The organism is Okeania sp. KiyG1, assembly GCF_014132355.1.
Taxonomy (GTDB): Bacteria; Cyanobacteriota; Cyanobacteriia; order Cyanobacteriales; family Microcoleaceae; genus Okeania.
On the sequence record NZ_BLZO01000042.1, the window covers coordinates 57,672 to 103,054 of the forward strand.

General features: G+C 36.3%; 35 protein-coding genes, 1 tRNA gene, 2 pseudogenes and 1 riboswitch (1 of these 39 only partly in view). Of the genes and pseudogenes, 20 read left to right on the plus strand and 18 right to left on the minus strand.

From position 1 onward, the window contains the following. From SAGCYANO_RS07210 to SAGCYANO_RS07225, 4 genes are all read right to left on the minus strand, one after another. Window positions 1-133 carry the 5' portion of a hypothetical protein gene (locus SAGCYANO_RS07210; RefSeq protein WP_202219456.1) on the minus strand. Its footprint begins 1,916 nt before the window's first position, so only the first 133 of its 2,049 coding nucleotides appear in the window; its start codon is at window positions 131-133; the stop codon falls past the left edge of the window. Window positions 134-518: 385 nt separating this feature from the next. Beyond that, window positions 519-1,295: an ABC transporter ATP-binding protein gene (locus SAGCYANO_RS07215; RefSeq protein WP_305081037.1), complete on the minus strand. Its 777-nt coding sequence runs from the start codon at window positions 1,293-1,295 to the stop codon at window positions 519-521. 265 nt (window positions 1,296-1,560) lie between these two features. Next, a complete protein-coding gene (locus tag SAGCYANO_RS07220) occupies window positions 1,561-2,778 on the minus strand; it encodes an ABC transporter permease (protein ID WP_202219457.1) in 1,218 nt (405 codons plus the stop codon). Window positions 2,779-3,618: 840 nt separating this feature from the next. Beyond that, window positions 3,619-3,691: transfer RNA gene (locus tag SAGCYANO_RS07225), tRNA-His, on the minus strand. A gap of 106 nt (window positions 3,692-3,797) precedes the next feature. Between SAGCYANO_RS07225 and SAGCYANO_RS07230 the strand changes: the two genes are divergently transcribed. Continuing rightward, entirely contained in the window at window positions 3,798-5,339 is a 1,542-nt protein-coding gene (locus SAGCYANO_RS07230; RefSeq protein ID WP_202219458.1) for a serine/threonine-protein kinase, read from the plus strand. Between the two features lie 488 nt (window positions 5,340-5,827). Here SAGCYANO_RS07230 and serS read toward each other — a convergent pair. After that, window positions 5,828-7,106 (minus strand): annotated as a pseudogene (gene serS / locus SAGCYANO_RS07235) (serine--tRNA ligase). Between the two features lie 110 nt (window positions 7,107-7,216). On the opposite strand from serS, the gene SAGCYANO_RS07240 reads away from it, so the two are divergent. Both SAGCYANO_RS07240 and SAGCYANO_RS07245 read left to right on the plus strand, forming a co-directional pair. Next, window positions 7,217-7,381, plus strand: coding sequence for a hypothetical protein (locus SAGCYANO_RS07240; RefSeq protein ID WP_202219459.1), 165 nt, complete (start codon window positions 7,217-7,219; stop codon window positions 7,379-7,381). Window positions 7,382-7,870: 489 nt separating this feature from the next. Further along, window positions 7,871-8,392 carry a pentapeptide repeat-containing protein gene (locus SAGCYANO_RS07245; protein WP_202219460.1) on the plus strand — a complete coding sequence of 174 codons (522 nt, stop codon included), beginning with the start codon at window positions 7,871-7,873 and terminating at the stop codon, window positions 8,390-8,392. Window positions 8,393-8,493: 101 nt separating this feature from the next. On the opposite strand, the gene SAGCYANO_RS07250 is transcribed toward SAGCYANO_RS07245, so the two are convergent. After that, window positions 8,494-8,718: a hypothetical protein gene (locus SAGCYANO_RS07250; protein ID WP_202219461.1), complete on the minus strand. Its 225-nt coding sequence runs from the start codon at window positions 8,716-8,718 to the stop codon at window positions 8,494-8,496. A gap of 378 nt (window positions 8,719-9,096) precedes the next feature. Continuing rightward, window positions 9,097-9,279, plus strand: a riboswitch (cyclic di-AMP (ydaO/yuaA leader). 108 nt (window positions 9,280-9,387) lie between these two features. Between SAGCYANO_RS07250 and SAGCYANO_RS07255 the strand changes: the two genes are divergently transcribed. The 15 genes from SAGCYANO_RS07255 to SAGCYANO_RS07315 all read left to right on the plus strand — a co-directional run bounded on the left by SAGCYANO_RS07255 (window position 9,388) and on the right by SAGCYANO_RS07315 (window position 25,728). Next, a complete protein-coding gene (locus SAGCYANO_RS07255) occupies window positions 9,388-9,750 on the plus strand; it encodes a hypothetical protein (protein ID WP_202219462.1) in 363 nt (120 codons plus the stop codon). Window positions 9,751-10,408: 658 nt separating this feature from the next. After that, the gene (locus tag SAGCYANO_RS07260; protein WP_237395912.1) at window positions 10,409-14,632 is read left to right on the plus strand and encodes a HEAT repeat domain-containing protein; all 4,224 of its coding nucleotides are present in this window, start codon (window positions 10,409-10,411) and stop codon (window positions 14,630-14,632) included. A 178-nt stretch (window positions 14,633-14,810) separates the two neighbouring features. Then, window positions 14,811-14,972 (plus strand): hypothetical protein, encoded by a 162-nt coding sequence (locus tag SAGCYANO_RS07265; protein ID WP_202219463.1) that lies wholly within the window; start codon window positions 14,811-14,813, stop codon window positions 14,970-14,972. Window positions 14,973-15,030: 58 nt separating this feature from the next. Then, complete coding sequence (locus SAGCYANO_RS07270; RefSeq protein ID WP_237395913.1) at window positions 15,031-15,192, plus strand: hypothetical protein; 162 nt, start codon at window positions 15,031-15,033, stop codon at window positions 15,190-15,192. A 1,121-nt stretch (window positions 15,193-16,313) separates the two neighbouring features. Next, a complete protein-coding gene (locus tag SAGCYANO_RS07275) occupies window positions 16,314-16,475 on the plus strand; it encodes a hypothetical protein (protein ID WP_202219465.1) in 162 nt (53 codons plus the stop codon). Between the two features lie 58 nt (window positions 16,476-16,533). Then, window positions 16,534-16,695: a hypothetical protein gene (locus SAGCYANO_RS07280; RefSeq protein ID WP_202219465.1), complete on the plus strand. Its 162-nt coding sequence runs from the start codon at window positions 16,534-16,536 to the stop codon at window positions 16,693-16,695. A 58-nt stretch (window positions 16,696-16,753) separates the two neighbouring features. Then, window positions 16,754-16,915 carry a hypothetical protein gene (locus tag SAGCYANO_RS07285; protein WP_202219463.1) on the plus strand — a complete coding sequence of 54 codons (162 nt, stop codon included), beginning with the start codon at window positions 16,754-16,756 and terminating at the stop codon, window positions 16,913-16,915. 247 nt (window positions 16,916-17,162) lie between these two features. Beyond that, the gene (locus SAGCYANO_RS47375) at window positions 17,163-17,288 is read left to right on the plus strand and encodes a hypothetical protein (protein WP_255502481.1); all 126 of its coding nucleotides are present in this window, start codon (window positions 17,163-17,165) and stop codon (window positions 17,286-17,288) included. Between the two features lie 147 nt (window positions 17,289-17,435). Next, on the plus strand, window positions 17,436-18,257 hold the full coding sequence (locus tag SAGCYANO_RS07290; protein WP_202219468.1) for a 7TM-DISM domain-containing protein: 822 nt from the start codon (window positions 17,436-17,438) through the stop codon (window positions 18,255-18,257). Window positions 18,258-18,303: 46 nt separating this feature from the next. Continuing rightward, on the plus strand, window positions 18,304-20,409 hold the full coding sequence (locus SAGCYANO_RS07295) for an ATP-binding protein (RefSeq protein ID WP_375339890.1): 2,106 nt from the start codon (window positions 18,304-18,306) through the stop codon (window positions 20,407-20,409). Window positions 20,410-20,470: 61 nt separating this feature from the next. Beyond that, window positions 20,471-20,605, plus strand: a complete 135-nt coding sequence (locus SAGCYANO_RS47380) for a hypothetical protein (protein WP_255502482.1) — start codon at window positions 20,471-20,473, stop codon at window positions 20,603-20,605. A 730-nt stretch (window positions 20,606-21,335) separates the two neighbouring features. Beyond that, window positions 21,336-22,631, plus strand: a complete 1,296-nt coding sequence (locus tag SAGCYANO_RS44305; protein ID WP_237395914.1) for a 7TM diverse intracellular signaling domain-containing protein — start codon at window positions 21,336-21,338, stop codon at window positions 22,629-22,631. Further along, complete coding sequence (locus SAGCYANO_RS07305; RefSeq protein WP_375339891.1) at window positions 22,607-24,091, plus strand: ATP-binding protein; 1,485 nt, start codon at window positions 22,607-22,609, stop codon at window positions 24,089-24,091. Before SAGCYANO_RS44305 ends, SAGCYANO_RS07305 begins: the two co-directional genes overlap by 25 nt. 180 nt (window positions 24,092-24,271) lie before the next feature. Continuing rightward, complete coding sequence (locus tag SAGCYANO_RS44310) at window positions 24,272-25,432, plus strand: response regulator (protein ID WP_237395920.1); 1,161 nt, start codon at window positions 24,272-24,274, stop codon at window positions 25,430-25,432. 68 nt (window positions 25,433-25,500) lie between these two features. Further along, on the plus strand, window positions 25,501-25,728 hold the full coding sequence (locus tag SAGCYANO_RS07315; protein WP_255502484.1) for an ATP-binding protein: 228 nt from the start codon (window positions 25,501-25,503) through the stop codon (window positions 25,726-25,728). Window positions 25,729-26,183: 455 nt separating this feature from the next. On the opposite strand, the gene SAGCYANO_RS50060 is transcribed toward SAGCYANO_RS07315, so the two are convergent. From SAGCYANO_RS50060 to SAGCYANO_RS07365, 9 genes and pseudogenes are all read right to left on the minus strand, one after another. Next, window positions 26,184-26,261, minus strand: coding sequence for a DUF4351 domain-containing protein (locus tag SAGCYANO_RS50060; RefSeq protein WP_202219488.1), 78 nt, complete (start codon window positions 26,259-26,261; stop codon window positions 26,184-26,186). A gap of 95 nt (window positions 26,262-26,356) precedes the next feature. Next, a pseudogene (locus SAGCYANO_RS07325) lies at window positions 26,357-27,201 on the minus strand (ABC transporter permease). A 157-nt stretch (window positions 27,202-27,358) separates the two neighbouring features. Then, window positions 27,359-28,270 (minus strand): ABC transporter permease, encoded by a 912-nt coding sequence (locus tag SAGCYANO_RS07330; RefSeq protein ID WP_202219470.1) that lies wholly within the window; start codon window positions 28,268-28,270, stop codon window positions 27,359-27,361. Window positions 28,271-28,463: 193 nt separating this feature from the next. Beyond that, entirely contained in the window at window positions 28,464-29,582 is a 1,119-nt protein-coding gene (locus SAGCYANO_RS07335; protein ID WP_202219489.1) for a spermidine/putrescine ABC transporter substrate-binding protein, read from the minus strand. 241 nt (window positions 29,583-29,823) lie between these two features. Continuing rightward, window positions 29,824-30,972 carry an ABC transporter ATP-binding protein gene (locus SAGCYANO_RS07340; protein WP_202219471.1) on the minus strand — a complete coding sequence of 383 codons (1,149 nt, stop codon included), beginning with the start codon at window positions 30,970-30,972 and terminating at the stop codon, window positions 29,824-29,826. Between the two features lie 553 nt (window positions 30,973-31,525). Further along, window positions 31,526-32,143 carry a Uma2 family endonuclease gene (locus SAGCYANO_RS07345; protein ID WP_202219472.1) on the minus strand — a complete coding sequence of 206 codons (618 nt, stop codon included), beginning with the start codon at window positions 32,141-32,143 and terminating at the stop codon, window positions 31,526-31,528. A gap of 687 nt (window positions 32,144-32,830) precedes the next feature. Beyond that, window positions 32,831-33,721 carry a DUF4340 domain-containing protein gene (locus SAGCYANO_RS07355; protein ID WP_202219474.1) on the minus strand — a complete coding sequence of 297 codons (891 nt, stop codon included), beginning with the start codon at window positions 33,719-33,721 and terminating at the stop codon, window positions 32,831-32,833. A gap of 1,644 nt (window positions 33,722-35,365) precedes the next feature. Next, window positions 35,366-37,108, minus strand: coding sequence for a Gldg family protein (locus SAGCYANO_RS07360; protein WP_202219475.1), 1,743 nt, complete (start codon window positions 37,106-37,108; stop codon window positions 35,366-35,368). A gap of 261 nt (window positions 37,109-37,369) precedes the next feature. Continuing rightward, window positions 37,370-37,987, minus strand: coding sequence for a hypothetical protein (locus tag SAGCYANO_RS07365; RefSeq protein ID WP_202219476.1), 618 nt, complete (start codon window positions 37,985-37,987; stop codon window positions 37,370-37,372). A gap of 1,723 nt (window positions 37,988-39,710) precedes the next feature. Between SAGCYANO_RS07365 and SAGCYANO_RS07375 the strand changes: the two genes are divergently transcribed. Continuing rightward, window positions 39,711-41,186, plus strand: coding sequence for an ATP-dependent DNA helicase RecQ (locus tag SAGCYANO_RS07375; RefSeq protein ID WP_202219478.1), 1,476 nt, complete (start codon window positions 39,711-39,713; stop codon window positions 41,184-41,186). 654 nt (window positions 41,187-41,840) lie between these two features. Here SAGCYANO_RS07375 and SAGCYANO_RS07380 read toward each other — a convergent pair. The 3 genes from SAGCYANO_RS07380 to SAGCYANO_RS07390 form a co-directional block, all read right to left on the minus strand. Further along, window positions 41,841-42,449, minus strand: coding sequence for a YdcF family protein (locus SAGCYANO_RS07380; RefSeq protein WP_237395918.1), 609 nt, complete (start codon window positions 42,447-42,449; stop codon window positions 41,841-41,843). 460 nt (window positions 42,450-42,909) lie between these two features. After that, window positions 42,910-43,092 carry a hypothetical protein gene (locus SAGCYANO_RS07385; RefSeq protein WP_202219490.1) on the minus strand — a complete coding sequence of 61 codons (183 nt, stop codon included), beginning with the start codon at window positions 43,090-43,092 and terminating at the stop codon, window positions 42,910-42,912. Then, entirely contained in the window at window positions 43,067-43,873 is an 807-nt protein-coding gene (locus SAGCYANO_RS07390; RefSeq protein ID WP_202219480.1) for a hypothetical protein, read from the minus strand. The genes SAGCYANO_RS07385 and SAGCYANO_RS07390 overlap by 26 nt, the downstream gene beginning before the upstream one ends. 770 nt (window positions 43,874-44,643) lie before the next feature. On the opposite strand from SAGCYANO_RS07390, the gene SAGCYANO_RS07395 reads away from it, so the two are divergent. Continuing rightward, window positions 44,644-45,383 (plus strand): S41 family peptidase (locus SAGCYANO_RS07395; protein ID WP_202219481.1); only part of this gene is annotated, 740 nt, incomplete at its 3' end.

Consider the following 45,383-nt stretch of genomic DNA (forward strand, 5'->3'; position numbering starts at 1 on the left):
TCCAGGTAGATACTATACATGAACGAAATGCTCCAGCTCGATAACAAGCTACAGCTTCTTGTATGAATTTTTGAGATGATTTATCTCTACAAAGTAGAATTAATTCGTCTAGGTCAATAAATGTTTGGTGCATAGAAAAAATAGATAATTTTGATTATTTTATAGAAATATTAGGTGCCAAAAAGCTGAGGATTTTTAACGAAGTCAGAAGTCAGAAGTCAGAAGTTAACCCACCCCTAACCCCTCCCAACCCACCCCTAACCCCTCCCAACCCACCCCTAACCCCTCCCAGGAGGGGAGGTAGGGGATTTGAGCTTCGCTCCAAAAATATTTCGCCTTAAAAGGCGGGGTTTTAGACCCATATTATTTTGATAAAATAGTATTCTTCTGTGGCTGAATTTTAAGATATAACACCATGTCCGAATAATTAGTGATAAAAAAAACTTTCTCCTCTTTCTTATTTATTCTTATTTATTCTTTATTTCCTCCTGACTCCTGACTCCTTAATCATCTAAATATCAGTTTTCAAAATAACTAGAAGTATGCAAATCTTCAGGATTCAAATTAGAATTAACAACTTTACCATCACTAAACCAAACAACACGCTTAGTTTGTTTTGCAACTTCTGGTTCGTGAGTCACCATTACCACTGTAATTCCACTAGCATTTAATTCTGTGAAAATATCTAACACTTCTTGAGTAGTTTTAGTATCTAAAGCACCCGTCGGTTCATCTGCTAATAATAATACTGGACGATTAACAATTGCACGAGCGATCGCTACCCTTTGTTGTTGTCCTCCTGATAGTTGATTGGGTTTATTATTCATCCGATTTTCTAACCCCACTAACTTTAAAGCTTCTGCTGCTCTTTCTTTTCTTTCCTTACTAGAAATTCCGGCATAAAGCATGGGTAAAATCACGTTATCAAGAGCTGTTATTTGTGGTAATAAATGAAATTGTTGGAAGACAAATCCAATTTTGAGATTGCGAATTTTAGCTAAGTCTTTTTCTAAGGTATTAGCTATATCTAAAGCGTCAAGATAATAATTACCAGATGTAGGGCGATCGAGACAACCAATAATGTTCATGCAGGTAGATTTACCAGAACCTGATGCTCCCATAATGGAACAATATTCTCCTTCTTCTATAGTTAAAGTAACGCCATTTAAAGCACGAACTTCTACATCGCCCATTACATAAATTTTCGCGATATTTTCTAACCCGACAATGACTGGTTTTTGGGTTTTATTTTCTGGGAGAATTAAGGAGTTATTTTCAGAATATTTGTATTGCATAGTAAATTTTAATAACAAGTTATTTTCAGCACATTTGCTTTGTATAACGCTTCTCTAATTTATAAGATACAGTTTTAGATCCCCACCCTGCCCCCAGATCCCCCTAACCCCCTTAATAAGGGGGGAACTGCTTAAAAAAGGGAGAGTCTTCAAAGTCCCCCTTTTTAAGGGGGATTTAGGGGGATCGTAAATGTACCTCATCTTTATGAAAAATGCTATATAGTAATTATTAATTATTAATTATTAATTATTAATTATTAATTGCCTAAATGCTTCTCAAAGCCACAATAGGGTCTAATTGAGCAGCTTGTTTTGCAGGAACAACTCCAAAAAACAAACCAATAGCACCAGAAACACCAAAAGCAATAGCGATCGCTGTTACTGGAATTCCTGTTTCTAAAGGAGTTAAAACACCTAAAATTAACACCCCACTCACACCAATTCCAGTACCAATTAATCCACCCACAATAGACAAAATTACTGACTCAATTATAAACTGAAATAAAATATCTTTCTGAGAAGCACCAATAGCTTTTCTTAATCCTATTTCTCTAGTTCTTTCCGTCACCGAAACTAACATAATATTCATAATACCAATACCACCAACCACCAAAGAAACCGCCGCCGTAGCTGCTAATAATAAAGTCAAAGCTGCAGTAATACCACCTAAAGTTTGCAATAAATCTTTCTGACTTCTGACAGTAAAATCATCCTCATAAATAATTTTATGTCGCAGTCGTAACAGATTTTCTATTTGAAACTGGGCAGCTTTCATTCTATCTTCATCCTTCACTGATACAGAAATCAAACTTACTTGAGTGCCATAAGGAGAAGACCTGCCAACAATTCTATTTGCCATAGTAGTAATCGGAATAAAAGCGCTCATATCCTCATTATTCCCGAGATTAGTACCTTTAGATGCCATTACTCCAATGACTTGTAAGCTAGTATTTTTAATGCGCACTCGTTTACCAATTGGATCTTCATTACCAAATAATTGTGCTGCTAATTCTGAACCCAAAGCTACTATATTTTCTTGTTTTTGTAAATCTAAATCTGTCAAAAATCTACCTTTTGCGACATCAAAATTTCTTACAGTTAAAAATTCTGGAGTCGTACCAGTTAAGCTGGATGATGCATTTTTATTTCGGTAGCTAACTAATTCGTTAGCATTAAGAATGGGAGCAACTTCTTTAACCGTTGGAACTTGAGAAGCGATCGCCTCTGCATCTGCCAATACTAATGTTTGAGGTCGAAGGACAGGTTGTCTTTGAGCACCAGCAATTCCTGGCACAATAAATAGAACATTTGGTCCGAGAGAAGTAATCTGATTGTTAACAAATTTTTGCGCTCCTTCGCCAATTCCAATCATGGCAATAACGGAAGCATTACCGATGATAATACCTAACATGGTTAAGCTACTGCGAACTTTATTAGCTAGCAGTGTTGTTGTTGCCATTTTTATACTTTCTAAGATGTTCATAAATTGAAAAAAAACAACTAAAATTTGGGTACATCATTTCACTTATCACTTATCAGTTATCAGTTATCAGTTGTCAACGGGGGTGCTTAAAATTGCTTAGGGTTTGTAGACACGGAGTTGCCTGTTGAAGACTATCCATAAGCAATTTTCCCTTCTACCTTCTACCTTCTTCAGCTATGCTTTATAAACATTTTTCTTAACATAAAACCCGGATATTAGTGAGAAGTTATGTTTCATTAATTGATAATTGATAATGGATAATTGATAATTACCTCTGGTTAAAACCGTTACGGAATTGAATATAAGGAAATATTATTTCTTCTCTTGGTCGATTGGATATGCTTAGGAAACCCATCCATCCCTCGACCGCTTTTTCCCCTTAAAAGGGGAGGCTTCAAGGCGCGAATTATTTAATTACTAATTATTAATAATTAATAATTCGGTAAGTCGTTTGAGAGGCTTTTTCCTCAGAAAAGTGTATTGAATTAGATGTTTTTTTGAATATTATTACGGACCACACTCCCCACACCTCCCCATCCTCCCCACCCTCCCATCAAGGTTTCAGGAGTTCCTTATCAGGGATAGCTTCTTCAGGGGAGTTGCACATTACGGAATGATACTGCAAAAAATTGGTTTAGATTTTGACTAAAAAAACCTAATATTAATTATTCTACCAATTCTCAAATCCAAAATCCTGTTCATCAAAAATCTCAAATCATTCGTCACTGTGCAACGCCCATTTTTCCGTTAATGATGAGATAATTGATAAAAAGTGAGTAAAACCTATTAACAGTAATCGGAAGACAGGCTAAAAGGTTTTATTTCTATAATATTAAAAAGGGCGAACGATGGGACTCGAACCCACGAATGGTGGAACCACAAACCACTGCCTTAACCACTTGGCCACGCTCGCCATGAATTTTTTCTTACAGTTTATTACTATAGCACTACCAAATTATTTTTGTAAACCCCCTTTCCCAAAATATTCCCAAAAAATAAAATCTCAAACCCATACCTGAATGAGTTATTGCGTTAATCCTCAATGTCCCAATCCTGAAAATCCCGACACAGCAACCTATTGCCAGAATTGCCACTCCCCTTTAATTCTTCAGGGACGCTATCGTCTCCTGAAAAAAGTTGGTCAAGGAGGCTTTGGCAAAACATTTCTGGGCGTAGATGAACAACATCCTCTGAAGCTCCCATGTATTCTGAAGCAAATATCATTTTCCACCCTCGACCCCGAAAGCCATCACACAACAACTAGACTATTTCGGCGGGAGGTAATGCGGTTAGGGCAGTTGGGACAACATCCACAAATTCCTCTGCTTTTAGCCCATTTTCAATATAATCAAAATTTGTATTTGGTACAGGAATATATTCAAGGTTTGACATTAAAGCAAGAATTACAACAAGGTCTCTTCAACGAAGAACAAATATGGCAACTTTTGCGAGAGTTACTACCAGTATTGAAGTTTATTCATCAACGTCAAATTATTCACCGAGATATTAAACCAGAAAATATTATTCGTCGTACTTCCCCACCTATTAATTATCAAAAACCACCCTACTTACCAGGAGAAAATCAAGTAGTGGAAAAATCAGAAAAAATGGGAGAATTTGTATTAATTGATTTTGGGGTAGCGAAGTTGCTGACAGGTACAGCTTTAATTAGTACTGGTACCGTTATTGGCAGTCCCGAATATATGGCACCGGAGCAAACCAGAGGGAAAGCACTGCCAGCAAGTGACTTGTTTAGTTTGGGTGTAACTTGCATTCATTTACTGACAGATGTTGCGCCGTGGGATATGTTTGACGTTGTTAATGACTGTTGGAGATGGCGAGATTTTTTGCCGAGTGGGAGTAGTGTTAGTCAAGGTCTCGGCAATATATTAGATAAGTTGTTAGAAAATTCTGTGAGTCAACGCTATCAGACAGCGGAACAAGTTTTGGAGGTGTTGGAGTCTAGGTCAAGTATTGTTAGGCAACCTGTGGAAAGTATAGAGTCTTTGGCGTTGGTAAATCAAAAGTTGTCTGTGTTGCCATCGGTGCGGAGTTTGGTGGGGAGGTTTATTCCCCAAGTTTTGACACTGGATGAAAATGAGTTAATTTCGGCAGTGGGGGTAGAGTATGGAAAATTGCAGTATTTATTGGCAGTGCAAAAGTGGCGGGAAGCTGATATAGAAACATGGGCAGTTTTATGTGATGCTTTGGGGAAGAGGAGAAAAAGTTATTTGTTTCAGAATGATATAGATAATTTGCCTTGTGAAGATTTGCTGACTATCGATCGCCTTTGGGTGAAGTACAGTCAGGGGAGGTTTGGGTTTAGGGTGCAAAAACAGATTTATGAAAGTGTGGATGAAGATTATGGAAAATTTTGTAGTCAGGTTGGTTGGTTAACTTATAATTTGCATTTTCGCGATCGCGGATATAAGTTTACCAGTTGGGCACCAGTTGGTCATTTACCTTCAAGAATTTGGGCAGGTGGTCAGCAGTGGTGGACTCATGCAGAAGTGATGGCGAAAAAGTTAGATAAGTGTGGTTTTTCAACAATTAATAATTAATAGATGTCTCCGGAAAAGAGGGAACAGGGAACAGGGAACAGGGAAGAATAACTGAAGTGTTACCCAAGTATAGCTTCAGTAGACCACAGTAGGGGCGAATGGTATTCGCCCTTATATCATGTCCGGATAATTAGTGATAAAAAAAAACTTCCTCTTTCTTCTTCTTTCTTTCCTCCTGAGTCCTGAGTCCTGAGTCGTTTATTTATAACTATTCAACCGGACATGATATTACAGGGTTTTGGTTATGACGATGTGGTTTAGAGACCGGCAAAAGCGCTGTAGGATTTTTGAGATAATCAGGACTTAATATCATCAGGACTTACGCAAAAAATGGAATTATACATCATATGTAAGGGCGAATGCCATTCGCCCCTACTAAATATAGTGGTTATGCGTAATTCCTGATCATGTTCGGATAATCAGTTATAAAAAACCTTCTGCCTTCTAACCTTGCTCTTTCCCTTCTGCCTTCTGCCTCTCAATCGCAATTACAAAAATTCACGCCCCATAAAAGCTTGCAGCACTTCCGGTATTTTCACACTACCATCAACCTGCTGATAATTTTCCAAAATAGCCGCCATAGTTCGTCCTACTGCTAAACCAGATCCATTCAGAGCGTGAACATACTTAGTACCTTTTTTTCTTTCCTTCCTTAAACCGAATATTTGCCCGACGTGCCTGAAAATCTTTCACATTAGAACAACTAGAAATTTCTCGATATGTTCCCGATGATGGCAACCACACCTCCAGGTCATAACACTTAGTCGCAGAAAAACCTAAGTCTCCAGTACACAATTCTATAATTCGATAAGGTAATTTTAGTGCTTGTAAAATAGCTTCTGCATCTGCAACCAATTTTTGATGTTCTTCTTCAGAGCGATCAGGATGCACAATTTTTACCATTTCCACCTTATTAAATTGATGGAGTCGAATTAACCCCCTAGTATCTTTGCCATAAGCACCAGCTTCTCGACGAAAACAAGGAGTATAAGCACAATGATAAATAGGTAGTTGTTCCGCAGTCAAAATTTCATCCCGATACAAGTTCATGGTTGAAACTTCCGAGGTAGGTATTAACCATAGATCGTCTGCTTCGCACTTAAAACTATCCTCAGCAAATTTTGGCAGTTGACCTGTAGCTGTCAAAGACTGACTATTTACTAATAATGGGGCCATAACTTCAACATAGCCAGCTTGAATATGGCGGTTGAGCATAAATTGAATTATGGCACGTTCTAATGCTGCTCCTGCTCCCATTAATGCCACAAAGCGACTTTGAGCAATTTTTACCCCTCGTTCAAAATCGAGAATACCTAGTTTTTCCCCAATTTCGTAGTGGGGAATAATTTTTGGATTTTGGGGTATATATTCATCGCCCCAACGTTTGACTTCGATGTTTTCTGCCTCACTTTTTCCTAATGGTGTAGACTCACTAGGTAAATTAGGAAGAGGTAGGAGCAAGGCTTCTATTTTGGCCTTTATCTCTTTTTCCTTGGGCTCTAGTTCACTGAGTTGGGTCTTGATTTGATTTCCCTCATCTTTTAAAGCTTGAACTTCGGGACCCTTGGGGTCGCTGCCTGATTTAATTTTTTCTCCTACCTGTTTACCGATCTGGTTACTACGAGCTTGGAGTTGCGATCGCTCTGTTTCCAGTTGTCGCTGTTGCTCATCCAATTCTAGAATTGGCTGTAAGTTGTACTCTCCACGACGGTTGAGTAATTCTTGTACAGTTGGCAGATTTTCTCGAATTTGTCTAATATCTAACACAGTTTCTCCCTATACCCTTAATTTATCCCACTTATAGCGCTTCGTGCAGGCAATAGGCAATAGAGGGAATAAACGAAGGCACCTATGCAGAGAGCAGAAGGAACAATTGGATGGGGTTTTATATCATGTCCGGGGTGGTGGTGCATAGTAATGGTAGAGAGAGTATGGGGGGATGGGGAGATGGGGAGATGGGGGGATGGGGAGTGTGGGAGAAATTAAAAAATATATATCTTCACCATTACCATGCAGGACTACCAAATCCAGTTATACAGTAATTGCAAAATTACTTCCTTTGGATACAGATGTTCTATATGAATACTAATTTAAAAATTTAATAGTTCAAATCCTTTCTTGACTCCGTGCCTCCTGACTCCGTGCCTCCTGACTCCTGACTTCTTAGTAATACAATAACTAATTACCCGGGTCCCATATTATATAGAATCCGGTTATATAGTATATGTTGATAATTCTATAATTACTTAAATATTTAATCTCCCCACTCCCCCACTCCCCTACTCCCCTACTCCCAACTATACAATAACTAATTACCCGGGTCCCATATTATACCCTTGTTCCCTTCGGTCATGGGAAGAGAGCAGGAGGAACAAAACAGCTCCCGCTGCCTCCTGTCCTCTGCCTTCTGCCCTCTGCCTTCTGCCTTCGTTCATAAAAATCAGTAAAAATGATGATGTAATTTTTATGATATGATGCTAACAAAATCAAATATCTAACATTTAATTCAGTAATTTCTTCAGAAGTAAAACATGAGATTTGTATATTCATTAACAACGACATTATTAACAGTATTCTGGTTAACTATTCCAGTATTTGCTCAATCTAAATCTAATTCTATGGAACGCATCAAAACTATTCAGCGTTTATTAAGCACTTATGAATGTCAAGGTTGTGATTTGGGCGAAGCTGACTTAAGCGAAGCTGACTTAAGTGAAGCTGACTTATTAGGGGCTAACTTACAAAAAGCTAACTTGAAAGGAGCTAATTTAAGAGGTGCTATTCTCAGCGGTGCTAATTTGATTGAAGCAAATTTAGCAGGGGCTAATTTATCAGGTGCAATTATGCATGGTACAACTATGCAAAAGGCAGATTTGACAGATACTAACTTATCTTGGGCTGATTTGTACCAGGCATATATGGAGAAAGCTAAGTTAAATAGAGCTAATCTATCTAATGCAAATCTTAATCAGGCAAAATTGGAGCAAACAGATTTTTGTGAAGCTACTCTACCTAGTGGTAAAAAAGGAGATTGCTCTAATGACAAAAAATAGAGATTGCTCTAATGGCAAAAATTATAGAGGTTGTCAATCAGGAGTTCTGATGCAAAAGTTTCTATATAATGGTTGAGTTTACCATTTATTCAGGTATAATTTTATACCACAACAGATATTTCATCAACTACTTTAATCCGTCCTCTATAAATTGCACGAATTAGTCGGTCTATTGAGCGTTTTTCATATTCTTGTAAAGAATCATCAAATATAGCAGCCATTAATCCATAGCGGTCGGCCAGGGTAATGTAGCCGTTTTCATTAGCTTGAGCAAAAAGGTCTCCTAATGCACATGGAAGAAGATGGACAGGAGGGTCTACACACATAATATTCACCTTTAAATCCTACAGTTCTAGTATTACTAATTTTCTATTGTGACATGGTGATGCAACATTCAGATAGTAAGCGATCGCACGGACTATATTTGGTGATTTTAATCACTATTAGTATGTGACAACTAACAATAGGCTTAGTGATTTATATTGCAAATCACTAAATTTAAAATTTTGCGGAAAACTATCCTTAGTATTAGGAATATATAGGTGTACCTCAACCTTGTTGGAGCAACAGTATAACCACAGTTCAATACTTAACTAACCATCCTCTCAAATTTCAAGCTGAAAACTTTGATACAATTTACAAAAATTTCTCTCAAAAAGTGTTGACAAACCTTATAGAATAAAGTTAATATAATATCAAAAGCAAAAGACAGTCAGCCTAATCTGGCAAGAAAGGCACAGTAAGAGTGTCGCTGGAGCGGAGGAACCAAATACAGGGGGCTTATCTCTGAAAAGAAGTCTTTGAATGTAGAAAAACAAAGATGCAGAGAAGGGAATCTCTCAGCCCTAGCCCGTCAGCTAACTTCGTAGGCATTGAGAGGAGAATGAAGAGTCAACTTTCTATGAAAATTTAGACAGATTGTCAATTCAGTATCCTTGGTTGGTATAGGTCTGATTTGTTGCGCCCGATAAACCTGACTCTGACGATCTAGAATAATGTTAGAAAAACTGAATATTCCATTTTTTGCGACGCTTGCCGTAGTTATTGTAATACCTCAACAAGCAGTATGGAAGCGCATCTGTCGCTTCGTCACGCCTGACTTAGTATTATTACCCGCATTAGGATTTTTTTGGACTATAGTCTTATGTTCTATGGTGAATACCTTTTTCACAACGTTCATACCCAGTCCTTGTTTACCAACAGTTATCAGCACAGCCATAAGTGTTTCTAAAGTTTCCAGAGGATACTTAGGAGTAGCTCAAGCTTTCTGGCGGTGTTCTGGTGAAGCTCAAAATATCAGTGCTCTGTCTGTTCCTCAAGTTGGTTCTCAACTAGAACAAGCTTACGCATCTGTTTAACGCATACTATTACAACAACAGGACTTACGCAGAGACTCTACTTATGGCTAGGGCGTTAGCGGAGCTTGGCGTTAGCCAATGCCATTTGCGTTCCGCAAAGCTCCGCTTTATATGTTGCGGAGCAAAACGCCCCTACAGATGGTGATTTAAAAGTCAATTTGCGTAAGTCCTGAACAATATATTTTATAGGTACTACCTTACAAGATTTTATGATTGCAAGGTAGTGCTTGTCATTTCAGTTATCAGTTATCAGTTATCAGTACCTCCTGGAATAGGGAGGCTTGAGATCCTCTTTTTTGGTCATTTGAAAAATCTATGCGATTGATAAACTGTACCTATAATAACTTCTGGTGTATCAAAACTTATATCATGTCCGGTTTAACAGTTATAAATAAACGATGAAGGAGTCAGGAGTCAGGAGTCAACCCACCCCTAACCCCTCCCAGGAGGGGAACTCAGGAGGGAAGAAAGAAGAAGAAAGAGAAAGTTTTTTTTATCACTAATCATTACTATCATTATTTCCTTACTTAAGAGTTAAGGCGATCGCTTTCCCTTACAAAACTTTACAAACAGTCTTTTATAAGTAATTATCCGGAATATATTACCTATATTAGGATAGCAATATTAAAATTGAAGTGAATCTAATTAAGGGTAATTTATGGGGCCAGATTTAGTAAGTTGGGTAATACCAAAAGTAGGGGGTTATCTTGTGAAAAAAGCGGGCGATCGCTTAACTAAAACTTTGAATAAAACAGATATAGAAAAGGCTATTGAAGCTGGAGAAAAAGCTGTGAAGGAATGGGAAAATAAACTCCCATCTCAACAGCTTTTGTTTTATTCGGCTAAACCCGATGGTTGGAATGGATTTAATAAATTTCTGAGTCAATATTTGGAACATTCTGGTGTTTTGACGGAATTAGAAAAACCATTGATTAATCAAGGTAAGCCAGATATTGATATTTTAATAAGAGTATTTCAACAGGAAGCTGAAGCTAAAAATATTCCACTAATTCAATCAAGTCTCAAGTCATGGTTAGAGATTTTTATTAATGCTTATTTTCAGCATACTAATACTTATATTAAGTTTCAGGTGGCTAAACAAAATTATTTTGAACAGTTAGCAAATTGGTTTGATGATGTGAAATTTGCTGGTATTTATGTGCCTGGGCAAGAGGTAGAAAAGTCTGAGAAGTTAGCCTATATTTTTGTCATGCCTGATGTGGTAGAAGATGTCTCAAAAAGTGGTGGTTTTGAACGAGATTTTTTATTAGCTGGAACTGGGGAAAAATTGGAAAGGGAGCTGTTTGTAAATACTACTGGCAGAAAATTTTTAGCCTCAGAATTGTTGACTCAAAGTCAGTCACGGAAATTTGTAATATTAGGTGCGCCTGGGTCGGGAAAAACAACTTTGATGAGTTATTTTGCCGTGATGTTGGCTGAGTCGAACCCCCCAAGCTCCCTTAATAAGGGGGGCTATAGTTCTGGAAATTCTGTGGGTGAGATGTTGGCTGAGTCGATCCCCCCAACCCCCCTTAATAAGGGGGGCTATAGTCAGGAAAATACTTTGGTTCAAAAAAGCGATCGCTCCAACGAATCTTCTTCCCACCTTTTTAAGGGTGACGAACCCTCTTCTTCCCCCCTTGATAAGGGGGGCCAGGGGGGATCGAATAGTCAAGATGCCCTTGATAAGGAGGGCTATAGTCAGGAAAATACTCTGGTTCAAAACAGCGATCGCTCCAACGAATCTTCTTCCCCCCTTGATAAGGGGGGCCAGGGGGGATCGAATAGTCAAGATGCCCTTAATAAGGGGAGCTATAGTCAGGAAAATACTCTGATTCAAAACAGCGATCACTCCAACGAATCTTCTTCCCCCCTTGATAAGGGGGGCCAGGGGGGATCGAATAATCAAGATGCCCTTAATAAGGGGAGCTATAGTCAGGAAAATACTCTGATTCAAAACAGCGATCGCTACACTGAATCTTCTTCCCCCCTTTTTAAGGGTGACGAACCCTCTTCTTCCCCCCTTATTAAGGGGGGCCAGGGGGGATCGAATAGTCAAGATGCCCTTAATAAGGGGGGCTATAGTCAGGAAAATACTTTAGTTCAAAACAGCGATCGCTCCAACGAATCTTCTGAGTCGATCCCCCCAACCCCCCTTGGTAAGGGGGGCTATAGTCAGGAAAATACTCTGGTTCAAAATAGCGATCGCTCCAACGAATCTTCTTCCCCCCTTGATAAGGGGGGCCAGGGGGGATGGAATAGTCAAGGTGCAACAATACTAGGTTTAGATCCAAACACTGACTGGCTGCCAATTTTAATCAGGATACGAGACTTAGCACGACATCCAGACAAAAGTATTCTCGAATATGCTCGCGTATTTGCTGAAAAAACTATGGCGGTTAAAACTTTGCCAGTGGGATTTTTTGAACATTGGTTAGAGGATGGCAGAGCGTTAATATTGTTGGATGGTTTGGATGAAGTGGCAGAGGAAGGCAAACGCTATGATGTGGTCAGACGGATAGAGAATTTTTTAGGGCAGTTTGACAGAAATAGGGCAATTATTACATCTCGTCCTGCTGGTTATCGACGTGACTTTTTCCGCACTGAGGAATTTCCCCACTATCAAATGCAGTCGTTTGATGATGAGAAGATTTCGGCATTTATCAATAATTGGTATGACAGTCGGTTTCGGGATAAAGAGGAAGCAGAAAGGCGCAAGGAAAGTTTACGGAAGGCGCTGGATGATAATGACCGGATTAAGTTGTTGGCACGGAATCCTTTGTTGTTGACAATTATTGCTTTGATTCATCGATATCAGGCGGTTTTGCCGAAAGAAAGATATCGACTTTATGATAAGGCAGTGGAGACTTTGTTAATTTCTTGGGATGCGAATAAGGAGTTGAGTAGTGATGGGAAGTTGAAATATTTAGGTTTGGACGATCTGCGTAGGTTGATGGAATTGTTGGCTTTTTGGGTGCATACTCAGGGAAATGTGGGGAATGATGAGGGCGGCACTTTGATGGATAAAGATGAGTTGACTGAGCAGTTGAGTCGAGAGATTAAGCAGTTGAAGCAGGTGCAGTTGTATCAAGCGAAGGAGGAGGCAGAAAGATTTGTGGATTTGATTCGGGAACGCACGGGTTTGTTGAATGAACAGGGGCAAGATTGTTATGGGTTTGTGCATAAGACTTTTCAGGAATATTTGTGTGCTGAGGAAATTAATTATCAGGCGGATAATGAGGGTGATTTTGAGATTGTGTTGGATAGTATTCGGGAGCATTTGCATGAGTCTCACTGGCGGGAAGTTTTACTATTGCTCATAGCGCAACAAAAGCCGAAAAAGGTGGCAAAGGCGATGCGGGTGATTTTGGATCGTGGTAGTGAGTATGAGGAGTGGTTACATCAAGATTTGTTTTTTGCTGGAAATTGTTTGGCAGAAGATCCCAAAGGTTTGCGGGGTGTTGCTGGTGAGTTGGTGCAGGAGATTTTGGAGAGGTTGGTTGAGTTGGAGGTGAGTAGTGAGGAGAAGGTTGGTGAGAATGTTCGGGAGGAGATTTATCGGATTTTTTGTAGTTTGTATGAAACAGATTTTGAGGGGCAAGTTTTAGGGATGTTGAAAGAGCGGGCAGATTTAATTGATAAGGAGAGGTTGCTGAAATATCGAGCAGAGTTAGGGGAAAAGGAGGAGGTAATTGCAATATTACTAGCGCGATTAAAGGATGACAATTCTGATGTGCGTGGGAGAGCAGTCTTTGCTTTGGGCAAATTGGGCAACAGTTCCGAAACAGTATTTAACTCCCTACTACCTCTACTTCAGGATGAGGGTTCTTTTGTGCGTTGGAGGGCAGCGGAAGCCTTGGGCAATTTGGGCAACAGTTCCGAAACAGTAGTTAACTCCCTACTACCTCTACTTCAGCATGAGAATTCTTTTGTGCGTGGGAGCGCAGCAGATGCCTTGAGGAATTTGGGTAACAGTTCCGAAACAGTAGCTAACTCTCTACTACCTCTACTTCAGGATGAGAATTATTTTATGAGTAGGAGTGCAGCCTTAGCTTTGGGCAATTTGGGCAACAGTTCCGAAACAGTAGTTAACTCCCTACTACCTCTACTTCAGGATGAGAATTCTGATGTGCGTGGGAATGCAGCCTTAGCTTTGGGTAATTTGGGTAACAGTTCCGAAACAGTAGTTAACTCTCTACTACCTCTACTTCAAGATGAGAATTCTGATGTGCGTGGGAATGCAGCCTTAGCTTTGGGCAATTTGGGCAACATTTCCGAAACAGTAGTTAACTCGCTACTAGCTCTACTTCAGGATGAGAATTCTGATGTGCGTGGGAGGGCAGCCGATGCCTTGAGCAAATTGGGTAACAGTTCCGAAACAGTAGTTAACTCCCTACTAGCTCTACTTCAGGATGAGGATTCTTTTGTGCGTTGGATGGCAGCCTTCGCTTTGGGCAATTTGGGCAACAGTTCCGAAACAGTAGTTAACTCCCTACTAGCTCTACTTCAGGATGAGGATTTTATTGTGCGTTGGATGGCAGCCTTCGCTTTGGGCAATTTGGGCAACAGTTCCGAAACAGTAATTAACTCCCTACTAGCTCTACTTCAGGATGAGGATTATTTTGTCCGTTGGAGGGCAGCCAACGCTTTGAGCAAATTGGGCAACAGTTCCGAAACAGTAATTAACTCCCTACTAGCTCTACTTCAGGATGAGAATTCTTTTGTGCGTTGGAGTGCAGCCAACGCTTTGAGCAAATTGGGCAAAAAATCCAACAATATCCGCCCCACTATCATTCAATGGATTCAACAACATCAGGACTCAGAATATGTCGGCAGAGGTATTGATGTGCTGTGGTATTTAGTTGTAGGCGAGGAAAATTGAGATGGTCAAAGACATTTAGATTTTCAACTTCAAAAGGTGAGTCTAGGAAAAGAAACTATTGAACAATAGTAAGGGCGATCGCCCACAAATGCCAAACAAACAGTCTCTGAGGAAAATTGAGATGGAGGGAGACGTTTAGATTTTCAACTTCAAAAGGTAACTCACGGAAAAAAAACTATTGGACAATAGTAAGGGCGATCGCCCAAAAATGCCAAACAAACACTATTTTTCAATGTTCTTTTCCACTATTGTTCAATGGATTCAACAACATCAAGATTCAGAATATCTCGGCAGTGGTATTGATGCGTTGTGGTATTTAGTCGTAGGCGAGGAAAATTGAGATGGAGGGAGACATTTAGATTTTCAACTTCAAAAGGTAACTCATGGAAAAGAAACTATTGGACAATAGTAAGGGCGATCGCCCAAAAATGCCAAACAAACACTATTTTTCAATGTTCTTTTCCACTATTGTTCAATGGATTCAACAACATCAGGACTCAGAATATGTCGGCAGTGGTATTGATGTGCTGTGGTATTTAGTCGTAGGCGAGGAAAATTAAGATGGTGGAAGACATTTAGATTTGCAACTTCAAAAGGTGATATTATGTCCGGATAATTAGTGATAAAAAAACTTTCTCCTTTTCCTCCTGTTTATTTTTTCTTCTTGCTTCTTTCTTCTTCTTTCTTACCTCCTGACTCCTGACTCCTGACTCCTGACTCCTCCGTCATTTATTTATAAGTATTCAACCGGACATGATATGAGTCATGGAAAAGAAACTATTGGACAATAGTAAGGGCGATCGCTCAAAAATGCCAAACAAACACTATTTTTCAATGTTCTTTTCCACTATTGTTCAATAGATTCAACAACATCAAGATTCAGAATATGTCGGTAGAGGTATTTATGCGCTGTGGTATTTAGTTGTAGGCGAGGAAAATTGAGATGGAGGGAGACATTTAGATTTTCAACTTCAAAAGGTCAGTTATGGAAAAGAAACTATTGGACAATAGTAAGGGCGATCGCCTAAAAATGCCAAACAAACACTAGAGTTCAATTTTCCTTTCCACTATTGTTCAATGGATTCAACAACACCAAGATGAGGGAATATGTCGGCAGAGGTATTGATGCGTTGTGGTATTTAGTTGTAGGCGAGGAAAATTGAGATGGAGGGAGACATTTAGATTTTCAACTTCAAAAGGTAACTCATGGAAAAAAAACTATTGGACAATAGTAAGGGCGATCGCCCACAAATGCCAAACAAACAGTCTCTGAGGAAAATTGAGATGGAGGGAGACGTTTAGATTTTCAACTTCAAAAGGTAACTCACGGAAAAAAAACTATTGGACAATAGTAAGGGCGATCGCCCAAAAATGCCAAACAAACACTATTTTTCAATGTTCTTTTCCACTATTGTTCAATAGATTCAACAACATCAGGATTCAGAATATGTCGGCAGTGGTATTGATGTGCTGTGGTATTTAGTCGCAAGGGAGAAAAATTGAGATGGTAGAAAACATTTAGATTTGCAACTTCAAAAGGTGAGTCTAGGAAAAGAAACTATTGGACAATAGTAAGGGCGATCGCCCACAAATGCCAAACAAACAGTCTCTGAGGAAAATTGAGATGGAGGGAGACGTTTAGATTTTCAACTTCAAAAGGTAACTCACGGAAAAAAAACTATTGGACAATAGTAAGGGCGATCGCCCAAAAATGCCAAACAAACACTTGAATTCAATCTTCTTTTCCACTATTGTTCAATGGATTCAACAACATCAAGATTCAGAATATCTCGGCAGTGGTATTGATGCGTTGTGGTATTTAGTCGTAGGCGAGGAAAATTGAGATGGAGGGAGACATTTAGATTTTCAACTTCAAAAGGTAACTCATGGAAAAAAAACTATTGGACAATAGTAAGGGCGATCGCCCAAAAATGCCAAACAAACACTTGAATTCAATCTTCTTTTCCACTATTGTTCAATGGATTCAACAACATCAAGATTCAGAATATCTCGGCAGTGGTATTGATGCGTTGTGGTATTTAGTCGTAGGCGAGGAAAATTGAGATGGAGGGAGACATTTAGATTTTCAACTTCAAAAGGTAACTCATGGAAAAAAAACTATTGGACAATAGTAAGGGCGATCGCCCAAAAATGCCAAACAAACACTATTTTTCAATGTTCTTTTCCACTATTGTTCAATGGATTCAACAACATCAAGATTCAGAATATCTCGGCAGTGGTATTGATGCGTTGTGGTATTTAGTCGTAGGCGAGGAAAATTGAGATGGAGGGAGACATTTAGATTTGCAACTTCAAAAGGTGATATTATGTCCGGATAATTAGTGATAAAAAAACTTTCTCCTTTTCCTCCTGTTTATTTTTTCTTCTTGCTTCTTTCTTCTTCTTTCTTACCTCCTGACTTCCCCTCCTGGGAGGGGTTAGGGGTGGGTTGACTCCTGACTCCTGACTCCTCCGTCATTTATTTACAAGTATTCAACCGGACATGATATGAGTCTAGGAAAAGAAACTATTGGACAATAGTAAGGGCGATCGCCCAAAAATGCTAAACAAACACTTGAGTTTAATTTTCCTTTCCACTATTGTTCAATGGATTCAACAACACCAAGATGAGCGAAGAACTCGTCAGAGGTATTGATGCGTTGTGGTATTTAGTTGTAGGCGAGGAAAATTGAGATGGTGGAAAACACAAGGCAGGAGTCATAGCGTTTCACGGAAGTCAGAACATATGATATTTTCAAGGTGAATTTGCGCAAGTCCTATTTATTTAATCAGGTAACATAACATGAATAAAATTTTTATTAAACGACTTTTAATCTTGATAATCGTTAGTTTCTGTTTATTGATTTCTGCATCTAAGATTTATGCTCAAAATAATCAGAACTTAAAGCATATCAATAATCCTATTATTTTAACGGATGAAAAAACCAAATATCCTTTAGGATTACATTTAGAAATATTTGAAGATCAAACTAGGGAATTAACTATTGAAGATGTTGTCAATCAAGAATTTACTCCTAGTGATAAAAATATCCCCAACTTAGGTATCAAAACATCAGCAATCTGGGTTCGTTTTCGAGTCAAAAATCAAGCAAGTTTGACACAAAAATGGATATTAAGTTTCAATGATACTCGTACAGGTACGGTAGATTTTTATTTTTCTCAAGGAGATGAAAAAGGATTTAAAACCATTAAAACAGGCAGATTTTTACCTTTTAACACTAGAGAATTTAACCATCGTTTTTTTATCTTTAGTTTGCCTTTTACCGACAATAATGAAAAAACTGTTTATCTACGTTTAACTTCAAAAGCAGGTTTAGCTATTTCCTTAAATATTTATTCCTTAGAAACATTTTTCCAGGAGGATCAACATCAACTTTTATTTTTAGGGGTAGGTTATGGAATTATTGTAATAATGATTGGTTATAACTTATTTTTATTTATTTCTTTAAAAGACAAAAGCTATCTACATTTTGTCTTGTTTACTACAGGTTATTTATGTTTTAAGCTGTGTCGAGAAGAAATAGGACATCAATTATTTTGGTATGACTTTCCTAGCTATTTTGAGATTCAATCATTGGGAGTATTATCAATGTATTTTTCTTGATAAAATTCACCCAATCTTTCTTAAAAACTAAAAATATCTTCCTAAAATAGATAGATTTTTATTTATTATATCTTTACCACTTCCTATGACAATTCTGACCATATCAACAAGATGGACTAATTTTATCCAAGCTTTTTATGATATACCTAATCGTATAATAATATTAATAACTGCTTTAATCAGATGGAGACAAGGATATAAACCAACTAAATATTTTCTATTAGCTATGTTTGTTCCTAGTCTGGGTTCGATTCTGTTTAGTTTTAGTGTTTTGGGTTTGATACCTTATAATCTTCCTCTAAATAACCTTCTTTGGGATTTAATTTATACTTTACCGATATCATTATTTTCCTTTGCTTTGGCAGATAGAATTAATTTGATTCAAGAGGAAAGAGAGAAAGCACAAAATGAAGCCTTGAAAAATGCTGAACTTAATCAAAAATTAATTCAAGAACAAAATATTGTTTTAGAAAAAAAAGTTGAAGAAAGAACGGAAGAATTATCCATTGCTAAAGAAAAAGCGGAAGTTGCAAATCAAGCAAAAAGCAGTTTTATTGCTAATATGAGTCACGAATTACGCACTCCTTTAAATGCTATTTTAGGCTTTTCTCAAATTATGATGCGTTCTCCAACCTTATCTCAAGAACAAAAGGAAAATACAACTATTATCAATAAAAGTGGCAACTATTTATTAACCTTGATTAATAATATTTTAGACTTATCTAAAATTGAAGCCGGGAAAATGACAATATATCCCAATAATTTTGATTTTTATTCTTTCTTAAATGAACTGGAAGACTTATTACACATAACTGCAGAAAATAAAGGATTAACATTAATATTTGACCATCAAGATAATGTACCTCAATATATATATACTGACGAAACAAAACTCAGGCAAGTATTAATTAATTTAATCAATAATGGAATTAAATTTACCTCAGAAGGGGGTGTGAGTGTCACAGTTGTGAGTCAAAAAGAATCCCCTCTTAATCCCCTAGAAAGGCAAAAAGAATCCCCCCTTAATCCCCCCTTAGAAAGGGGGGAAAGTTCTGGAAAAAATCCATCCTTAGAAAGGGGGGAAAGTAATGGAAAAAATTCCCCCTTAGAAAGGCAAAAAGAATCCCCCCTTAATCCCCCCTTAGAAAGGGGGGAAAGTTCTGGAAAAAATCCATCCTTAGAAAGGGGGGAAAGTAATGGAAAAAATTCCCCCTTAGAAAGGAGGGAAAGTAATGAAAAAGCCACAATTATTTTTGAAGTGAGAGATACAGGAGCAGGAATAGCTGAAAATGAAATGAGTAAATTATTTGAAGCATTCGCCCAAACTGAAACAGGTAAAAATAGTCAAGAAGGTACAGGATTAGGCTTACCCATTAGTCGTAAATTTGTACAGTTAATGGGAGGAGATATTACTGTTAAAAGTAAAGTGGGAATAGGTACAACTTTTCGATTTTACATCCAAGTTGATATCGTCAATCAAGAAGATATAGAAACTCAAGAAAATCCTCGTCATGTTATTGCTTTAAAACCCAATCAACCCCGTTATAAAATCTTAATTGTAGATGACCGCCCTACTAATCGTTTATTATTAATTAAGTTATTACAGCCATTAGGATTTGAATTAAAAGAAGCAGAAAATGGAAAACAAGCCATAGAAATTTGGGAGGAATGGCAACCTCATTTAATTTGGATGGATATGAGAATGCCAGTGATGAATGGTTACGAAGCAACTCAAATAATTAAAGGTACAACTAAAGGAAATGCCACAGCAATAATTGCCTTAACAGCGAGTGTATTAGAAGAACAGAAAGCAATTATTTTATCAGCAGGATGTGATGATTTTGTCAGAAAACCTTTTCGAGAATCAATAATTTTTGAGACAATGAAAAAGCATTTAGGAGTGGAATATATTTATGCAGAAGAAACTCCAGCTCAAACTCCCACTGAATTGCCAAGTTTAACAGTAGAAGATTTGGAAAAAATGCCTAGTGAATGGTTAGAAGAACTTTATGATGCAGTGAAAGCTTTAGATGACGATCTGAGCTTAGAATTAATTGCACAAATTCCGGCTGAACAATCTTTATTAGCGGAAAAGTTAACTAATTTAGTCAATGATTTTCAATTTAAAACTATTAGACAATTATTAGAATAACCCGGGTGCATCTCATATCAAATCCGGTCGCATCGGTGTAATTAGATTCTTATGGTGGGGAGTGTGGGGAGTGTGGGGAGATGGGGCGATCGAGAAATATTTGGTAATGGTTGAAGATAGAACATTTTTTTATACCGAATTAAACGGATTTGATATCAATAGGCAACAGGGAACAGGGAACAGGGAATATATTTAGAACTTACGCATATACGCTATATATAGTACTTATAACTATTGTCCAATAGTTACTGGACTCTATACATAGTGTCTTTGCGTAAGTCCTGATATTATTATTGGAGATGTCTAATGAATAAAGCAAGTATTCATTTAATTTCTACTACTGGACCGACACAGCTAAAACTGTGCAATAGATTTTTGTTTCTAGGTGTCTTTATCTCCCAATCTCCCCATCCCCCCATCCCCCATCTCCCCATCTAATGCACCATTTAAGGTGTGTCAGTCTACTACATTTGGTATTGAAGCCATTCCCATAGGACTCCTGACTCCTAAGAAATAGCCTAACTATTTGTAGCAAACATTTATCAAGTTGGTATTAGACGCATAGTTGGGCAGAAAAATCATTCTTACAATTCTTATTCCTACCTCCTCCCTCATTCCCGTTTCTCCTGTCTTCCCCTCCTGGGAGGGTTAGGGGTGGGTTGTCTCCTGTCTCCTACAGCGCTTTTCAAATTGATGAACCACATCGTCAAACAAAAATCCTGTAAGGGCGCAATTCGGAGCTTTGCGGAGCGCAAATGCCATTTGCTACGCATAACTACGTTAACGCCCCTACTGTGGTTTACTGAAATGAAAACCGCTGTAAGAAATATCCTAGCTATTTGTAGCAAACATTTATCAATTTGTAGAACATGAATAAAATTTGTATTAAACGACTCTTAATCTTGATAATTGTTGGTTTCTGTTTATTGATTTCTGCATCTAAGATTTCTGCTCAAAATAATCAGAATTTAAAGCATATCAATAATCCTGTTATTTTAACGGATGAAAATACCAAATATCCTTTAGGATTACATTTAGAAATATTTGAAGCTCAAACTAGGGAATTAACTATTGAAGATGTTGTCGAACGAGAATTTACTCCTAGCAATAAAAATCTCCCCAACTTAGGCGTAAAAACATCAGCAATCTGGGTTCGTTTTCGAGTCAAAAATAAATCTAGTTTGACACAAAAATGGATATTAAGTTTAAATGATACTCGTGCAGGTACAGTAGATTTTTATTTTCCTCAAGCAGACAAAAAAGGATTTAATATAATTAAAACTGGTAGATTTTTACCTTTTAGCACTAGAGAATTTAACCATCGTTTTTTTGTATTTAGTTTACCTTTTACCGACAATAATGAAAAAACTATTTATCTACGTTTAACTTCAAAAGCAGGTTTAGTTATTCCCTTAAATATCTATTCTTTAGAAACATTTTTACAGGAGGATAAGAATAATATTTTATCTTTAGGAATAGCTTATGGAACTTTTATAATAATGATTGGTTATAACTTATTTTTATTTATTTCTTTAAAAGACAAAATTTATCTACATTTTGTCTTGTTTATTATCGGTTATTTATGGTTTCGATTATGTCGAGATGGAATAGGACATCAATTATTGTGGAATAATTTTCCTAACTATTATGAGATTCAATCATTGGCTCTATTATTAATGTTATTTTCTTGGATAAAATTTACCCAATCTTTCTTGAAAACTAAAAAATATCTTCCTACAATAGATAGATTTTTATTTATTATATCTTTAGTTATAGTTGTGGCAATCATTATATCAATACCAACAAAATGGAATAATATTATCGTAATTTTTAATGGTATAGTTATTAGTTTTATAATATTAACAACTGCTTTTATAAGATGGAGACAAAGATATAAGCCAAGTAAATATTTTTTATTAGCTATGTTTGCTCCTCTTTTAGGAATAATCATTCGTTCTTTTAGTGCTCTTGGTTTTATACCTTATGGTTTTTATGTAGAGAACCGTTCAAATTTTACTTTTAGTTTATCGGTATTATTATTTTCGTTTGCTTTAGCAGATAGAATTAATCTGATTCAAGATGAAAGAGAGAAAGCACAAAATGAAGCCTTGAAAAATGCTGAACTTAATCAAAAATTAATTCAAGAACAAAATATTATTTTAGAAAAAAAGTTGAAGAAAGAACAGAACAATTATCCATTGCTAAAGAAAAAGCGGAAGTAGCAAATCAAGCAAAAAGCAGTTTTATCGCTAATATGAGCCACGAATTACGCACTCCTTTAAATGCTATTTTAGGCTTTTCTCAAATTATGATGCGTTCTCCAACCTTATCTCAAGAACAGAAAGAAAATACAACTGTTATTAATAAAAGTGGCAACTATTTATTAACCTTAATTAACAATATTTTAGACTTATCTAAAATTGAAGCAGGGAAAATGGCCGTCAATGCGAAAACCTTTGACTTTTATTCTTTCTTAAATGAACTGGAAGACTTATTACATATTACTGCCAAAAATAAAGGCTTAACATTAATATTTGACCGCCAGAATGATGTACCTCAATATATCTATACTGACGAAACAAAACTCCGTCAAGTCTTAATTAATTTAATCAATAATGGGATTAAATTTACCAAACAAGGAGAAGTAAGTGTAACAATTGTGAGTCAAAAAGAATCCCCCCTTAATCCTTCCTTTGAAAGGCAAAAAGAATCCCCCCTTAATCCCCCCTTTGAAAAGGGGAAAAGTCATGGAAAAGCCACAATTATTTTTGAAGTCAGAGATACAGGAGCAGGAATAGCTGAAGCTGAAATGCCCAAATTATTTGAAGCATTTGCCCAAACAGAAACAGGCAAAAATAGTCAAGAAGGAACAGGATTAGGATTACCTATTAGTCGTAAATTTGTACAGTTAATGGGAGGAGATATTACCGTCAAAAGTCGAGTAGACAAAGGTACAACCTTTAGGTTTGAAATTCAAGTAAATTTTGCCCATAAAACAGATATAGAAATTGAACAAAACCCCCATCACGTCATAGCTTTAAAACCCAATCAACCCCGTTATAAAATATTAATAGTGGATGACCGCCCCACCAATCGTTTATTATTGATTAAATTATTACAACCATTAGGATTTGAATTAAAAGAAGCAGAAAATGGAAAACAAGCCATAGAAATTTGGGAGGTATGGCAACCTAATTTAATTTGGATGGATATGAGAATGCCAGTTATGAATGGTTACGAAGCAACTCAAATAATTAAAGGCACAATCAAAGGAAATGCCACAGCAATAATTGCCTTAACAGCAAGTGTATTAGAAGAAGAAAAATCAATTATTTTATCAGCAGGATGTGATGATTTTGTCAGAAAACCTTTTCGAGAATCAATAATTTTTGAGACAATGAAAAAGCATTTAGGAGTGGAATATATTTATGCAGAAGAAACTCCAGATAAAACTCCCAGTGAATTACCAAGTTTAACAGTAGAAGATTTAGAGAAAATGCCTACAGAATGGTTAGAAGAACTGTATGATGCAGCAAAAGCTTTAGATGACGATCTGAGCTTAGAATTAATAGAGAAAATTCCGGTTGAAGAATCTTTATTAGCGGAAAAATTAAGTAATTTAGTCAATGATTTTCAATTCAAGACCATTAGACAATTAATTGAATCTCTGAAATCAGGATAAACCATAAAAATATGAATAATATATCAGAAAAAATTCAGAAGGAACTATTTTAATCGTTGACGATCAACTTTCTAATTTGAAAATTTTAGCTACCCTTTTAAAAGATAATAATTATAAGATAAAAAAGCCATTGATGGAGAGAGTGCATTAATTTCTATTGAAACAGACAGTCCCGATTTAATTTTACTAGATATAAAAATGCCCGATTTGAATGGCTATGAAGTTTGTGAACGTTTAAAAAATTATCCTAAAACTAAGGATATTCCCATAATTTTTATTAGTGCTTTAAATGAAGTTTTTGATAAAGTAAAAGCATTTGAAGTAGGGGGAATAGACTATATTACTAAGCCCTTTCAAGAAGAAGAAGTTTTAGCAAGAGTTAAAAGTCAGTTAATTATTCAAAAACAGAGAAAACTATTAGAAATAGAGCAGGAAAATCTTAAACAAGAAATTAAACAACGCCAAGAAGCAGAGGCGATTTTATATCAATCTAGAGCATTAATTTCTAGTATTTTAAATTCTTCTCTTGATGGTATTGCAGCGATGGAGGCATTGAGAGACCGGAGAACAGGAAATATTATTGATTTTTCTTGTTTAGTTGTTAATCCAGTTATTGCTAGAGCTTTTAATCAAGAACCACAAGATTTAATTGGTAAATTAGTGTTTAAAAAGTTTTTAAATACAATTAATGATGATTTATTTGCTAATTTTGTTGATGTGGTAGAAACTGGAAAGTCTTTAGAGCAGGATATTTATTATAGTGACCCAGAAGAAGGAAAATGGTATCATTTCATCGCTGTTAAATTAGGGGATGGTTTTGCGATTACAGTCAGGGATATTACAGAAAGGAAAAACTTAGAATTAACCCTTGAAGAAACTAATAAAGAATTAGAAACTTTTAGTTATAGTATAGCTCATGATTTCCGCAGCCAATTAGAAACTATTGAGTCATTAACTCATTTTCTCAAAGAAGAATATGAAGATGATAATTATACTAATCAAAATGCTCAAGATTATTTTGAATTAATGTTTCAATCAACTGCTCGGACACAGCAGATTATTAAAGATTTACTCATGTTGTCAAAGATAAAAAAAAATCAAATAACTCTTGAATTAGTGCATTTAAGTAACATAGTTCAAGAAATCCTAATGAAACTTAAAATAAAAGAACCACAAAGAAAAGTTGAATTAGTAATTCAGCCCAATGTTACAGCTCCAGCAGATCAAATATTTTTAACAATGGCTTTAGAACATTTAATTGGTAATGCTTGGAAATATTCATCTAAAAAGATGTTAGTCATATTGAATTTGGAATTTTATCTACAGAAAAACAAGAATTAGATACAATCATTAATCAATGTTCTTTATATTACAAAGACAAAAACTTATGTGCACAAAAATCAGATTTAATTTATTTTATTAAAGATAATGGTGCTGGTTTTGATATGGAAGTCTTCAAAGAATTATTTACTCCTTTTAAGCGATTCCATTCAGATGATGAATTTGAAGGAACTGGTATTGGTTTATCAATTGTTAAAAGAATTATTAATTGTCACCAAGGTTTAATTTGGTGTACTTCTCAAGTGGAACAAGGGACTACTTTTTATTTTACTCTTAATAGCAGTAGAAAAAGTTAAGGAGTCATTTCAGTTATCAGTTATCAGTTATCAGTTATCAGTACCTCTACCTGTTTGCGCAGCATTCCGCAGGAAAGTCAAAGGCTTGAAATATTGAACCTTATTTTTTTCATCCCCTTGTAGAGCGGCAGCTCGCTGCGCAGCCAAGGGGAGGCTTGAGACCTTATTTTTCGGTCAGGAGTCAGGAGTCAGGAGAAATGGGAATTATAGAGGAGGTAGTCGGATATATTTGTCCCTTTATTTTTCCGCCCTTCTCTGCTGAAAATGCTGACTTTTTGTAGCTCTGAACAACTGGAAAGCTGGTACTTTTTTTGCACTAATAAAGACTAAAGCCTTTATCTATAAATGGTTTGAGAGTTAATCAGCAAGCCCTATTTATCTACTGGATTGATTTGAGGAAAAATTTATCAGATTTTATCTGGCTATATCTAGCTATCGCTCTATTCCCTATCCAATTATTCCAACCAATTCAACAAATCCTCCAAACTACTAAAACTTAAAATTGCTCCTCCTAAATATTCTAATTTTTCCATAGATAATTATTGAATATTCTCTCGGATTATTTCAGTAATTTATCCACTAAATATTCTCTTCAGTAGGGGGGATTTCCTAACGAATATCCCCCCTACTAACTAATTTTTTTCTCACTTCTAGTACGCAAAAATTCTCCGACAATTGCAATTGCTCCTGAGCCTAAAATTAAAATTACACTCAGGGCATTAATATCAGGTTTTACCCCTGTACGAATCCTACTAAAAATTTCCATCGGCAAAGTTGTTGCCCCACTTCCTGAAGTAAAACTAGCAATTAAAAAATCATCCATACTTAATACAAAAGCTAGCAAACATCCAGATATAATTCCTGGTATTAATTGAGGTAACAATACTTGTAAAAAAGCTTCTACTGGAGTTGCTCCCAAGTCCAAGGCAGCTTCCTCTAAATTAGGGTCTAAATCTGCTAATCTTGTAGAAACAACTAAACCCACATAAGCTAGACAAAAAACAATATGAGCTGCAATAATTGTCCATAAACTTAATCTAATTGCCAATGCTGCTAAAAAGACTAAAGTCGCAACAGCGATCGCTATATCAGGAATAATTAATGGTAAATAAGAAACACCCATGTATAAAGATTTGCCTCGAAATTTATATTTTGCTAAACCTACTGCCATTAAAGTACCAATAACTGCTGAAACAACCACAGCACAGATAGCTACAGTTAAACTATTTTGTAAAGCATTTAAAACCCTAGTATCCTGAAAAAGTTTAACGTACCATTCTAGGGTAAAGCCTTCCCATCCTGCACTATATTTAGATTTATTGAAACTATAAAAAGTCAAGACAAAAATTGGCAAGTACATAAAAAGAACATTAAAATTGTAAATATTACCTGCCAAGAAATCTGAAATTTTGATTTAGATTTAGACATCTCTATTGGAATATTATCTTCTGGATTTATTAAAGTATTTGTCATCTTTGAAATTGCTAGTTAATATTGATTATTTTTCTCTAATAAATATGAATTTGTAGCAGAAATTTATCTATGTATTAGTATCAAACCCCTACTCCCTACTCCCCACTCCCCCACTCCCCTACTCCATAAAATGTAGAAAAATTTTTGATAAATGGTATTACTTAGAGGGTTTACCATCGCCAAATTTTAGTAAAAGAGCGATCGCTATACTCACCCCAAAAATCATAACCATACTCAAAGCAGAACCGAACCCCCAATTTTGAGTAGCTCCTAAAAATTGATTATAAATTAATCTAGCTGCCGTCATACTAGAAGCACCACCCAATAATTCAGGGTCAACAAAATCTCCTAAAGAACTAATAAAAACTAATAAAGAACCTGCAGCAATACCAGGTAAACTTTGAGGGACAGTAACTTTCCAAAAAGTTTGTATAGGGGTTGCTCCTAAATCTGCCGATGCTTCTAATAATCTCCGGTCTAACTTTTCTAAAGAAGCATAAAGAATAGTCACAATATAAGGTAAATAACTATAGCTCATACCAATAAAAACAGCGGGAGTTCGATTCAATACTTCTAAAGGAGGTAATCCGATAATGCCAATAACTGAGTTTAATACGCCAGTGGGTCGTAAAATTGTAATCCAAGCATAAGAGCGTAATAAAGATGAAGTCCAAAGGGGCAAAATAAAACCTAATAAAAGTAAATTTCGCCACCGTTTGGGTGACATTAAAGCAATCCAATAGGCTACAGGAAATCCCAATAATAAACATAAAATTGTTGTACCCGTAGCAAAATAAATTGAACGCCAAATTACTTTTAAATTAATCAGGTTAAATACTCGTAAATAGTTGGCAATGCCATCAGGATTTACTAAATCTCCAGGTCGAATATTTTCTACTAAACTCAGTTGGAAAATGACTAAAGTCGGCAACACTAATATCAACAGTAACCACAAACCTGCTGGACCTAATAAAACTAAAGGACCCAACAGTTTAGAAAATGTTTGACTTATACCATGTTTGGACAGAGAATTAGGGAAAGCTGGAGCAGATGATTTAGTAGGTGTCATTTCAGTTATCAGTTATCAGTTATCAGTTATCAGTTATCAGTTATTAGTTATCAGCTCAAGTTAAAACTATTGACTATATAAAGGTTTCAATACTTAGGCTTTAATAACTAAAAAAAGTTCGTAGAATCATTCCACCAAGAAACTGAGGAATTTTTCTTCTTCCTTCCTCCTTCTTCCTCTTTCCTTCTTTCAATTATCCACTTCTTAATTTCGTCCAGTATTCATCATAAACTTCTTCATATTCACCCAGTGGAGCTAAACTTTCACACTTTTCAATAATTGATTCTGGGGGAAACAAAGTAGGATCTTCTTTTAGTTCTTCTGGTAATCTTTGATAAGCTACCCGAGAAGGTGTAGCAAAACTCAGTCTCTCCACAATTTCAGCTGCTATATCTGGTTGTAACATAAAATTAATCCACTGATAGGCACCATCAGGGTTAGGAGCATTTGTCGGAATTACTAATGTATCCGTCCACAGAGAAGAACCACTGCGGGGAGTAATATATTCTAAATCTTCATTTTCTGGTTTAATTTCTGCAGCATCAGAAGAATAACACATGGCAATTAACAAATCTTCTACCAAAATTTGAGACCGCCAACCATCTGTAGTAAAAGAAGCGATCGCTGGTCTAAGTATGAGTAACTCTTCATAAGCTCCCCTGATACTTTCAACATTGGTGGAGTTGTAGGAATATCCAAGCTTTCGCAAAGCACATCCCATCACCTCACGCACGTCATTAACTAGAGTCAAGCGCTTCGATATTAAATCTTGATTTTCCCAGAGATACTCCCAGTCAGTAGGCGCACTTGGTAACAGTTTGCTATTGTAAATCAAACCAGTAGTACCCCAACTGATGGGTACACTATAGGCATTACCAGGGTCATATATAGGGTCTTGAAATTCAGGGAACAGATCGTCTAAACCAAGAATTAGAGAATGGTCTAACTCTGTCAGCAAACCCAGAGATTCCATTTTTTGCACCATATAATCAGATGGATAGATGATGCTATATGCTCCACCTCCCCCAGCTTGGACTCTAGCTAGCATCGACTCATTAGAGTCAAACACATCTGCAACTACTTTGATACCTGTTTCATCGTAGAAGCGGTCTAGCAAATCTTGATCTGTATAACCTGCCCAAGTATAGATATAAAGTAAATCTGAATCTCCCTGCATTCGGGGGTTAGATTTTACTTCAGCTAATCTCCAACCACAACTAGATAGAGCTGAAGCTGCGATGGTAGCTGCTGACGTTTTGAGAAATTGACGTCTAGAAGTGCCAGCATCTTGCTTGTCAACAGATGTAGCAATCACTTTTCCCCGATTTTTATCGAAATTAGTTGGAGGCACTTTCAACAATTAATAATTAATAATTAATAATTAACAATTACCTCTCCTTGAAAAGAAGAGGATTGACGCAAAAGGGAAAATTTTTTCTTCTCTTGGTCTGATGGATATGGCTTCGACCGCTTTTTTCTCCTTTAAAGGAGAGGATTTTTACCTTAATTATTCGGTAATTTTTCAATAGTGAAAATTTAGTTTGCGTTATTTGTTATCTTGTCTCGCTGAGAGCTAAACAATTTTGTTTTGCCCAATAAATATAGATAGGAGTATCTGCACTGGGCAAAGTTCCTTCTGTATTGGGTTGCCTGATCGTCATGCGATCGCCTGACAACAGATTTACATGATAATATACATGAGTCCCCATATACATTACATTCATTAATCTAGCTTCAAAACAATTTTCTGATACATCTGGAGAATAAAGACTTAGCTCTATTTTCTCTGGCCGCACACTGACGACTACGGAAGCACCTGTATAAATCTCTCCATTTTTCTCTTCTTCACTAACCGTTGATTGTTGTACAACAATTTTCATACCACGATCTGTCTCAACTACTATATTTGAACGATCGATAAATTCAACTCTACCCTGAAATAAATTCGTCTCTCCAATAAAATCTGCGACAAAAGGACTTTCAGGCCGCTCGTAAATTTCTTGAGGGGAACCTATCTGCTCTATTCTACCTTCGTGCATCACCGCAATACGGTCAGACATACTCATAGCTTCTTCTTGGTCGTGAGTTACCATCACAAATGTTACGCCTAAATCTCGATGTAAACTAGACAATTCCATTTGCATTTGTTTGCGTAGTTTCAAGTCTAGGGCACCAAGAGGTTCATCTAATAATAATACTGCGGGACGATTTACCAACGCTCTTGCCAAAGCTACCCTTTGTTGTTGACCACCAGATATTTGATTGGGATAGCGATCGGCAAATTTTTCCATTTTTACCAGTCGTAAAGCTTGTGCCACTTTTTCCTCTGTTTCCGTTTTTCCTAAACGTTTAATTTTTAGTCCAAAAGCAATATTATCTTTGACACTGAGATGATTAAATAGAGCGTAGCTTTGGAAAACAGTATTTACAGGGCGACGGTAAGGGGGAGTTTGATTCATAGATACTCCCCTAATCATTATTTCACCTGCTGATGGGGATTCAAACCCAGCAATTAAGCGTAATGTTGTGGTCTTTCCACAGCCAGAAGGGCCAAGAATACTAAAAAATTCTCCTTGACGGATATTCAGGTCCACACCTCTTACGGCTGTATGGCCTTCAAACACTTTGAATACTTTACGCAGTTCAACGTCATTTTGGGTGTCGGTTATTGTTGTCCCTAGATTAAGTGCAGTTTGAGTCATGGTTGTTATGTCATAAGTAAGTGGGGAATTTGCTCTGGGAATTTGGGTCTTAATTAATTTAAGTGTAATGTTTTTCTATTTTAGCAGTTCTGGCTATTGCGCTTCATCTATTTGAGTAAAAGTAGCCTGATTTAGTGGAGAATAACACAGACATTTATTACATCTGTTATACCAATTTAAAAAAATAGTACTATACTTAAGTAAAACTTCAATTATTCAATAATTAAATAATTAACATATATAGCAATTTCCAAAAAGCGTGAGGTACAAAAATCCTTGGTTTTAGGGAGTAGGGAGTAGTAATTTTTGTTCCGTAGGAATCGATAAAGAAGAAAAACAACTGTACCTAATTAGCTTGGGAAACGCTATATACCGAATAAATTGTTGGTAATTATTAACCAGTTATTGTTAATTATTCTTCTTCTCCCCTACTCCCCTACTCCCCACTCCCCTACTCCCCACTCCCCTACTCCCCACAATGCGAAAATGCTGCTTTTGCAAACAACTTTTTAGCTGTTTGTCTAGGATATCAGAAATCAGATTTTCTATTTTTTTAATCTCCTACTACAAAAATCTGTTGGGTGGTTAATTTAAACTCTGGAAATGTAGGAGAAATAATTTTTTCATCTCCTCGAAATTGTTGTACTTGATATTCTCCATCAATTAACTGATAAATTGACAAAGTTGGCTGTTTGGGGTCGCCGATATAACGTTTTCCTCCTAATTCTAAATAATCAACTATCCAATATTTTGGTATTTCTAATTTCTCATAATCAATTAATTTATGACCATAATCATCACGCCAATTTGTACTTACAACTTCAATAATTAGCTTGACTGTTTTTCCTTGAGTAATTGTGGAACGTTTTTTCCATAAATATTCATCTTTTAAAGCAGATTTATCCAAAACAATTACATCGGGATTATAACCAGATTTATCTGTATCTATAGGTTTAACAATTGCTTGTCTGGGAATAATATAAGGAAGTTCAAGAAGTTCGATTTGTACTCCTAGTTTAAGGGCGATAAAATCTGCTACTTGTTCGTGAATTCTAGTAGGTTGCATTTCAAAAACAACTCCATTGTGTAATTCATAACGACCATAACCATCTGGATACCAATCTGAAAATTCATCCAAGGTCATTAATTGTGGGGTAGTTTCTACAATCATATTAATCTCTTTTCTGTAATTTTATATTAGTTTTATTCTACGATATTAATTGAGGGCTATTTCAGTTATCAGTTATCAGTTATCAGTTAGCCTCCTCCGGAGGAGCTACGTTAACAGTACCTCTGAAATAAGGAGGCTTAAAATACGGAATCTTCTTTTTCTCTTGGTCGATTAGATATGGCGAGGAGACCCGCTCCGCTTTATATGTTGCGGAGCAAAACGCCATCTCTCGATCGCTTTTTATCCTCTTAAAAGAGGAGGCGTAACTACCTCAATTTTTCGGTTAAAATGTAAGCTACTCTTTCTAGTAAATCTACTCATTTCCGGGATAAATTTAGTTATTCTGTGTAAGCATTTTCTGCGGAATGCTGCATAAACATAATTTTTAATTCTCCTTCTCAGATAATAATACCAATTTGAAAAAAGAATGCTACAAAAAGGTAGGTATTGATCGGATATGCTGAAAAATAGCTGCTCCAGTTCATTTTAGATAGTTATTTCTATCGTTTTTCCCTTTTTTTCAAAATTTTCCCCTTCTTCCTTCTTCCTTCTTCCTTCTTTCGTACGGACTATGCAACGTCCCTAGCATTTGTAACAAACATTTATAAAATTGGTATAAGTTAATAACTGATAGCTGACTGCTGAATGCTGAATGCTGTTTGCGCAGCATTCCGGAGGAAATGCTTACTATTCTGTTAGTAAATAATCATCATTATTTGAAGGAGATAATTCTGGGTTAGGAGATGATTTTTCTCTTGGCATATCGTCTTTTTTTTCAGTAGATTCTTCTAATTGTTCGGGAGATTTTTCTGAGGATGGTTTAGCTGTTTCTGGTTCATCTTTTTTCTCAGTAGATTCTTCTGTTTCAGCAGATGATTCTTCTCTTGGCATATCGTCTTTTTTCTCAGTAGATTCTTCTAATTGTTCGGGAGATTTTTCCGAGGATGGTTTAGCGGTTTCTGGTTCATTTTTTTTCTCAGTAGATTCTTCTGTTTCAGCAGATGGTTCTTCTGATTTTTCTTGTTTTTCCCATTCTGCAACTGGTTTAGTTAAAACATTTTTGAAGTTGACAGATAATAACAAAACAGACACCTCTTTTGGCGGTTCTCCTTCAGCTTCTACTTGAGAATATATAGAAGTACCATCAAAATCTGCTTTTCCTAAAAATAATCTCCTAGTTTTATCGTCTTGAAGTTTAATTTCTACAGTAATTTCTGGCTTTTCTAAACCATATTCAGATAACTGAGAAACAGGAGTATTAATAGAGCGGTCGCTTTTTAATCCTGTTATTTGGTCTAACAAAAATTCTACTGTTAGTAGATCGGCTTCTTTTTCTACAGGTGCAGTTATTTTCCAAGTTATTTCTTCGGCATTTTCATCCTTTGTTAAAGTTAATATTTCTGATTCTTGTTTGATAGTAATAGCCTGAATTTCTTCTGACTCAAAATTAAACACCTGTTTTTGTTGTTCTTGCAATTCAGCTTGTTGTTGCTTACCTCTAATTTCATAAAAATAAACAAACCCACCTAAAGCAAGTGCAGTTAATATTAATATTAAAGTTGTTCTTTTGATTTTCATAATTTTAGGGAATAGTTTAACAATTAATAATTAATTATTAATAATTAATTATTAGGGCTTACCGCTCTAATCTAAAAGCATTGAAATATAAAGACTTTAGCCTTTTTGAGGTCGAAAAAAGTGCCTGGTTTTCAGCTTTTCATGCTCAAAAAGTTAGTATTTTAGGCAAAAGTTGGGCAGAACAATCTTGGGACAATTCTTACTCCTATCTCCTCGCTCATTCCCATTTCTCCTGTCTTCCCCTCCCCTCCTGGGAGGGGGAGGGGCGAGGTGGGTTGTCTCCTGTCTCCTACCCCTACTAAAAGACTTTTGAGCGCAAACCCTAATTAACAATTACCTCTCCTTTAAAAGAAGAGGATTGACTCAAAGGAAAATTTTTCTTTTTATCCTCTTAAAAGAGGAGACTTTCAACCACAATTTTTCGGTAAAAATATTCATTTCGTTAGTTGTACCATATTAACCTGGAATCTGCTGTATCATAAAAGTTTCTAACTATTCAATCAACTTTGACAGCAATTCCCCAATATAACTTCAACAAAAAAAAGCTTTTTAAATCATTAATTGGATGTTTTAATACCTCCGTTATACTGACTTATAACTTCAGAAATCTCTGTTAAAACAACAACTTCTGACTTCTAAATTCTAACTTCTGAATTCATGATCGTCATGGCAGTATATAATCATTTGTTTAGCTTTTTTCATGCTCCAAAAATATATACTTTTTAACAATTATATTGACTTATAACTTCAGAAATCTCCGTTAAAAAAACAACTTCTGACTTCTAAATTCTAACTTCTGACTTCATGAGTAAATCTCCGCTAAAAAAACAACTTCTGACTTCTGAATTCATGATCGTCATGGCAGTATATAATCATTTGTTTAGCTTTTTTCATGCTCCAAAAATATATACTTTTTAACAATTATACTGATTTATAACTTCAGAAATCTCCGTTAAAAAAACAACTTCTGACTTCTGACTTCTAACTTCTGACTTCATGAGTAAATCTCCGCTAAAAAAACAACTTCTGACTTCTGAATTCATGATCGTCATGGCAGTATATAATCATTTATTTAGCTTTTTTCATACTCCAAAAATATATACTTTTTAACAATTATACTGATTTATAACTTCAGAAATCTCCGTTAAAAAAACAACTTCTGACTTCTGAATTCTAACTTCTGACTTCATGAGTAAATCTCCGCTAAAAAACAACTTCTGACTTCTGAATTCATGATCGTCATGGCAGTATATAATCATTTATTTAGCTTTTTTCATACTCCAAAAATATATACTTTTTAACAATTATACTGATTTATAACTTCAGAAATCTCCGTTAAAAAAACAACTTCTGACTTCTGACTTCTGAATTCTGACTTCATGAGTAAATCTCCGCTAAAAAAACAACTTCTGACTTCTGAATTCATGATCGTCATGGCAGTATATAATCATTTATTTAGCTTTTTCATGCTCCAAAAATATATACTTTTTAACAATTATACTGATTTATAACTTCAGAAATATCCGTTAAAAAAACAACTTCTGACTTCTGACTTCTAACTTCTGACTTCATGAGTAAATCTCCGTTAAAAAAACAACTTCTAAATTCTGAATTCTGAATTCTAAATTCTAAATTCTAAATTCATTATCGTCTTCGCCACCAAATAATTCCACCAATTGTAAAGCCTAAAAATGGCAAAATTACTATTGCCATCCAACTTAAAAATCTAGCTCGTACTAACCTCATTGCAATACGACGGTTTGTGGTTTTTTTCGGACTAATAGAAAGTATTTTCTCTTCTGGTTTACCTAACCAAGAAACTGAATTAAGAAAAACATCTTTATTTAGCTGCTGTTGAAACCAACCATTTGTCGCAAATTGAGAATTTCCTAACACTACTAAACGTGCTTCTTCAGATGTATTTTCTGATTTTTCTACTATTTCTGTAGAGTCAAATTCATCTGGTGGTTGACCAGGAAGTGGGGGAATAACTTCAGCAGAAGTTATCTCTTTTTGCTCTTCTAACTCTGAAGTAGAAGTTGCCACAGGTTCATTCGGTGGTTGGCCAGGAAGTGGAGGAATAGGAGTAAAGTCTAATCCTGTTTCATTACCTTTTTCTACAGTAGAAAAACGAGTAAAAGCTACACCTATTGATAATGGTCCAAGGCGATCGCGACCCTCATTAAACTGTAACTGACCCCTTAAATCTGTTTCGGCCCAACTTTGGTCATTAGTCCAAATTAGAGGACTTTCTACTATTCCATCCACTGTTTCACTTTCTATTGGTCGAGCGAAGGGATATAATGAAATGCCATTGCTAAAGTCTTGAGTAATAGGATGTTCTCCATAGCTGCTAACTAATACCACCCAAGGGTCAAGACCTACTAACCGACCAATACTTGGGTCATCTATTGCCAGGCGATCGTCAACTAATACTCCCCACTCTTCAAATAAATCATCTAACCCCGGGTTAGTGCTTGGGTCTAACATGATAAACACACCACCACCTCGGTCTAAATAGTCTTTTAAAGCAGTAACTTCTGCCTCTAAAAATTCTCTTTGCGGACCGGCAATAATTATCACATCTGCATCTTCAGGTACTTGAGAAATGCTTGCCAAATTTATCGATTCTACTATATATTTTTTATTTTCAAGAGCTTTAAGAGCTTCGGAAAAACCTCTTTGTCCTTCTTCTAATTCCCTTTCACCGTGACCTTGAATAAAATATATTGTTAAAACTTTGCCACCGAGTATTTCTTCTATACTATTAGTTAGTTTAGATTCTGTTAGTGGTTCTAGTTTTCTACTAATAATAACTTCTTTTCTTTCTCCTGCTTCGAGATGAATTTCTCCTAACTGTTGTACTCCAAATTCATTAGCTTTTCCTGGTTGTTTCTGAGGGTCTACTAACTCAAAATTAAATTTACCATTTCCTTGTCTTTGATAGTTTTCTATTAGTTGAGTGTATTGAGGATTTTCCCCTCGGTCAAATATCCAAAGTTTGACTGGTTGTTCGAGATTTTCTAATACTTCAATTGTTTGAGGCGATAATGTAAATTGTTGATTTTCAGTAAAGTCTATTCTAGTTTGATAACGAACTGCTAAGAAGTTGATTAATCCCAGAATTATTAATACAGAAATCGTGGCAAAAATTGCATTTGTGCCTGCTTCGGTTGCTCGACCACTCCACCAAGTTGTAGTTGAATTTTGTTCTACTGAATAAGCTTGATAAAAAACCCATAAACCAATTATGACTATGCCAGTAATTATTAAACTTAATGGTATTGGTTCCCAAGTTCCTGAAACAACACCTGCTGATACACCGATAATAGTTAAAATTGGTCCTAGCCAAAATATATAAGTCCAAGTACTTTTGATACTGTTCATATTATCTTTTTTCTATCTGTAAATTGTCTTGAATAGGAAATAAGGAATAACATACAAACAATTTTACAGCAGATTCTACTTTGGTGAGGTACATCATCGCGGGCAATATGCCCGCACTGAGAACATTTAATTGTTATATCTGTACTTCACATACTTGGAATATGCCGTATATTATGAATAAATTTAGAAATTTCTGTAACTTTATCAATTTTTATAATTCAAATATTTTGTAAGCATTTACTCCAGAATGCTTACAATATTTTAATTTTCTACTCCTTCTAAAATACCCACTAAAACTTTACCTAAATCTTTTATATCGTCTGGTATTCTAAATAAATTGATATCTTGTGTAATTTGTTGATCAGTTTTATTTAATTTACCAAAATACCATACATTTCCCATTGTTACTGCGCCATAAAAAATATTGTTTTCTTCGACTTCAGCTAATGCAATTAACTCTACATCTAGCTGAGTAAAACCTCTAGTTAAATCGTCATTTTTAGCTTCAATAACTAATAAATTATTCCGATAACGCAATAAATAATCCAAATTACCTTTCAACCAATCGTTGACTTTCAGAGGATATTCAATTCTTAACTGACAATGACAATAATAAACAATTTCCAATAAAATTGGAGAGACTAAAATTTCTCGTCTAGCAGTTTCATTACTTAAATTAACAAAGGGTAAAATAGCCTCTAGTTTATTCTGTATTTCTGATAAACATTCTAATGTTTTTGTTGTCTTTGGCAAAGATAAACGAGATTTCACTAATGAATAATTTAACTCTGCTAAGATTTCATCAGCTTCATAAGGTAAGTCAAAATAAGACCGAAAAGTATCAGATTGATCTTCTTGTAATATTTTTATTTTAGGCATCGCGAGACTCCATTAACTTAGTTATCAATTATTAGTTAGGGCTTGCTGAATAAATCTCAAAGCATTTACAGGTAAAGCTTTTAGACTTTTTAGGTCTGAAATACCTTGGTTTTCAGCCCTTCATGCTCAAAGAAAGAGCGTATTTTGGGCGAGAGTTGGGCAAAAAAATACTCCCCTACTCCCCTTTTCCCCTCCTGGGAGGGGTTAGGGTGGGTCCCCTACTCCTTAAAAAAGACTTTTGAGCGCAAACCCTAGTTATCAGTTATCAGTTCCTTCAGGAATAGGGAAGTATTAACCTCATTTATTGGTCATAATAAATGGCTTCAATACTATTTTTTAGGTCGGAAATTAAGTAGGTAAGTGAAAAAATTTACCGAATAATTAAGGTTTAAAGTCTATCACTCGCCGTGGAGAAACAAGGGGTCGATCTTCGCAGCTTTCCCGTAGGGTGGGATGGCGAGAGAAAATATTTTTCTTTTATTCAATCCTCTTCCTTTTAGGGAGAAGTAATTATCAATTATCAATTATTGAAAACTACGTTATTACGACTAGAACGGAGTGTAAAGAAGCAATCTCAAGGGTTTTGACTACATCAATATTTTTTTGCATAGTGAAGTTTATGTGCGCCTACCTACTTATCTCTTTTATCAAAAAGACATCCTTACATTATTTTTTCACCGTTAGTAGTCGTGTAAAAATAACTTGAATAGTTTTTTAATGGAAGCTATATTTCACAATTTATCCCAGATAAAATTTGTACAACTTATTCTTACATGGCTCCTTAGTATTATACCTATATTTCTCTACTCCCTATTCTCAAAAATTTCTATCCCCACTTTGGATTAATTCTGCCTGGTAAAGAAATATAGGTTGTGCAGAGCGCGTAATGTGTGGAATAAGTAAGTAGCAAAAGTGCGAATCTAATCTAAAAGCACTGAGATATAAAGGTTGAGCGCATTTTTGTCGCGAAGGGGGTGCAAATATTTAAGCTTCTTGGACCAAAAAGTTAGGAAAAGATACAGGTAGAATTATTCCTCCTACTTTCTCAGCTCTCCCCGCCCTCCCCACATTCCCCTCCTGGGAGCAGGGCTAATTCATTGTCGTCAGAGAATATTTATAACCCTATATTTTTTTGAGATCCTGTGCTTCCCACACTCCCCACACTCCCCACACGAACCACACTCCCCACCCCTCCTTTTTTCTCTGGTGACAATAAATTGACCCAGCCTCCTGGGAGGGGAGGGGCGAGGGTGGGTCCCCACCCTCCCCACACTTCCCACACTTTCTTGACGCACAACCTGGGTTAACTTCTGACTTCGTTAAAGGTGTGCCACTCCACTACAAAATATTTTCATCTTGTGAAGCACCAAAGAAAACCTAATCAAAAAAAGAACTTGCATCCTCAAATAAAACTTGATAGTATAGTGTTATTGGGGGTTGCTCGCCCCTGTGCATGATTTTTTATTCAACATAGAATCGCCTGGCTGTTGATCGCCAATCCCCACAAAAACCACCCTAGAAAGCCAATCAATCATTTTGTGAAGCTCAAAAGCCAAATCAAAAAAAGAGGTTGCATATTCAAACAAACCTTGATAGTATAGTGTTATTGGGGGTTGCTCGCCCCTACGCATGATTTTTTATTCAACATAAAAACCCTAAAACAAAGAAATTAATATTTATTTACCCTACAACTTCAAACATCAGAAAAAAACAATATTAAACCATGAATAGTTCCGAACAAACCTCTTGGAATAACGTCCGCGAAGCCTTCCGTAAAATCTGGGGATACGATAATTTTCGACCACCACAAGGAGAAATAATTAGTTGCTTATTAAAAGGAAAAGACGCCTTAATAATCATGCCAACTGGTGGAGGAAAATCAATATGTTTTCAACTACCAGCTCTACTAAAAACAGGCTTAACTTTAGTAATTTCTCCCTTAGTTGCGCTGATGGAAAATCAAGTTCAAGAACTGCGTGATCGCTCACTACCCGCCTCTCTTCTCCATAGTCAAATACCCAACTCCCAAAAACAAAAAACCCTCCAAGCATTACAACAAAATAAACTAAAATTACTTTATCTTTCCCCAGAAACATTATTTAATAAAAAAGTTTGGAACTTACTCTGCCAACCCCAGATAAAAATCAACGGTTTAATATTAGATGAAGCTCATTGTCTAGTACAATGGGGAGAAACTTTTCGTCCTGCTTATCGTCGCTTAGGAGCAGTACGTTCAGCACTAATAAAATCTAAAACTCCAAGTACTAAAATTGCTATTGCCGCCTTTACCGCCACTGCCGACCCCCAAGCCCAAAATATCATTAAAAAAACCTTAAAACTGCAAAACCCACAACCATTTTTACTTAGCCCCTACCGAAATAACTTATATTTAAAAATTCAAAAAATTTGTACTCCTAGAAGTCGCCGTCAACAGTTATTTAAGTTTATTAAAGGTAGAGAAAAACAGGCAGGTTTAATTTACGTTAGAACAAGAAAAGACAGTGAAAATTTAGCCGAAATCTTACGACAAAAAGATTATAAAACTATAGCTTATCACGCAGGTTTAAGCGCTGAAGAAAGACGAAATATAGAGAAAGCTTGGATAGGTGGAGAAATAAATTTTGTGGTCTGTACTTCTGCCTTTGGTATGGGAATAAATAAACCAGATGTACGGTGGGTAATACATTTTCAAGCACCATCACTTTTGTCTGAATATATTCAAGAAGTGGGTAGAGGAGGTAGAGACGGGAAACCTGCCGAAGCTTTAACATTAGTCAGCGAACCTACTGGTTGGTTAGACCCAGAGGATAAGCAAAGACAAAAATTTCTAGTAGATAAGTTGCGATCGCAATATCAAACAGCCCAAAAATTAATCAAACAACTGCCAACTACGGGAAATATCAATGCTGTAACCGATGAATTTCCTGATGCAGCGATCGCCCTCTCTATCTTACATTCTTCCGGAAAATTGAGATGGCGCGATCCCTTTAACTATATTATGAATAAGTCTGGTACTGGCAAAATATTATCCTTAGATTACAATTCCGGTATTCAGGAAATGAATCAATATTTCACAACAAGCAAATGTCGATGGCAGTTTTTACTACAAGCATTTGGCTTTTCTAAGGAAGCTCAGAATATGCGTTGCGGTCACTGCGATAACTGTATTCGGAGAGGAAGAGGAAAAATATTTGGTTAAAATCGTTCTTGATTGAATATAAGGCAATACGGTTCAGTTAAGGATTTTTTTTCCAGTTATACCAAATTGATAAATGTTTGCTACAAATATCTAGGGTATTTCTTAGGAGTCAGGAGTCAGGAGTCAGGAGTCGTATGGGAATAGCTTTAATACCATTTTTTATGGTGTAATACCAAGCGTGATAAATGTTTGTTACAAATGGTAGGGACGTTGCATGCAACGTCCGTACGAAAGAAGGAAGAGGGAAGAAGGAATAAGGGATAAATATTTAAAAAATGGAAAAACGATATAAATAACTATCTAAAATGAACTAGACTAGCTATTTTTAAGCTTATTCGATCAAGGTCTACCTTTTTGTAGCATTCTTTTTTCACGCTTGGTATAAATTATCTTTTTTCTCAAAGAGACATCTCCTGTAAATTATTTTTATCGCTCTTACTATTCGTAACATTCTTTTTTCACGCTTGGTATTATGTAGTCTGAAAAGCCTATCTAATCGTTCCATATCTTATGAGTTTTCGTCTTAACTGAACCGTATTGGAATACAAGGGAATATTATTTCTTTTTTTTCCCTTAAAAGGGGAGGCTTTAAACCAGAATTATTAATTATTAATTATTAATTATTAATTATTAATTATTAATTATTAGGAAAAGCTATTTCCGACAAATTGACTTAGACTTCAATTTTGCTTGACCCTCACAGCGAAAACCATCCTTGCACCATTGTGTCATATCTACCTGTGTCAGTTTTAGCACATCAGCACATCTTGGTTCTATTATCTTACTTCCCACAGCCCAAAATAAACTACGAATTACATCCAAACCAGTCTTGAGAGTAGATTCTTTATTACCAGGCACACCTATTTCCTCAACAATATCAGTTTCTACCCATATCCCATTAGCACCCAGAATAATCTGTGCTAACCATTTAGCTCTAGGTAAATGAGTAGCAGATGTCACCAGTTTAATATGCTCCACTCCCCATTTCTTGAGAATTGGCAAAGTAAAATACAAGTTACCAAAAGTAGATTTAGAGCAATATTCTAACCAAACCTTCTCTACAGGAGCATTTTCCCGTTGAAATAATCCGACAATACAAGGGTCTTGAGATCCACTAGAAATTAATATTGGGGTTTGAGGGTCTTGTTTAGCCACTTTAGCAATATACATTTCCCGTTTAATACTTCCACCTAAAACTAAATAAGTATCCACAGGAGATTTTGCTGCTGACTGGAGTGAAATAGTATTTCCAACTAGCCACACTAATAGACTAGAAAATATAGAAAAAAGGAACAACAGCAGTATTTTCCTGATTTTCTGATTGCCACAAATGTTTGGATTTCTTGTCATAGATAATTATTGGGAGTTATTTTAGCTTATCTCTATTCTCCCAACTGGTCTTACTTTGTTCCTATTTTTTTTATACTACACGCTGGTATATCTTCTGAAATTTTAGGAACAGGTCATTTCAGTTATCAGTTATCAGTTAGCCTCCTATGGTCGTAACTGCGCCCTTCAGTTATCAGTACCTCTGCAATAAGGAGGCTTGACATAAGGGATGCTCTTTTCTCTTGGTCGATTAGATATGGCGAGGAAACCCGCTCTTGACAGAGCCGCTCCGCTAACGCCATCTCTCGACCGCTTTTTATCCCCTTAAAAGGGGAGGCACATACCCACAATTTTTCGGTAAGCTTTCTACCTACCTATTCCCACATTTCCTATATCAGAGGGAATTTGGATCGACACCCAAGTCGCGTAATTTAGTAGCTAATTTTTCGGCCCGCTGCTTTTCTTGTTCGGCCCGTTGCTTTTCTTGTTCGGCCCGTTGTTTTTCCTGTTTGCTCCCACACTTCCCACCCTTCCCACACTCCCCTTTGAAGTCATTCAGAAGCTTCTTGCAAGACAAAACGCATTTCTCCATTTTGATCTATTTCTACTTTCCCTCCAAGTTTTAGAATTTCTTTTTGAGCGCGATCGCGTACTCTTTGGTCTCTTGTTTGACCATATACCCACAACCAAGCATTAAACTTGATTAATTTACTATCAGGGTCTCGCTTCAGAAATTCTGCTGTTTGTCTAAACAGAGATGTTAAACTTTGATATGATGTATTTTCAGCCCATTCAGCTGCCATTTCGTGAGAATTAATTGCTCCAGGAATATCACCTACGAACAGTAATTGATCTATACCTTTCCATCTCCATACTTGCCAAGCTTTCAAATCTATTTCTGGAGAAAGTACATCGGTACCACGAGTCATATATTCTACAGCGACTTTTGGTTTACCTTCATATATAGATAAAGAGTTAGATACAAATAGATATGTATCAACCCATCTTGGATCTAAGCGGGTGATGATATCAAAGTAATCTTCACTAAGAGAATAGCCTGTTTGATTTCTGGCAGAGTCGTCCCCAAAATATTGCAGAAATTGGAGAAACACCCAGTCTGCAATCAAATTATCAAATCCAAAAGTCGGAGATGCCTTCAATAATTTTAGCTGTAGAGCTTCTTTTTCTTCAGCTTCTACTGCATCTGCCAAGTCTGAAACGATTTCTTTTTTTAAGGGAGAATTTTCTGAGGGCCAGAATACCTGTAAAGTGACGATACTTCCTAAAGCTGTTATGAAAACTGCTAGATTGACGAATGAACCTATCCAATTTGAGGTTTTGGCTTTTGTTTCCATCATGTCTTAAATTTTTATGTCAACGTTGGTTGAAAACCGGCGCTCTCTGGTGGGGAGCGTCAGGATGAATGCGAGCGCATTCCGCAGGAAAAACCAATCAATAAGAGCGGTTCTTGCAATAGTATGCTACTATTAATACCATAAGGCTGCTGGACTAGCAGTGTCTAGGGGAGCCGTCGGATTGGCGACGTACTGTGGAGCGACCGTAAGACCGAAAAGAGGTTCGACCTCGGAGGCAGATGCATTGTTAGCGCAGCTCTTCTGTCAAGAGGCAGCAGAAAGTCCCTATAAGTAATTTTAGGGAATCCCGCGTTGTCGAGTAAGCGCAACGTTGGGAGGATGTCAAGTCAAGAACACTAACGATCGAGAGATCCAAAATTACAGCAGTTTTCGACTTAATTAGTTACAAGTCGATCCGGCTTTCAGCAACAGAGAATAGGAAGGAAGATGCAGGAAAGTAAGTCACTTTATTTTTCCTCTCCCTTCTTTGCTTCAAGTTAAACTATACCTCACCATCCTTAAAAATACTGTAAGATGATTATCAGTTAATTTATTTTAATTACTTAACTCTTCTAAAATATAGAGTTAGAGACAATAGTCGTAACGGTAAAATTTGACTAGATAGTGAATTCCCTTGTCACTATAGATACAATAATAAATATATTCAGCTAATATTGTAGTATATTAGACTTCTTTCAAAAAATATTATCCCATATATCATAAATTAGTGGGAATGTCAATATCAAAAAATGTCCAACTACTAAAAAAATTCAATGAAATTAGCCTCAAAACGCAACTCCATTCTTAAAGCCATTTTGTACAGTGGAGCGATCGCTACAACCACAGCTTTATCATTATTGGCCCCCAATCTGAGTAAGCCTGCTGGGGCAAACTTAGAAAATAGCCCGAAAGCAGTTCTGGATGAAGCATGGCAAATTGTCAATAGAGAATATGTTGATGGTAGTTTTAATCAGATAGATTGGCAAGCAACTAGGCAAACTTTGTTAGAGAAAAATTATACTTCTAGCGAACAAGCTTATGAGGCATTACGTCAAGCATTAGATCAACTTAACGATCCCTATACTCGTTTCCTAGACCCGGAACAGTTTAAAGCTTTGACAAATCAAACATCTGGGGAAATGTCTGGAGTGGGAATGCAGCTCAAGGAAGATGAGCTGACCAAAGTAATTACGGTGGTGAGCGTTGTAGAAAATTCTCCAGCTATGAAAGCAGGTTTATTACCAGGAGATCAAATCCTGGAAATTGACGGCAAACCTACTGCTAGTTTGAATGTCTCAGCAGCAGCAAAACTAATTAGAGGTGATGTGGGCACAGATGTTGTACTGCAAGTCATGCGTTCTGGAGAAACAGAATTTGATGTAACTTTAACCAGGGCGAGAATAGAATTACAAGCAGTTCGTTACGATCTCAAGCGTGAAGGGAATAAACGTATTGGTTATATTCATTTACAAGAATTTAGCGCCCATGCGGGAGAACAGATGCAGAAGGCGAT

Bases quoted from the DNA above. Each gene is read 5' to 3' on its own strand.
- SAGCYANO_RS07215 (WP_305081037.1), bottom strand. From the start codon at position 1,295: ATGCAATACAAATATTCTGAAAATAACTCCTTAATTCTCCCAGAAAAT.
- SAGCYANO_RS07220 (WP_202219457.1), bottom strand. From the start codon at position 2,778: ATGAACATCTTAGAAAGTATAAAAATGGCAACAACAACACTGCTAGCT.
- SAGCYANO_RS07230 (WP_202219458.1), top strand. From the start codon at position 3,798: ATGAGTTATTGCGTTAATCCTCAATGTCCCAATCCTGAAAATCCCGAC.
- SAGCYANO_RS07240 (WP_202219459.1), top strand. From the start codon at position 7,217: ATGGGGTTTTATATCATGTCCGGGGTGGTGGTGCATAGTAATGGTAGA.
- SAGCYANO_RS07245 (WP_202219460.1), top strand. From the start codon at position 7,871: ATGAGATTTGTATATTCATTAACAACGACATTATTAACAGTATTCTGG.
- SAGCYANO_RS07250 (WP_202219461.1), bottom strand. From the start codon at position 8,718: ATGTGTGTAGACCCTCCTGTCCATCTTCTTCCATGTGCATTAGGAGAC.
- SAGCYANO_RS07255 (WP_202219462.1), top strand. From the start codon at position 9,388: ATGTTAGAAAAACTGAATATTCCATTTTTTGCGACGCTTGCCGTAGTT.
- SAGCYANO_RS07260 (WP_237395912.1), top strand. From the start codon at position 10,409: ATGGGGCCAGATTTAGTAAGTTGGGTAATACCAAAAGTAGGGGGTTAT.
- SAGCYANO_RS07290 (WP_202219468.1), top strand. From the start codon at position 17,436: ATGAATAAAATTTTTATTAAACGACTTTTAATCTTGATAATCGTTAGT.
- SAGCYANO_RS50060 (WP_202219488.1), bottom strand. From the start codon at position 26,261: ATGGAAAAATTAGAATATTTAGGAGGAGCAATTTTAAGTTTTAGTAGT.
- SAGCYANO_RS07330 (WP_202219470.1), bottom strand. From the start codon at position 28,270: ATGACACCTACTAAATCATCTGCTCCAGCTTTCCCTAATTCTCTGTCC.
- SAGCYANO_RS07340 (WP_202219471.1), bottom strand. From the start codon at position 30,972: ATGACTCAAACTGCACTTAATCTAGGGACAACAATAACCGACACCCAA.
- SAGCYANO_RS07345 (WP_202219472.1), bottom strand. From the start codon at position 32,143: ATGATTGTAGAAACTACCCCACAATTAATGACCTTGGATGAATTTTCA.
- SAGCYANO_RS07355 (WP_202219474.1), bottom strand. From the start codon at position 33,721: ATGAAAATCAAAAGAACAACTTTAATATTAATATTAACTGCACTTGCT.
- SAGCYANO_RS07360 (WP_202219475.1), bottom strand. From the start codon at position 37,108: ATGAACAGTATCAAAAGTACTTGGACTTATATATTTTGGCTAGGACCA.
- SAGCYANO_RS07365 (WP_202219476.1), bottom strand. From the start codon at position 37,987: ATGCCTAAAATAAAAATATTACAAGAAGATCAATCTGATACTTTTCGG.
- SAGCYANO_RS07375 (WP_202219478.1), top strand. From the start codon at position 39,711: ATGAATAGTTCCGAACAAACCTCTTGGAATAACGTCCGCGAAGCCTTC.
- SAGCYANO_RS07390 (WP_202219480.1), bottom strand. From the start codon at position 43,873: ATGATGGAAACAAAAGCCAAAACCTCAAATTGGATAGGTTCATTCGTC.